Here is a 54,511-nt window from a genome sequence, read left to right on the forward strand (position 1 = left end):
CGAGTTCCGTTCGCTGCTGCGGTCCGGGGTCGGCCTCACCGCGGCCGTGGCGATGGCGTCGTACGTGACGAAGACCGAGATCGCGCGCGGCTTCGTCGTACTGGCGATTCCGGTGATGTGCGCGTCCGCGCTGTTCCTGCGCTATGCGCTGCGCAAGGACCTGCACCGGCACCGGGTCCGAGGCCGTTGTATGCATCGGGTTCTGGTGGTCGGGCACAGTGGCCCGGCCGCAACCTTGTGTGAGCACCTCGAGAGCCGCCCGACGGACGGTTTCCGGGTCGTGGCGACCTGCCGGCCGCGCGACGAGAAGGACGCCGAAGGGCCGTTGCAGGCTGACGAACTGGATGAGGCGGACATCGTGGCCGCCGCCGACCGGCATGCGGTCGACGTCGTTGCCATCTCCACCGACCCTGAGCTGGTCGGGCACTCGCTGCGCCGGTTGTCCTGGGCGCTGGAGCAGCGCGGCATCGAGCTCATCGTCTCGCCCGGCATCATCGAGGTGGCCGGGCCGCGGATCTCGGTCCGCCCGGTCGCGGGTCTGTCACTGCTGCATCTGGAGCGGCCGTCGGTCAGCGGCGGACCGCACCTGATCAAGGCCGTCTTCGACCGCGTCGTCGCGCTCGGCATGATCGTCCTGCTGGCGCCGCTGCTGATCGGCCTGGCCATTGCCGTGCGGCTGTCCAGCCCGGGGCCGGTGCTGTTCCGGCAGCAGCGCGTCGGGCGGGCCGGTGCCGAGTTCACGATGCTCAAGTTCCGCAGCATGTACTCGGACGCGGAGCAGCGGCTCGGCGACCTCTACGCGCTGAGCGACGGCAACGGCGTGATCTTCAAGATGCGCGACGATCCCCGGATGACCCCGCTGGGCCGCTGGATCCGGCGCTTCTCGCTCGACGAGCTGCCGCAGCTGTTCAACGTCGTCCGCGGTGACATGTCGATGGTCGGCCCGCGCCCGCCGCTGTCGGAGGAGGTCGCGCTGTACGCCGCCGACGACTCCCGCCGGATGCTGGTCAAGCCCGGCATCACCGGCCTGTGGCAGGTCAGCGGCCGCAGCGACCTGTCCTGGGACGAGTCGGTCCGGCTGGACCTGCGCTACGTCGACAACTGGTCGATGACCCTTGATCTGCTGGTTCTCTGGAAGACCGTGCGTGCGGTGATCTACGGCGCGGGAGCGTACTGATGGACCTTAACGCGACCGTTTATGTGGCAGGGCACCGTGGCCTTGTCGGCTCCGCCATCTGGCGGCGGCTGGAGGCGGCCGGGTTCACCCGGCTGATCGGTGCGACTTCATCCGAACTGGACCTGCGGGATCGCGCTGCGACGTTCGCTTTCTTTGCCGAGCACAAGCCTGACGTGGTGATCGATGCGGCGGCTCGGGTGGGCGGGATTCTGGCGAATCGGGATCACCCGACGGAGTTCCTGAGTGACAACTTGCGGATCCAGGTCAATCTGATGGACGCGGCTCTCGAGGTGCGGACGCCGCGGTTGCTGTTTTTGGGGTCGTCGTGCATTTACCCGAAGTACGCCGAGCAGCCGATTCGTGAGTCGAGTCTGCTGACTGGTGTGTTGGAGCCGACCAATGATGCGTATGCGATCGCGAAGATCGCGGGGATTATGCAGGTGCAGGCGGTTCGGCGGCAGTACGGGTTGCGGTGGATCTCGGCGATGCCGACGAATCTGTACGGGCCGAACGACAACTTCGATCTGACGTCGTCGCATGTGTTGCCGGCGTTGATCCGCCGGTTCCACGACGCGAAGGTCGCGGGTGCGTCGGAGGTGGTGTTGTGGGGGACGGGGACTCCGCGCCGGGAGTTCTTGCACGTGGACGATCTGGCGGATGCGTGTCTGCATCTGCTGGAGCATTACGACGAGCCGGAGCCGATCAATGTCGGTGTCGGCGACGATGTCACGATCCAGGAGCTGGCCGCTCTGGTTGCCCGGGTTGTCGGGTATGAAGGGGCCATCAGCAACGACTTGTCCAAGCCGGACGGGACGCCGCGCAAGCTGCTCGATGTGAGCCGGTTGCGGGCGTCGGGGTGGAAGCCGACCATCGACCTCTCTGACGGAGTGGCCGCCACCTACGCCTGGTACTTGGAGCACGCTGCGTGACACAAACACCGAAGAAAGCCTTCATCACCGGGATCACCGGGCAGGACGGGTCGTATCTGGCGGAGTTGTTGCTGGCCAAGGGCTATGAGGTGCATGGTCTGATCCGGCGGGCGTCGACGTTCAACACCAAGCGGATCGACCACCTGTATGAGGATCCGCACCAGAGTGATCAGCGGTTGTTCCTGCATTACGGGGATCTGACCGACGGGTCGCGGCTGGTGACGTTGCTGGCCTCGATCCGGCCGGTCGAGGTGTATCACCTGGCGGCGCAGTCGCATGTGCGGGTGTCGTTCGACGAGCCCGAATACACCGGTGACACGACCGGGATGGGCACGACGCGGCTGCTCGAGGCGATCCGGATGATCGGGCTGGATTGCCGGTTCTATCAGGCGTCGTCGTCGGAGATGTTCGGTGCGACGCCACCGCCGCAGAACGAGTCGACCCCGTTCTACCCGCGCTCGCCGTACGGGGCGGCGAAGCTTTACGGGTACTGGATGACGCGGAACTACCGCGAGGCCTACGAGATGTTCGCGGTGAACGGGATTCTGTTCAATCACGAGTCGCCGCGGCGTGGTGAGACGTTCGTGACGCGCAAGATCACCCGGGCGGTGGCCGCGATCAAGCTCGGCAAACAGGACCGGCTGTATCTGGGCAACCTGTCGGCCTGCCGGGACTGGGGCTATGCCCCGGAGTACGTCGAGGGCATGTGGCGGATGCTGCAGGCCGACACTCCCGACGACTACGTGATCGCGACCGGTACGTCGTACTCGGTGCGAGACTTCGTGTCCTTGGCCTTCGACCATGTCGGGCTGGACTGGGAAGACTACGTCGACCACGACTCCCGCTACGAACGCCCGACCGAGGTCGACTCCCTCATCGGGGACGCGTCCAAGGCCAACACCGAACTGGGCTGGAAGGCCCAGACACATGTACCCGAGATGGTTCGCATCATGGTCGACGCGGATCTGGCCATGCTGACTCCGGAGGACGACCGATGACCGACTTGGAAGCCCCTGCGACCGCAGCGGATCGAGTCGACGTACTCGGCATCCACATCAGCGTGACGAATCTCGACGACACCGTTGCGACGTTCGAGCGCTGGATCGACAACGGCGAACGGCAGTTGGTCTGCGTCACCGACATGAACGCGCTGCTGCACGCGCGGGCGGATGACCGGCTGACGGCGGTCTACAACACGGCCGGGCTCGTCGTACCGGATGGCATGCCGTTGGTCTGGGCCGGCAAGAAGGCCGGCTTCGAGCAGATGGATCGAGTGGCCGGGCCGGACCTGCTGGAGCGGGTGATGGCCGAGGCTGCGGATCGTGGCTGGACGCAGTACTTCTACGGCGGTGCCGAGGATGTTGCCGACGAGCTGCGGATGACGTTCCAGGAACGGCACCCGGCGCTCAAGGTGATGGGGGTCGAGTGCCCGCCGTACCGGGCGCTGACCGAGGCGGAGGACGCCGAGACGATGGACCGGATGAACTCGGCGCGGCCGGACATCATCTGGGTCGGACTCGGTGCTCCGAAGCAGGAGCGCTGGATGGCCGAGCACCGTGAGCAGCTGAACGCGGCGATCCTCGTCGGCGTCGGGGCTGCCTTCGACTTCCACACCGGTCGGTTGGACCGTGCACCGCTGTGGATGCAGCGTGCTGGGCTGGAGTGGAGCTATCGGTTGTACAAGGAGCCGCGGCGGCTCTGGAAGCGCTATCTGATTGGCATCCCGCGTTTCGTGTTCGGCATCCTGCGCCGCCCGCCTCGCGCTGTCTAGAGTGCGGTAGGTGAGGATCCGGCGGCCGAAGCTCAGCCGACTGGCCGGACCGGCCGGTCGTGCCGGTTGGGGGTTGGCCGATCAGGCGCTGTCCAGCCTGAGCAATCTGGCGGTCGGTCTGGTCGTCGCACGCTCGAGCTCGGTCGCCGACTTCGGTGTGTATGCACTGGCGTTCGGTGGCTACACGATCGCGCTCAACGTCTCCCGAGCGGTCGCCACCGAGCCCCTGTCGGTCCGCCACTCCGGTGACCGCACTCCGGCGTGGGAACGCGCGGTGCGAGCCAGTACGGCGACCGCGGTGCTGGTCGGGTTCCTCGGCCTCGTGGTCGCGCTGGCGATCGCGCTGTTCCCGGGCGTGCCGTCCAGGGGTGTTCTGATCGCCTTCGCGGTCACGATGCCCGGCCTGTTGCTGCAGGATGCCTGGCGCTGGGCGTTCTTCGTGATCGGGGAGGGGCAGAAGGCCTTCCTGAACGACCTGATCTGGCTGGTCGCCATGCTCGCGATCTTCGGCGGGCTGTACCTGACCGGCACCGCCTCCGCGTTCTCGCTCACCTTGGCCTGGGGGCTCGGCGCGGTGATCGCCGCGGTGGCCGGCCGTTTCCAGGCCGGCTTCGCCCCGCGCCGGCAGCTGATCCGGGAATGGGTACACCAGAACTGGGACCTGACCCCGAAGTACGTCGGTGAGCTGCTCGCCGTCTCCGGCACGATCCAGGTCTACATGCTCGGGATCACCGCGGCGGCCGGACTGGTCGCGACCGCGGGAATCCGGGGCGCCCAGGTTCTGCTCGGGCCGGTGAACGTGCTCAACCAGGGCATCCGGATGATCTCGGTCCCCGAAGCGACCCGAGCGCTGGCGCACTCCTACCGCCGGCTGTGGCTGGTGGGTCTGGCCATCTCACTCGGTGTGGGAGCCGGCGCCTTCGGGTGGGGCGCGGTCTTCCTGCTGCTGCCACCGGCCGTCGGCCGGGAGCTGCTCGGTCCCGGGGTCTGGGCGCAGGCCCACGTCGTACTGGTCCCGGTCATCCTGCTCCAGGCGCTCGGTGCCTCGAACGCGGGTGCCTTCGCCATTTTGCGAGCCTTGGCGGCCGCCTCGCGTGGTCTGGGCGTCCGGCTGGTCTCGTCGGTCGTCCTGATTGTCTGCGGCGTCGGGGGCGCCTACCTGGGCGGTCCCGAGGGCGCCGCCTGGGGGTTGGCTGGCGCATCCTTCTGCACCTTGCTGCTCTGGTGGTCCCAGGCCCGCAGAGCGATCACCGCCCATCGCCGGGCAGCAGGTCAGCGACCGCATCCGGCGTGATGGCCTTGCCGCGGATCTGCGCGGCCAGGGTGATCGTGATCGACGCGGCGGTCTTCCAGAGCCGCGACTCCGGCTGGTGGTGGCCGATCAGCAACGCGGCCAGGAACGCCGTACCGGCGAGGACCGTTCCGACCAGCTGGAGGGCTCGGCGCGAGCTGCGTGTCATACCAACAGCATCGCCGGACGACGGCCCGCGGAACATCCGCCGTCGGACTCAACTTCGCCGACGAAAGTAGTCCCACGGTATGACACACGACCGAGCCCCCGGTCAGGTCGACCGGGGGCTCGGAGGTGCCGTGCCTACTACTTGACCGTGATGGTGGCGTAGCCGCCGCGAACGGTGTTGTGCCCGTCGTAGACCTCGATGCGGTACATCTGCGAACCGACCGGTGCGGCCGGGTCGGTCAGCGTGACGGTCGGCCGGCTCCAGAAGGTCGAGTTGGCGGTCGTGGTGGCCACGACCGTGTTCGTCGATCCCCGCAGCAGCCGGTAGGTGAGCGTGACGTCGTCGTTGTCGAGTGACGTCTGCACGGTCGCCTTGACCTGCTTGGTCACCGCGTTGGACAGCGTCGGCAGCGCCGGGCCGAGCGGTACGGCGCCGTTCCCGAGGCCGGTGAACCGGGTCAGACCCTGCTGGCCGGCACCGTTCACCGTGGTGAAGTCGCCACCCACCCACAGGTCGCTGCCACCGGTGGTCGAGACGAGCGGGCCCACCTGCGTCGGTGCGGCGGCGTTGGTGTTCGGGAACCAGGACCCGATCTTGCCGTCGGCCGGGTTCTGCAGCAGCAGGTAGTGGTTGCCGTAGCCCTCCGGGAAGGACGGACCGGCCGTGGCGGCGCCACAGTCGTGGGCGTGCGACCCCTTGAACAGCCAGCCCTGCACCATCGTGATCGCCTCGGTGGCACCCAGGCAGGTGTTCCGCCAGACCAAGTTGCCGGTGGCAACGTTGGCGGCCCAGGTGCCGTCGAAGCAGCCGCCGCCGTCACCGGCATTGGCGAAGTACACGGTGGTGCCGACCGTCTCGATGTCCTTGACCCGGCTCTTGCAGGTCGAGGTCGGGGCCGGTACGGCGGAGGCCGCGGAGAACGGCAGGATCGCGCCGGTCGAGTTGTTCACACTGGCCACTGCCCACCGGCTGGTGGTGCCGACCTTCGTGAACGTTCCGCCCAGGTAGACCTTGGAGTTGTCGTCGGCCGCGTCGATCGCGTACACGTCGGAGTCCAGGTTCGGATTCCACGGCTGCAGCGTGCCGTCGACCGTGCTGATCGCTGCCGCGCGGTTGCGGGCGACGCCGTTCACCAGCCCGAACGAACCACCGAGGTACAGGCTGTTGCCGCCGATGGCGAGCGCCTTCACCCGGTAGGACACGCTGGGCTTGATGTTCGCGATCAGGGCGCCGGTGGTGCTGTCGAAGGCGGCCAGCCGGTTCCGGGTGACACCGTCGACCTTGGTGAAGTCACCGCCGACGTAGATCTTGGTGCCGTCGGCCGAGGCGACGATCGACCAGACGATGCCGTTCAGGACGTGGTTGAAGGTGGTGTCGAGCGCGCCGGTGGTCGCGTTGAACGCGGCCAGGTAGGTCCGGCTGGTCTGGCTGGCACCTGGAGCGGCGCCGGGCGGACGGACGTTCAGGAAGCGGCCACCGACGAACGCCTTGTTCTTGGCGACGGCCAGTCCGAGCACACTCGCGTCGGTCTGCCAGGCCGTGGCCGGCAGCGCGGTGAGCGGACCGGCGGTGGTGACGGCGGTTTGGGCGGGCTGCAGGGCGACCAGGAGCCCGGCGACGCCGAGCCCGGCCGCGCTGAGCGCAGCGATAAGTTTCCTCACTTTTATGAACCCCCCTTGGGTTCACTGTAAGTCGGGCCGCCCCGTGCGGCCTATGGGTAGATCGGGCAGAAGAAAGAGAGCGGGGACCGGCGGGCGGCCGGTGGGCGAAGACGAAGGGTCCGCCCGGTTGGGCAGACCCTTAGTTCTAGTGCACCTTCACGGATGCTGTCGAGCTTTTGACGGTGTTCCTGTCGTCGGTGACTTCAATTCGATATCCGACGGTCTGGCCGGACTTCACGCCCGTGTCGGTGACCGTGTAGGACTTCCGTGAATCCCAGTAGTACGAGTTGTACTTGTAGGAGCCGATCCGGGTGTTCCCGCGGAAGACGTTGTACGTCAGCGTGATGTTGTCGAGGTCGTAGACATCGGTGAACTTGATCGTGACCTTGGCCGTGCCGGCCGTCAGAGCGGGCGCCTTCGGTACGGCGGGGAACGCGCCGCCCGGTGCGCTGCTGAACCGGGTGAGCCCCTGCTGGGGTTTGCCGGCGACGTGCAGGAAGTCGCCACCGGCCCACAGGCCGGTGCTGTCGCCGGCGAAGGCCAGCGGACCGACCTTCGTGGTGCTGTTCTGGTCGGCGTCGGTGTTCGGGAACCAGGGGCCGATCTTGCCGTTGGCAACGCTCTGGGTGAGCAGGAAGTGCGTGCCGGTCCCGTCGCCGAACGAGCCGTCCTGGCTGCAGTCGTGGGCGTGCGAGCCCTTGTAGAGCCAGCCGTCGATGACCTTCAGCGCCTCGTTGGCGCCCAGGCACTTGCTCTGCCAGACCAGCTTGCCGGAGGTCGAGTCGGCGGCGATGATCCCGTCGTAGCAGCCCTGCCCGTCACCGCCGTTGCCGACGAAGACCCGGTTGGCGGAAGTGGTGATCACCTTGACCCGGGTGGTGCAGTCCCAGTCCGGCTTCGGGATCAGCGCCGCGGCCGGCATCGAGAGGGCGGCACCAGTGGTGCTGTTCACCATGGCGAGCGAGTAGTGGTCGCGGCTGTTGATCGTCTCGAACGGGCCGCCGACGAACACCCGGGTGCCGTCCGCGGAAGTGGCGACGGCGTACACGTCGTCGTCAGCGTTCGGGTTCCACTTGAGCAGGGCGCCCGTGCTGAGCGTGACCGCACCCAGCCGGTTGCGGACCGTGGTGCCGATCTTGGTGAACGCACCGCCCAGGAAGACACTGTTGCCGTAGATGGCCAGTGCCTTGACCCGGGCCGAGACCACCGGGGCCCAGGAGGCAGCCAGTTGGCCGGTGGCCACGCTGAACTTGGCGATCTTGCTGCGCTTGACGCCGTTCACGGTGGTGAAGTCACCGCCGAGCACCACCCACTTGCCGTCCGGGCTGGTGGCGATGCTGTAGACAGCGCCGTTCAGCTTCGGGGCGAAGGTGGTCGGGGCGCCGGTGGTTTTGTTGAACGCGGCAACGTACGTGCGCACGGACTCCCGCACGCCTTTGGCCGCGCCCGGCGGACGGATCCTGGTGAAGAGGCCACCGGCGTAGACGGTGTTGCCGGCGATCGCCAGCGCGTTCACGCTGCTGTTCGTCTGCCAGGCCGTCTGGCGCACGGCCGAGACCGCGGAGCCGAAGCCCTTCGAAGCGGCCTGAACAGGAGGGCCGGAGGGAATCAGCGCCGCGGCGACGACCGCCGCGGCGGTGACGACGGCCAGAACTAGCTTCTTCATCAAGTTCCTTTGACTGGGCGGGGAGGATCAGTCATAGCGCATGATGACTTTGAGCGACAACTCCCCGACAGAATGCTCACCGTGCACTGTAGTGGCTCTGCACCTGTGAAGCCGTCAGGGCATACGGGTAAACCGCCGCCTCGTCGATCGCCAGTCCGGTCTGGGTGGCGCCGCCTCCGGTCCAGGCGCTGGTGTTGTCGTACCCGATCCGCCACCAGCCGTAGTACAGGGACGCCGTACCGGTGCTGGTGCTGCCGGACAGGACTCCGTCGACGTACAGCTTGAGCAGGCCGTTGTCGAAGGTGCCCACCACGTGGTGCCACTGGTTGTCGTTCTTGCCCGACGGGCTGGTCACGGTTCGCTGGGCACCGTCGTTGACGCCGAACAGGATCGCTCCGGTCGACCGCATGTAGAGCATCCGGTCGCCGCCGCCGGTGCTGTTGCCGGTCTTGGAGTTGCCGAAGCCGAGGATGCGGCCGCCTCGCGTCGAGCTCTGCTTGACCCAGGCCTCGACCGTGAACTGCTGCGGCATGCTGTACGCCTTCTCGCCGACCATCCGGCCGCTGCTCGAGCTGGTTGTCGCCGCGGTGTTCCCGGCGATCGCACCGCTCGCGCCGAGCGTCATGCCGGTGAAGGTGCCGTTGTTGCTCTGGCCGGACGCGTCGACCGAGGTCGTCGTACCGGAGGGCTCACCGAGTCGCCAGTACGCCTGCGGGCCGTCGGAGCTGACGATCTGGTCGTACGCCGTGGACTTCGCCGCGGCCACTGTGACCGGATCGGAGTAGTTGCCGCGCAGCGTCGTACTGCCGTCGGTGACCTCGACGCGGTAGTTCGTCGACTCGCCGGGTGTCACGTCGGTGTCGGTGTAGTGCAGCCACGGCCGGTCCCAGGGCGTCGACTTGGCTGTCCAGGTCGCGATGGTCGTGTTGCTGAAGCCCTTCAGCAGCCGATAGGTCAGCGTGCTGTCGTCGTTGTCGACCACGGTCGGGAAGTGGATCTGCACGGTGCCCGGCTCGACGCTGTACGGCGTCAGTTTCGCCGGCTTGGCGGGTGCCGCACCGGGGCTCGCGTTGGTGAAGCGGGTCAGGCCCTGCTGGGCAACGCCGTTCGTGATGGTGAAGTCGCCACCGGCCCACAGGTCGCTGCCGCCGGACGCGAAGGCCAGCGGGCCGACCTCGGTCGGCGGGCCGGCGTTGGTGTTCGGGAACCACGGGCCGAGCGATCCGTCACTGAGCTTCTCGCTCAGCAGGAAGCGGTAACCGAAGCCCTGCGGGAAGCCGCCGGCGCCCTGGTTCGCGCAGTCGTGGGCGTGCGAGCCCTTGTAGAGCCAGCCGTTGACGACCTTGACCGCCTCGGTCGCGCCGAGACACTGGTTCTTCCACTTCAGCGCGTTGGTGGCGATGTCGACGGCCCAGGTGCCGTCGAAGCAGCCGCCGCCGTCACCGCCGTTCCCGAAGTAGACGGTGTCGCCGCTGGCGTCGATCGTCTTGACGCGGGTCGTGCAGGAGCCGTTCGGCGGCGGTACGGCGGATGCTCCGGGGAACGGCAGGACGGCACCGGTCACCGGGTCGAGGCTGGCCGCGGTGTTCTGGCTGGTGCCGTTGACCTGACTGAACTGGCCTCCGGCGTACACCTTCGAACCGTCGTCGGAGGCGTCGACGGCGTACACGTCGCCGTTGACGTTCGGCGCGAACGGCAGCAGTGCGCCGGTGTCGGCGGTCACCGCGGCGAGGCGCGGCCGGTCCTGGCCGTTCACCAGGCCGAACGAGCCGCCGAAGTACACGGTGTTCCCGGAGACGGCGATCGTCTTGACCCGGTAGGAGACGCTCGGCTTCCAGCTCGCGACCAGGGTGCCGGTCGCGGTGTCGAAGGCGGCGATCCGGTTCCGGGTGACGCCGTCGACCGTCGTGAAGTCACCGCCGACGAAGATCCGCGAGCCGTCGGCGGACGCGGCGACGGCGTACACCTGATCGTTGAGGACCGGCGCGAACGAGCCGGCCAGCTCACCGGTGCTCTGGTCGAAGGCGGCCAGGTAGGCCTGGGCGACCTCGCTGGTCCCGGCGGCGGCTCCCGGCGGGCGGACACTGGTGAACCGGCCTCCGGCATACGCCTTGCCGCCCGCGACGGCCAGGCCCTGCACGCTGCCGTTGGTCTGCCAGACCGGGCTGTCGGTGGCCGCGAGCGATGCCTCGACGCTCTGCGCGCTCGGTGCGAAAATCAGTGATCCGGCGACCAGAGCGGCGGCGGTCGCGGACGTGACGAACCATCTCTTCATGCTGCGATGTCCCCCCTAGGACATTGACGGTCTTCCACTCGCCCCCGAAGACCTTGGGAAGAGAGTAGGGCACACTGCGAGACCGACTCGCCACGCCCTGCCGTCGTGGCTATCCTGAGGCGCTGGTCGACGGAATGAGGTTGGGATGGAACCGGGCACTGTGGTCTGGCGGGAAACCGCTCAGTCACTGCTACGGCAGAAGTGGCTGATTCTGGCCTGTGTCGTGCTGGGTCTGGTCGGCGCGTCGGTCTTCGCGCTGTCCCAGACCCCGCGCTGGACGGCGTCCAGCCAGCTCGTCATCGGTCCGGCGGTGCCACCCGCCCTGGTCGGCAAGCTGCCCAGCAGTACCGACAAGACCGGCCCACTGGGGATGGACCTGCCCGCCGAGACGCAGGCGCGCGTGATGGCCAGTCCGCGGCTCCTGCGCGGGGTCGCGCAGTCGCTCGGGATGTCGACCACCGACGAGACCATCCAGGCGCTCGCCTCGGTGACCCGGGTGAAGGCGGTCACCGACAACGCGTACCTGGTGACGACCGACGGCCCGACCGCGTCCCAGGCTGTGCAGCGGGCGAACGCGATCGCGACCATCTACCTGAAGCAGCGCAACGACGCGGCCAAGATCCTGCTGACCACGCTGGCCAGTCAGGCGCAGGACCGGGCGAAGACCGCGACCACGCAGTCCAAGTCCCTGGTCAGCCAGATCGACGAAGCGGTCGCGCGTGGCGATAGCCAGACCGCGAGCCAGTTGCGCGACCAGCGGGTCGGGCTGGCCACGGAGGCCCGGCAGGCCGCCGACGACGCCTCCGCGATGCGCAAGGCACTGACCGGTGTCGGCGCCGGGAGCGAGCTGGTCACCCCGGCCACGACCGACACTGCGTCCTCGTCGCCGATGGTGGCGCGGGACATCCTGGTCGGCGGCATCCTCGGGCTGGTGCTCGGGCTGGGTCTGGCGCTGCTGCGGACCCACCTGACGCCGTACATCCTGACTCGTGACCAGGCGGCACGGGCGTCGAGCTCGCCGGTGATCGCGGCCTCCGAGGGGAATCGGCGGCGGATCTGGCACCGGTCGGCGCCGGAGCTCCCGCAGTACGAGATCACTGCGCTGGGCGCGGAGGCGAGCGGTGCGCTGGCCCGCCGCGAGCTGAACCCACGGGCCTTCGCCAGCGGCGGACCCGGGGCCCTGCTGGTCGTCTCCGCCTCGCCGAGCCCGAACGCGGCCGGTATCGCCCTGGCCATGGCCGAGGCGAACGCCCGCGACGGCCGCGAGACCCTGCTCGTGCTGGCCGACGTCGAAGGGACGCCGGTCCTGCCGCATGTGACCGGGCACGAGGGCCTGACCGACCTGGTCCTGGAGCCGGCCGCCACCCGAGCGGTCCGGGCCCGCAAGCTCTTCCGGCCCGGTCCGGTCTCCGACCTCTACGTGCTGCCGCCGGGAATGAACCACGAGGAGACCGCGTCGGCCGTCGGGCCGTCCCTGGTCCCCGGTATCGTCGCCGACCTTCCGCCGGGCTACTCGGTCGTCATCCACGGCCCGGCCGCAGTCGGCAGGCACGGCATCTCGCCGTTGGCGGCCGCGGTGGACGCGTCCGTCCTCGTCGTCCAGGTCGGGCACGACAAGGAGATGGACGTCGCCCGGCTCACGGGCGCTCTGCACTACGCCGGCGCTCCGGTCCTCGGCGTCGTCCTGATCGGTGCCTCCGATCACGACGAGACGCTCGGCATCCCGCTCAACTACTCGCCTGCGGAGTCTGCAACCCCGCACGTGCGCTGACCTTGGCCAGACAACCAGCGGCGGAGCTGTTCCGGTCCGGCGCGGAGTACCGGATCGGACGGGGCTGGGGGCCACGCCGGGACCGGCTGGCCCAGGCGGTCCCGGGCACGGTTGAGACGCCGTCGGAGAAGCCGGCCTGGTTCTGGCTGATGCTGTGGTGCCTGTTCGTGCTCGGCGTTCAGCCGTGGTCGTCCCGGGTCGCCGCACCGCAGGGCACGACCGGTTCCACCAACAGCGTGATGAAGGGCCTGCTGCTCGGCGCGCTCTTCCTCATCGCGATGGCCGCGACAAAGCCCGGCTTCCGGACCCGGGTCAACCCGACCGGAAGCCTGTACGTCGGCTATGTGCTGTTCGCGACCGCGACGGCGTTCCTGCTGGCCGAGCCGATGGGACCGCTCACCCGGCTGGCCCGCTTCCTGATCGGCCTGGTGCTGGTCTTCCTGCTCTGGCGCCCGCTCGTGCAGGTGCCGGAGCGCCTGATCCGCGCGCACCTGTGGGCCCATATCCTGCTCGCGATCACGGTGGTCGCCAGCCTCGCGTACGCGCCCGGCCTGGCCTGGCGCCCGCTCAGTTCGCTCGGGACCGGCTCCCGGCTGCAGGGCGTCATCATCCCGATGCTGCCGCCCCGCGTCGGCGAGGTCGGCGCGATCCTGCTCGGCCTGGCCCTGATCGGCTACCTGTGCCGCAAGCTGTCCTTGCTGTCCGCGGCGACCCTGATCGGCCTGGGCGGGATCCTGGTCGCGGCCAGCCGGACGCGCACCTCGGCCGCGGCCGTCGCCTTCGGGTTGGTGCTGGCCTTGCTGCTCACCCGGAAGAGCTGGTTCGGCCGGCTGGCGACCCTCGGCGTACCGGCGTTGTTAGGACTTGCCTTCCTGACCATCGGCTCGCTGCACACTTGGCTCCTGCGTGGCCAGGGGACGCGGCAGATCAGTTCGCTCAGCGGCCGCACCACCAGCTGGCAGGCGGTCCTCGACGAGAAGGTCTCGATCCAGACTGCGCTCATCGGCCATGGGCTCGGCAACAAGCGGATCCTGCTCCGCCGCGGCGAGGGCGACATCGACGTGATGGCGATCGACAACAGCTGGCTCGGCCTGTACTGGGAGACCGGCCTGGTCGCCGTCGTCATCGTCGCCCTGGCTCTGCTGCTGGCCTGGATCTCCGTGTTGCGGGCCCCGACGCCGTACGTGCGTGCCTGTGGTGCTCTGCTCCTCGGCTACGTCACCGCCGCCTCGCTGAACGAGAGCGGCCTGTCCGACCTCTCCTCGATGACCGTCCACCTGCTGGTGGCGGCCGCTATCTGTGACGCCGACCGGATCCGGCGGCGAAGACTCAGTGTGGCTTAGCTGCTGACCGAGTCCTGGTCGAAGCCCGCTTCCTGCCACTGCGGCCAGGTGAGCGACTTCCCGCGATACCCGAAGCGGGTGCTGCTGGGCAGCTGGTAGCTGTTGCGGCGGAACGTGACCGCGCCCGACTGGGTGGGGGAGCCCTTGTTCTCGACCACGCCGGTGCTGGCCTCCGGGCCGCCGAGCACGATCAGGTTCCCTTCGACGACCACATCGCTGAGCACGTAGCGGCCGCGTGGTCCGTCGCCGCGGGTCCGGGACTGGATCGAGATGCCGTTGCGGTTGTCCTTGACCAGGTTGCCGCGGACCTGAACGCCGGCCGACGTGTTCACGTTGATCCCGCCGCCGTCCCAGAGGCTGCCGCCGGAGCCGCGGCCGCTGCCGAAGCCGTTGCCTTCGACAACGTTCTGGTCGATCACGCCGTTGTAGCTGATCTCGTAGCGGATCCCGTCGGCGGCGTTCCGGGTGATCCGGTTCGCGCTGATCCGCCGGTCGTACTCGGCGATGTCGCTCCAGATCCCGACGCCCCGGTTGGCGACCACGTCGTTGCCGGAGATCTCGCCGGACGAGCGCGTCGACTTGATCCCGCCGGACTCCCAGTCGGCGATCCAGAAGCCGTCGGTGTTGTTGCGGGTGACCAGGTTCGCGGTGATCCGGACGCCGGCCGACTTGTACTGGCCGAGGCCGAGCTGCCCGTTGTCGGCGATCGTGTTCCGGCCGACCTGGGCGCCGTCGGCCTCGACCAGCATCACCCCGACCGCGTGGTTCCAGCGCACCTCGTTGCCGGTCACGCGCCAGCCGGGACCGGCCTCCAGCGCACCGCTTTGCGCGCGGGACGCGAAGTGCTCGATCGTCAGCCCGGTCACGGTGACCCGCTCCGCGCCGCGAGCGAACGCCGTCGTCGTCCGCGACAACTCGGCGGCGCGGCCGGCCGGATCAGTGCCGACGTACACGGCGTTGGTGGTGTAGTCGGCGAAGAACGTTCGCGGCTCGAGCTCCGCCAGGCTCATCACCCGGGTCAGATGCTCACCGCCGACGAACAGCTGCTCGCCGAGCTGGCACGGGTTCGCGCGGTTGTCCTCGCACTGACCCTTGAGCGGGTACGCCGCCGGCAGCACCCCGCGCACCACCCAGCTCGAGCCCTCGCGGGCCCATCCGGTCAACGGCACGGACCCGGTCAGCACCGCGCCGGGACCACCGCCGAACGTGTCGCCGTCGCGTGGCTTGATCGGTCGGCTGACCCGGTGCACCCCGGGCGCGAAGCAGTACGTCGTACCGGCCGGGCTGCTGTCGATGACGCGCTGCGGATCCGCGCCGACCGCGATCGCGGTCCCGCGACACGGAGCCGCCGTACCGGGGCCGGTCGGGCCGAGGACCGCTGCCGCTGCGGCCGGCGGTCCGGTCGGCACCGTCACGGTCGGGTCAGCCGGTTTCGGTCCGGCGTCGCCACCATCGGTGCAGCCGGCCAGCAGCAGCCCGACCACGACCGCCGTACCGATCCCAATCCCGCGCCTCATCCATGTCCCTTCCAGGCCCCCGCCGTACAAGATCTGGTGGAGACTACCGCTAGCCCAGGTAGGTGACTCGCGTGAGGGTCTAGCTCAAGTAGGTGTCCCGGGCGAGGTTGTAGGCAAGGTCCTGCGCGACCTGGAAGGCATCCTCCTCGTCGAGGCGGTGCTGCGTGACCAGGTCGGCCAGGTAGCCGGCGTCGATTCGGCGGGCGAGGTCGTGCCGAGCCGGGATCGACAGGTATGCACGGGTGTCGTCGACGAAGCCGGAGGTGTTGTAGAAGCCCGCCGTCTCGGTCACCAGTTCACGGAACCGCCGCATCCCACCGGGGCTGTCGAGGAACCACCACGGCGCCCCGAGCCGCACCGCCGGGTACACGCCGGCCAGCGGCGCGAGCTCTCGCGAGTACGTCGTCTCGTCGACGGTGAAGAGCACGATCCGGAAGCCCTCCGCATGCCCGAACCGCTCGAGCAGCGGTCGCAACGACCGGGTGAACTCGGTCGTCACGGGGATGTCGTGCCCCTGGTCCGGCCCGTACGTCGCATGGATTGCCGGATCGTGGTCCCGCAACACCCCTGGGTGCAGCTGCATGACCAGTCCGTCCTCGGCCGACATCACTGCCGACTGGAACAGCATGTGTCCGGCGAACGCGGCCGCATCCTCTGCCGACGCCTGGCCCTTCAACGCATCGGAGTAGATCCGCCCCGCTTCGGCGTCGGACAGTGGCGTTGTGGATGCGCTGAAGTGCCCGTGGTCGGTCGCCCGCGCCCCGGCTTGCACGAACACCTGCCGCCGCTTCCGGATCGCCTCGAGATAACCGCCGTACGTCGAGGTGTCGACCTCGGCGAGCTGTCCGAGCTGCTCGATCAAGGAGCTCCAGCCGGGGCGATCGACGTGCACAACGGCGTCGGGACGGAAGGTCGGGATCACTCGGCCTGGAAGCTCAGCGTGGACCTGTGCGTGCAGAGCCAGGTCGTCGGTCGCGGCATCGGTGGTCGAGAGCAGCTCGATGTTGAACCGGTCGAGCAGCGCTCGCGGCCGGAAGGCGGGTTCGGCGATCCGCGCGGAGATCTGGTCGTACAGCTCGTCAGCGGTCTCGAGCGACGGGTGCGCGGTCAGGCCGAGCACCTCGGCGAACTCGTGCTCCAGCCAGTACCGGCTCGGGGTCCCACGGAAGAGATGCCAGTGCGCGCAGAACTCGCGCCAGACCTCTCGCGGATCGGCCGTCCGGTCGCCGTTGCGGCGCGCGAGGCCGAGCCGGTCGGGGGAGACGCCCTGCGAGACGAGCATCCGAGTGACGTAGTGGTCCGGGATCACCAGCAGCTCGGCCGGGTTGCCGAACGGTGCGTCGGCCGCGAACAACCCGATGTCGACGTGCCCGTGCAGACAGAGCAGTGGCAGGTCCTGCGTCGACGCGTGGATCCGCCGCGCGAGATCGCGTGCCTCTCCGGCCGGCAGGGCGCGATCGGGATGGGGCTGCAGGGCCTTGGGCACGAGGACCTCCGGGAATGATCGACTGCGGCGGACACTGAAAAGGATTGCAGTCGTTTCGTTGTTAGGCAAATAAGCCATGATGGGGACTCATTTGACACTCTTCTGAAACAAGTTGCAGACTGATTCGCAGCCAGACCGGAGGAGGTGCCGATGCCCGCGACGATCCGTGACGTGGCCCGGCTTGCCGGCGTCTCGCCGTCCACCGTGTCCCGCGCGCTCTCGATGCCGGAGATGGTGAACGAGGTGACCCGCGCCCGGGTGGCCACTGCCGTCGACCAGCTCCGCTACCAGCCGAACCGGGCGGCCCGCGGCCTGATCACCGGCCGCACCGGGAACGTCGGTCTCGTCGTCCCCGATCTCGCCAACCCCTTCTTCGCCAGTGTCGTCAAGGGAGTCCAGGCCCGCGCCCGTCGGGATGACGTCGCGGTCTTCGTAGCCGACACAGATGAGGAGCCCGCCGTCGAGGCCGGGCTGTTCCGGGCCCTGTCCAAGCAGGTCGACGGGCTGATCCTGTGCTCGCCCCGTTCGGGCCCCGACGACCTCAGCGCGATCGCCGCGGACACGAACGTCGTACTGATCAACCGGCGGGTGCGAGGCATCGCCGGTATCACCTTCGACGACGAAGACGCGATGCGTCAGGCGATGGCACACCTGGCCGCGCTCGGGCACCGCCGGATCGCGTGGGTCGGTGGTCCGGAGGCGTCCTGGTCGAACCAGCATCGCGAACTCGGTTTGCGGACCGCAGCCGAAGCCCGCGGGGTCGAGCTGATCGCGGTGGGAAACTTCGCGCCCACCTACGAGGGTGGCGTCGCGGCTGCGGATCAAGTGGTCGCGACCGCTGCGACCGCAGTGGTGACCTACAACGATCTGATCGCGATCGGGCTGCTGGCCCGGCTGCACGCGCGCGGCATCTCGGTGCCGGACGACCTCAGCGTGCTCGGCGTCGACGACATCGAGATGTCCCGGATGGCGATCCCGGCGCTCAGCACGATCCGCCTGCCGAAACAGCGCGCCGGCCAGATCGCCGTCGAGGTCCTGCTCGGGCTGATCAGCATGCCCGTATCAGTGCCACCGATCCTTCGCCAGAACGCACTGACCGGTGAGCTGATCGTCCGCAACTCGACCGGCCCCGCACCGTCCGCCCAAGGTTGAAAGAGGTCGTCCCCGTGAACAGGTTGAGCCTTGCCCACCTGCCCGTTGCGCCAGCCGTCGATCCGCAGTCGCTGTCGGTCGGTGTCGTGCACCTCGGCCTCGGTGCCTTCCACCGCGCGCATCAGGCCGTGATCACCGAACGCGCCGCCGCGCTGACCGGCGACACCCGCTGGGGCATCAGCGGCGTCAGCCAGCGCTCTGCCACTGTCCGCGAGCAACTGCAACCACAGGACGGCCTGTACGCCGTTCTCGAGCGTGGCAACGGGGATCCGACCGTTCAGGTGATCGGGAGCATCCGCGAGGTGCTCACCGCCCCGGAGGACCCGGAGGCAGTCGTCGCGCGGATCGCCGACCCGGCGGTGTCGGTCGTGACGTTGACGGTGACCGAGAAGGGCTACCGCGCCAAGAACGGTGCGCTCGATCTCGACGACCCGGAGATCCAGGCCGACCTCACCGGTCGGCCGCCGCGGACCGTCGTCGGTCAGTTGGCCGCCGCACTGGCTCGCCGCGAGTCGCCGCTCACGATCGTGTCCTGCGACAACCTGGTTGCCAATGGCCCGTTCCTGCGTCGGCTCGTCGCGGAGTACTTCGACGCGCTCGGCAAAGTGCCTGACGTGTTCGAGGCGTCCCGATTCCCGGCCAGCATGGTGGATCGCATCGTCCCCGCGACCACCGACGCCGATCGAGACGAGGCTGCCCGGCTCCTCGGCGTACGGGACGAGGCGGTTGTCGTCGCGGAGCCGTTCCTGCAATGGGTGATCGAGGACGACTTCGCCGGAGAGCGTCCCGCCTGGGAGCAGGGCGGGGCTGTGCTCACGACAGACGTGGCGCCTTGGGAGCAAGCAAAGCTCCGCATCCTGAACGCCACCCACTCGATGCTCGCGTACCTGGGAGCGTTATGTGGCTACGAGACGATCGCCGAGGCGGTACACGACGAGGAGCTGGCGCGGTTGGCCCACGCGCTGATCACCGACGACGTCATCCCGACCCTGACGCCTCCGGACGGTCTCGACCTGGCGTCGTACGGGGACACAGTGCTCGAGCGTTTCGCCAACCCAGCCCTGAAGCACCGCACGGCTCAGGTCGCGATGGACGGCTCAGTGAAACTCCCAGTCCGTCTCCTCGGCACAGTCGAAGACCGCCTAGCCGCCGGTGCCGAGCCCACAACCCTGGCCCTCGCCGTCGCCGCCTGGATGGTCTACGTCGACACCGCCCCCACCCTCGACGATCCCCAAGCCCCCCTCCTCACCGCAGCCTTGGACGGCGCCAAAACCCCAACCGCCATCGTCGACAGCCTGCTCGCCCTCAGCTCCGTCTTCCCCCCAACCCTCCAGAACTCAACCCCCTTCCGCGACCTGCTGATCCACCACGTAACCGCCCTTAGGTAGGTCCACCTAGCCCTCCGCTGGCCGCCCCGCCCTCCACCAATCACCCCATCCTCAGCTGGCCGCCCAGCTCCCCACACCGCTGACCCGTGTCATCCATCCGGCCCGGTTAACGTCCGAAGGACCCGCGGGGGTGGTCGGCGTGTTCTCGGACGCTAAGGGCGCTGACCGCGATCGGGACCGGTTTGCGGCGTACTGCTGCCGCGGGGTGGCTGCCGCGCTATGGCTCCCCAAACCGGTTTGGGGAGAGTTTGCCCGGCCCGCAAATGAGATCCGGGGAGGATTCACCCCCCGAATCGGTCCAATATCCTCCCCAAACCGGCTGGACGCCGACCCGGTTCCTCCCCGAACCGGTCTGGGGAGGAACCGCCCGCTACACGGCAACAGGCACTCCGTGTCAGAAGCACTCCGCTGATCCTCCCGGCCGTGCAGCACCCCGGACCGTTCCCGCCAACGTCCGAAGAACCGGAGGGCGGGTCTCCGATCGTTCGGACGTTAGGGCAGGGCTGCCGTTAACGTCCGAAGCGGCGGAGGGGGTGTGTGCGGTTGTTCGGACGTTAGGCGCCGCGGTGGTGGGGTGACGCCGCGCTGTGACTAGCCGGCCTTGCGGGAGGGGGAGGGGAGGCGGTTTTGGGTGAAGGTGCTGGTGGTGTCTTGGCCGATTTGCTGCCATTGGCGTGCTGTGTACCAGCGGCCGGTTTGCTGGAAGCGGGTGGAGGTGAGGCTGTCCAGGCGGTAGCTGTTCTTGTTGAGGGTGACCTCGCCGGTGGGGATGACGGCGCCGGAGTTCTGCACCATGCCGGTGGCGGTGGTGCCGCCGCGCATGGTGATCCGGTTGCCGGTGACGGTGATGTCGCGCAGCACGTTCACGCCCCAGGGGCCGGAACCGCGGGTGCGGGACTGGATGGCGATGCCGTTGACGTTGTTCTCCACGATGTTGTCGCGGATGTCGACCTTCGACGACGTGTTCACGTTGATGCCGCCGCCGTCCCACAGCGATCGGCCGGAGCCGCGGCCGGTGCCGTAGCCGTTGCCGGTGATGAGGTTCTCCTCGATCACACCGTTACGGCCGATCTCGAAGCGGATCCCGTCGGCCGCGTTGTCCACGATCGTGTTGTCGCTGAACGTGCGGCCGTCGTCGTAGGCGTCGCTCCACAGGCCGACACCGCGGTTCGCCTTGATCAGGTTGCCGCTGACGATGCCGCCGTTCGACCAGGTGGTCTTGATCCCGCCCGCCTCCCAGTCGGCGATCCAGAAACCGTCGGTGTTGTTCGCCTGGACGGAGTTGCCGGTGATCGTTCCGTTGACGGTGCTGTACTGGCCGACGCCGAGTTGGCCGTTGTCGTGAATGCTGTTCTCGTCCAGGGTGGCGCCGTCCGCGTTCACCAGCATGACGCCGACCGCGTGGTTCCAGCGGACCTCGTTGTCCGACGCGCGCCACTTCGGCCCGAGCACCAGTGCGCCGCCTTGTGGTGCGGTGGCGAAGTGCTCGATGGTCAGGTCCCGCACCGTCACGCCGACCGCACTCGAACCGATCGCGGTCGCGGTCTTCGACATCTCGACCGCGTGCTTGCGGGGATCGTCGCCGAGGTAGACGGCGTTCGCGGCGTAGTCGCCGAAGAAGGTGCCGGGGGCAACTTTGTCGCGACTGGCGACGCGGGTCAGGTGCTTGCCGTCCAGGAACACCTGCTCACGAAGGAAGCAGATGTTCGCCACGTTGTCCTCACACTGCCCGGTCTGCGCGTACGCCGCCGGCAGCACACCCGTGGTCACCCAGTCGCCGTTGTTCGCTGTCCATCGGGTGAGGGGGACAGAGCCGGTCAGTACGGCGCCGGGCTCACCGGTCAGCACCTGGTTGGTCTTGGGCTGGATGGTCTCGCCGATCCGGTGCACACCTTTGGCGAAGCAGAAGGTGGTCCCCGCCGGAGCCGCGGCGACGACCGCCGCCGCGTTCTGCTCCGGCGCGATCCGCGTGCCGGAACAGGCGGGCTCGGCCGGCGGAGTCGTCGGGTCCGGATCAGCCGGGGGAGTGGTCGGCGCCGGAGTGGTGGGCCCGGCGGTCGGCGTACTGGTGGGGTCGTCGGCCGGTCCGACGGTCAGCAAACCGTCACCAGGCTGAAGATCTCCCGGCTCCTCGCCGGCCTGGAATTCGCGTGCACCCTGGTCGGGCTCGAGCTCCTGGTCGGACGGGAGGCCGGTCGGCTGGTCGTCCGGTGCGAGAGTCTGCGACCCGTCGGCGGGCTGAGCCTCGCCGTTGACCTGGTCACCCTGCGATCCCACGCCGGGGTGGGCGCTGAGGAGTTCCGCGGACGGGCGGGAGTTCTGCGGGTTGTCACCGGCGGCAGCGACGTCGGGAAGGCGGATGCCGACGGTGCTGTCCGGGGCGGGACCGGGGGCGCCCAGGGCCTGACTGGCCAGGGCGGTGGTGGCGACGATGCCGGTGGCAACGACTGCGAGAACTGCGAGCGGTGGTTTCACTGAGGAGCCTCCGGGGGGCAACGTAGTTCCTCGGCGCACCCCCCAAGGCGCGACTTCAAGTCAGCAGCGTACTACGTCGGGTAGCCATTGCAACCCTCATTCCGTTGCCAAATGCACCAAATGTGTTGACGTTGCATCAGGCATCGATCACACAGCGCGAATTCGATTGCGAACAGTAATTGCCAGGCTCAGTTGGCGAGGAAGGTGCTGACGGCATCGAGTCCGGCGTCCTGCCAGCCGTCGGCGGTCAGCTTGGTGCCGGCCTTGGCGAACCGCTTGGCTCCCAGCGCGTCCAGCACGTACCGGTTGCCCGAGAACACGACCTCGCCCGCCGGCACCGGTGACGCAGTGTTCTGCACGATCCCGGTCGCCTGGGTGCCGCCCGTCATCGTCACGGTGTTCCCGGTGATCGCGATGTCGCGCAGCACGTAAGCGCCCCACGGCCCCGTACCGCGGGTGCGCGACTGGACGGTGATCCCGTTGACGTTGCCGGACACGGAGTTGCCCCGGATCGTCACGCCGGTCGACGTGTTCACGTTGATCCCGCCGCCGTCCCACAGCGACGTACCGGAGCCGCGGCCGGTGCCGAAACCGTTGCCGGTAATCACGTTCTTCTCGATCACGCCGTTCCTGCTGATCTCGAACCGGATCCCGTCGGCCAGGTTCCCGGTGATCTTGTTGCCGCTGATCACCCGGCCGTCGTCGGCGACGTCGGCCCACATCCCGACGCCGCGGTTGGCCTTGATCACGTTGTTGCTGACCGTGCCGGACGACCGGGTCGACTTGATTCCGCCGGATTCCCAGTCGGCGACCCAGAAGCCGTCGGTGTTGTTCTCGCTGACCACATTGCGGGTGATCGTCGCGTCGGCCGAGCTGTACTGGCCGAGCCCGAGCTGGCCGTTGTGGTGGATCAGATTCTTCGCGACCTGAGTCTTGTCCGCCTTGACCAGCATCACGCCGACGGCGTGGTTCCAGCGCACGTCGTTCGCGGTGACCTTCCACCCTGGCCCGGAGACCAACGCACCGGCCTGCGGTGCCGAAGCGAAGTGCTCGATCGTCAACCCACGTACGACGACTCCGGTCGCGCCGGACTCGATCGCGGTAGCGGTCTTCGACATCTCGACCGAATGCCCGGTCGGGTTGCTCCCGACGTACAAGGCATCCCCGGCGTAGTCGGCGTAGAAGGTGCCCGGGGCAACCGAGGCCAGCTTCGACACCCGGGTCAGGTGCGCGCCGTCGACGAAGAGCTGCTCGCGCAGGTGGCAGATGTTCGCCACGTTGTCCTCGCACTGCCCGGTCTTCCCGTACGTCGACGGCAGCGCGCCACGCACGACCCAGCGGTCACCGTCTCGCGTCCACCCGGTCAGCGGTACGGATCCAGTCAGTACGGCGCGATCCGCGCTGGCGAGGACCTGTCCGGCCTTCGGGCGAATCGTCGTACCGATCCGGTGTACGCCGGCCGCGAAGCAGAACGTCGTACCGGCCGCGGCTGCACTGACGATGCCGGCCGCGTCGTCGCCCGGCTTGATCGAGACGCCGTGGCAGGGACCGGCGACTGCAGGACCTGCGTCGCCCTGGTCGATCACGGGCACCGTCGGGACTGCCACCGGCGGGGCGGGCGTCGAGGGCTTGGCCGAAGGCGTCGCGGGGGCTTTCTTGGTGGTGCGCGCGGAGGGGGTGGCCTTCGTCGAAGGGTGGCCGGCGCCGGGCTTGGTGGTGTGGTGCGTGGGCACCTTGCCGCGGGCCAGCGAGGGATCCGAATTGATGCGTGACTTCACGGCAGTTGTGGCGTTGTTCTCGTGTGCGATCACCGGGAGGGCGATCGTAACGACCGCGACGGCAGCAGCGATGAACGCTGCGAACCACGCCGTAGAGCGCTTACTGCTCAAGGAAACCCTCCGGGGATGCGGTTCGACACCGGCCTGGGACACCAGGCGTAGCCACCGCGAGACTTAAGGTAGTGCCATGCGGGTCGCCATGTTGCACAACCGTTACCGGAGTGGTCAACCCAGTGGCGAGAACACCGTTGTCGCACAAACGGTTGATTTGCTGGGTAGGTCAGGACATGAGGTCGACCTGTACGCCCGGAACAGCGACGATATCGCCGAGATGGGGCGAAAAGATCGCGCATTGTTACCGTTCCGCTCCGTATGGTCATTTTCGGCCGAACACGATTTAACGCAGCTATTGCAAGGAAACCGGCCCGATGTGGTGCACGTGCACAACACGTTCCCACTCTTCAGCCCCTCGGTCCTGCGCGCGGCGTACCGGCTGGACCTGCCAGTGGTGGCGACGCTGCACAACTTCCGGCTGATGTGCGCGAACGCCGTACTGCAGCGTGATGGCGGGCCGTGTGACTCCTGTGTCGGCAAGCTTCCGCTGGCCGGCGTGCGGCACGGCTGCTACCGCGAGTCGCGCGTGCAGACGTTGCCGCTGGCGACGAGCATCGGCCTGCACAACACCTTGCACACCTGGCAGCGCTACGTCACCACGCTGATCGCGCCGTCGGAGTTCGTGAAGGAGCGGTACGTCGCTCATGGCTTCGACGCGGACCGCATCACCGTGAAGCCTCACGCGGTCCCGCATGACGGCCAGATCCGGACTGGTCCAGGGGATGCGGTCGTGTTCCTCGGGCGACTGGTCGAGGACAAGGGGTTCGCGGATCTGTTGCGGGCCTGGGATTCCTCGCTCGGCCGGCTGATCGTGATCGGCGACGGACCACTGCGGACCGAGGCCGAGCAGCGGGCCCGGGAAGACCTGTCGATTCAGGTACTTGGGCAACAGTCGTGGGCGGCCTGTATGGAAGTTCTTCGCACCGCGCGCGCCGTCGTCGTACCGGCGCGTTCGTATGAGACCTTCGGACTCGTGGTGGTGGAGGCTTTCGCACACGGCGTTCCGGTGGTCGCGACCCGGCTCGGCGCGCTGGCGGAGCTGGTGGACGACGGGGAGACCGGTGCGCTGGCCGAACCCGGCGATCCCGAGGGCCTCCGGAAGGCGATCGGGCTGGTGACGGATCCGGCCACTTCGGTAGCCTTCGGCCAGCGAGCCCGACAGGTCTACCTCGACCGTTTCACCCCGGAGCGCGACCTCGCGGCCACGGAGAGGATCTACACGGATGCGATCGCCGAGCACGGCCGCACCCGGAGAGGACGCTGGGCACGTCGTGACGCAGGGGTATAGGGTCACCGCTGACGGTCAGGTTCCTCAACGGCCTGCCCGCGCAACAGAACGCTCCGTGGGGGAGCCGCAGGGGGAACACGTTTTGCCGCAGGATGGATTTCTCGCCGGGGTCTTCGACCTCTTTCATGTCGGGCACCTGGACGTGCTCGAGCGGGCCCGCACGGCCTGCGACCGGCTCGTGGTCGGCGTGCTGACCGACGAGTGGGCGATGGACGCCTGGGGCGCGCGGCCGTTCGTGCCGCTGGTCGAGCGGGTGCAGATCCTCGAGCACCTGCGCGCGGTCGACGAAGTGGTCGTCATCGACGACGTCGACGCCGAGGTGCTGACCGGCAGGCTCGTGTTCGCCGCCGACCTCGACGGCATCCTCGGTGCGGACGACCTGACCGACGTACCGGCTGGATTCCTTCAGGTCCTCCCCGATGCCCGCCTGTCGCGCAGCACGATTCTGCGCGCGGCGATCGACCAGCGGCAGTCCCGCAGCTCGGTGGCATGACCGCCGGCTCACTGGGCGAGGTCGTCGCCCGGCTCTCCCGGGCGCAGAAGCCGTCGGCCGGCACCCCGGCGTACTCACGGTTCGTGAACCGGCGGATCGGGCGGGTCTTCGCCGCGACCGCGTTCCTGGCCGGCCGGACCCCGAACCAGGTCAGCATCACCAGCGGCCTGTGCTCGCTGGCCGGGATCGCGCTGATCGCGACCGTGCGGCCGTCGTTCGGGCTGGCGCTCGCGGTGACCGCGCTGCTCGTTCTCGGGTACGGGCTCGACTCGGCCGACGGGCAGCTGGCGCGGCTGCGCGGTGGCGGTTCGCCGCTCGGCGAGTGGCTGGACCACATGATCGACTCGGTCAAGATCGTGCTGCTGCACAGCGCCGTACTGATCTCGTTCTTCCGCTTCGATGCCTTCAGCAACGAGTTGCTCCTGCTCGTCCCGCTCGCCTATGTGTGTCTGTCGTCGGTGCTGTTCTTCGGGCTGATCCTGATCGACCAGCTGCGGCACCGGCACGGCGATGTCCAGAAGCCCAACCAGCGCGGCGATTCGGTGCTGAAGTCGTTGCTGATCGCACCGACCGACTACGGCGTCCTGTGCCTGGTCTTCCTTGCCTTCGGCAACCCGTCGCTGTTCGTCGTCCTGTACGGCGCTCTGCTCGCGATCAACCTGTTGTTCCTGGGCGCGGCCGTCGTCAAGTGGTACCGAGAGATGGCCGCACTGCAGCCGGTGCGCGGCTGATGGGTGTCGTCGGCTACGCGCCGGGTGTCTACGACATGTTCCACATCGGGCACCTGAACATCCTGCGCCGGGCCCGCGAGCACTGCGACCACCTGATCGCCGGCGTCGTCGAGGACGACGTGGTGACCCGGATCAAGGGCCGGCCGCCGGTGGTTCCGCACGACGAGCGGATGGAGGTCGTCCGGGCCCTCGGTCTGGTCGACGAGGTGGTCAGCGACTGGTCCAGCGACAAGTTCGAGATGTGGAAACAGCTCCGGTACGACGTCCTCTTCAAGGGCGACGACTGGAAGGGGACGGAGAAGGGGACCCGGCTCGAGCGACTGCTCGGCGAGGTCGGGGCGCAGGTGCACTACTTCCCCTACACGGCCTCCACCTCGAGTACTGATCTGCGCCGCCTGCTGGAGGGATTGAACTGATGCCGAGCCGGCCCAAGGTCCTGATCAGCGCCTACGCCTGCCGGCCGCAGGGCGGGTCGGAGCCCGGCGCCGGCTGGGCCTGGAGCAAGGCCGCCGCCCGCGATCACGACGTCTGGCTGCTGACCCGCGGGAAGTTCGCGCACGAGATCGCCGAGGAGCTCGCGGCCCGGCCGGTCCCCGGACTGACCGTCGTACCGCTGGAGCTGCCGAAGTGGGTGCTGAAGCTGCGCCGGCGGCCCGCGGACGTGTACTGGTACTACCCGCTGTGGCAGCGGCTGGCCGCGCGGACCGCGCACCGGATGCACGCCGAACACTCCTTCGACGTCATCCACCACCTCACATTCGCCGTCGACTGGATGGCGGCCGGGGTGGTCCAGCCCTCGTCGGCCAAGGTGATCTGGGGACCGGTCGGCGGATCGACGACCGCTCCGCTGTCGATGGCGCACTGGCTCGGCCCGCGCGGCGTGGCCGGTGAGTTGGTCCGCCGCGCCTACACCGGCGTCCGCCGCCGCCTGACCGGTCGCAAGGCGGCCCGGACCGCCGACCTGATGGTTGCCCAGAACAACGATGTCGCCGAGGCCTTCCGCCCGTACGCGCACGAGATCGTCGTCCAGCCGAACGTCGCGATCCGCCGCTTCACCGCCTCCGGCCCGTACGAGCCGTTCGGGTCGCCCGGCACCAAGACGGCGCTGTTCGTCGGCCGGCTGATTCCGTGGAAGGGCGTCCTGCTCGCGATCAGCGCGCTGGCCCGCCCCGAAGCCGCCAACTGGGAGCTCCGCATCATCGGCGACGGCCCCGACTGGGAACGCGCTGAGCGGCTGGCGCTTCAACTGGGCGTCCGCAACCGGGTCGAGTTCACCGGCCAGCTGCCGCGCGAGGCGGTCCTGGCGGCGATGTTCCGCGCCGACGCCGTCCTGGCACCGGCGCTGCGCGAAGCCGCCGGCTGGGCCGTCACCGAAGCCCTGGCCTCCGGCTGCCCGGTCGTGTGCCTGGACCGCGGCGGCCCGTCCGTGATCGTCGGCCCCGGCGAGGGCGTCGCCGTACCGTGGAGCGGCGATGTCGTGGGCGAGCTCGCCAAGGCACTCGCCTCGCTCCAAGGCCGCATCACCCCGGTCGACCGTTGGGGTCCCGACCGGCTGCCGGACCTGCTGGCTGACTGGTACGCCGGAGCACACGTTCGGCGGTGATTGCCCGCGCCCCTGTTCTTCCTGCTTAAGTCTATCCGCGCGGGCTGATCCCCGGCTTGCGTTGTCCACAGGCGATGTTCGGCGGGTGCGGGTGCGGTGCGAGTGCGGTGCGAGCGCGGGTGCGGTGCGAGCGCGGGTGCGGTGCGAGTGGTCGGGGCGGACCTGCGCCACCGTCTAACCCGCTCCCGGGCCGTCCGCGCAGGGCGCGCTGAGCGTGAACCAGGCGAGCCGCGCAGAGTTAGACGGTGGTGGCGGTCCGCGACCTCGCTCACCCATCGGCACAAAGACGTCGTCCACGCGTAACCGGTGGTGTCCGGGAGGTGGGCAGTGACGTGGCACGTGCGGGTGGGGGGTGCGGACGTGGCACGATGATTGACGTGACGACGATCGCCGACGGGCCGAAGTCCCTGCCGCTGTTGTTCCTGGGTCAGAGCACCGATCCGCACTCCGAGCGAGGTGTCGAATGCCCCGGTGCGTTGCCGCCGGCATCCGATCCGGACCTGGTCGAGCGCGCGCTGAAGGCGAAGGCTGCACTGGGTGACCAGGTGTTCGTGCTGGGTCACCACTACCAGCGCGACGAGGTGATTCAGTTCGCGGACGTCACCGGTGACTCGTTCAAGCTCGCGCGGGATGCGGCGAACCGGCCGGACGCGCCGTACATCGTGTTCTGTGGTGTGCACTTCATGGCCGAGTCCGCGGACATCCTGACCAACGACAACCAGACGGTGATCCTGCCGGACCTGGCCGCCGGATGCTCGATGGCCGACATGGCCCGGATCCAGCAGGTCGAGGCGGCCTGGGACGCCCTCGCCGACGCCGGTGTGGCCGACGTGACCGTGCCGGTCACCTACATGAACTCCAGCGCCGACATCAAGGCATTCTGCGGCCGCAACGGTGGCGCGGTCTGTACGTCGAGCAACGCGGACGTGGCGCTCGACTGGGCCTTCGCCCAGGGTGAGAAGGTGCTGTTCCTGCCGGACCAGCACCTCGGGCGGAACACCGCCGTACTGAAGATGGGCATCTCGCTCGACGAGTGCGTCGTCTACGACCCGCACAAGCCGGGTGGTGGGCTGACCCGTGAGCAGCTGGCCGCGGCCAAGATGATCCTGTGGCGCGGGCACTGCTCGGTGCACGGCCGCTTCACGCCGGAGTCGGTCGACGACGTCCGCTCGCGGGTCCCCGGGGTCAACGTGATCGTGCACCCGGAGTGCCGGCACGAGGTCGTCACGAAGGCCGATCTGGTCGGGTCGACGGAGTACATCATCAACGTGCTGGACGAAGCCGAGCCCGGTACGTCGTGGGCCGTCGGGACCGAGCTCAACCTGGTGTCCCGGATGGCCAAGCAGCACACCGACAAGAACATCGTGTTCCTCGACAAGACGGTCTGCTACTGCGCCACGATGAACCGGATCGACCTCCCGCACTTCGTCTGGGCGCTGGAGAACCTGGTCGCCGGCCACGTGGTCAACCCGATCAAGGTCGACGCCGACACCGAGCGCTACGCCAAGATCGCCCTCGACCGCATGCTCGCCCTCCCGGGCAAGACCGCCCGCGACTAGAGCGCGTCCCGACACAGCCTGTCGGCGGCGCGCGTCGTCTCCGGCAGGCGGTAGCGGGGGCTCAGGTGCAGGGTGTGGTCGATCGCTGTCCGCAGGCTGACCCGGTGCCCAACTGACACGTAGAGCGGCTTCACACCGTCCTGTGTCCGTACGACGGCGCCCACCACCTCGTCGTCGAGTACGAGGTCAGCAGTCGAACCGCGCGGTGAGTCCGGTACGGCGTGCGTACCGACGAACGCCGTCTTGGCTACGCCGATGGACGGGATGCCCGTGAGCACGCCCAGATGCGAGGCGAGCCCGAACCGGCGCGGGTGAGCGACCCCCTGCCCGTCACACACCAGCAGGTCCGGTCTGACCGTCAACTGCTCGAGTGCATGCAGCAGCGCAGGTACCTCCCGGAACGCGAACAGCCCAGGCACATACGGGAAGCTCGTGACACCAGGCATCACAGCCCGGTCCGCCTCGGCCAGCGTGTCCCAGTCCAGTACGACGACCGCCGCGGCCAGCCGATCCCCGTCGTACTGGACGTCCAACCCAGCGGCGTACCGCGGACGCCCGCCATGGTCGGTGAGGTCGACCTGCCCACGAAGCTCCTCCTGTACGGCGATCGCCTCGGCGGCGGTGGTCGGCCAATTCACCGGGCCGACTCTAAATGCAGCGACCCCGGACACGTCAGCTGACGTTCTGCCCGAACCTCCGGGGTGGTCCGGGGAGCACGAAGGACTGCACGTGGTGCGCATCCGGTCTGCTCTTCGCCGGCCGCTGTGGCGTGGTGTGCGCCGGCGTCGGGAGTACCTGCAGTCGTTCGTGCTGGCCGCGGCGGGTTCACGTGTTGGGGGTGGGCAGCACGAAGGACTGCAGGTGGTGGGCTCTCGGCGCGCTCGGCGGCGGGTGGTGCAGCGCGGGATGTGTCGGGCGTGGGGACTACCTGCAGTCGTTCGTGCTGGCCGCGGCGGGTTCACGTGTTGGGGGGTGGCTGCACGAAGGACTGCAGGTGGTGCGCTCTCGGCGCGCTCGGCGGTTCTCCGTACGGCGTGCTGTCCGCCCCGGAGCGGAGTACCTGCAGTCGGGCGTGCTGGGTGGGTGAGGTCCTGCCATTTGGTGGGTGGACCCCAAAGCCGGTTAGTTAGTGGGTCAGGAATGGTGTCAACCGGCCTGCCGCCGAGCTGACGTCCGAAGGACCCGCAGGCCTGGTACGGCGTGTCTTCGGACGTAACCGGCGCCGGCTCCGGGGAGGACTCGGGTCGGCGTCCAGCCGGTGTGGGGAGGATATGGGACCGATTCGGGAGGCAAATCCTCCCCAGATCCCGTTCCAGGCCGGGCAAACCCTCCCCAAACCGGTTCGGGGAGCCACAGCGCGACAGCCACCAGCCAAAGCAGCACTCCGCACACCCAACCCAACCGCGCTCACCACACCCAACGTCCGAAGATCCGCAGACCACCCCCGCAGTTCTTTCGGACGTCAACGCGGGGCGGACTGCTTCACACCGCCGCCGACCCGCTAACTAGCCGGCCTTGGGGTGGACCCATCGGGTTGTGGGTGGACCCACTGCATGCGGTGGGGGAACCCGCAAGCTCGTGGGTGGACCCATCAAATGGGGGCGGGGCGCGGCGCGGCGGGGTGGGTGTCCGGGGGATGGGTGGTGGGGAGCGCTTTCCGGTGGGGGTGGGGGAGGATGTCGGCATGCGAGTGCTGATTGCGCCGGACAAGTTTGCTGGGACGTTGACTGCGGTGGAGGCGGCTGCGGCCATCGAGGAGGGGTGGCGGCGGCGGGATCCGGGGGCTGAGGTGCTGGTGGCGCCGATGGCCGATGGCGGCCCGGGGTTCATTGATGTGCTGTCCGCGGTGGTGGACGGGAAGCTGCTGGCAGTGACGGTGCGGGGGCCGCTGGGGGCGGAGACTCCGGCGGCTGTGCTGGTGGCGGGGGAGACGGCGTACATCGAGACCGCGCAGGCGTGTGGGCTGCACCTGGTGGAGCCGGGAGAGCGCCGGCCTGAGGACGGTACGACGTACGGGGTGGGGCAGCTCATCGCGGCGGCCGTGGATGCGGGGGCGAAGCGGGTCATTCTGGGGCTGGGCGGATCCGGCACGAACGACGCCGGCGCGGGACTGCTGGCTGCGCTGGGGGCGACGGCGGTCGATGGTGACCTGGCGGCTGGAGCTGCTGGGCTGGCCGAGCTGACGGCGGTGGACCTGGAGCCCGCGCTGAGTCGGATGGCCGGGATCGAGTTCGTGGCGGCCAGTGACGTGGAGAACCCGATGCTGGGGCTGCGCGGCGCGACGAACATTTTCGGCAGCCAGAAGGGCATTACCGACGACCGCAAGCCGGCGGTGGACGGGTACCTGACGAAGTTCGCGGAGCTGGCCGGGCGGAAGACCGCCGACCAGAAGGGCGCGGGCGCGGCGGGTGGGCTCGGATACGCGCTGTTGCTGCTCGGGGCCGAGCGGGTGTCCGGGATCGACCTGGTGGCGGAGCTGACCGGGCTGAAGGAGAAGGCCGCCCGGGTGGACCTGGTGATCAGCGGTGAGGGTGCGTTCGACTTCCAGTCCCGCGACGGCAAGGTGATCGCGGGCGTGGCCAAGGTCGCGAACGACGCGATGCGGCCGTGCGTCGTCCTGGCCGGCAAGGTGCAGATCGGAGCGCGGGAGATGCGCACGATGGGGGTCGAATCGGCGTACTCGCTGGTCGATGCTGTCGGCGAGGAGCAGGCGTTCGCGGATCCGCACGGATCGCTGGCAACAGTGGCCGAGCGAGTGGCCAAGACGTGGGCACGCTAAGCAAGATTCTTGATCCTCAAAAGAGTTGTGCGACCATGGGAATGTTCGCGGACCGGGTGAGGTTGACCGGTGTTGACAGGATTTTTGCGAGATGACTGGAGTCAGGAATGACTGAAGCGCAGACCGAGCAGACCGTCGCCAGTGGTGTGCTCCTCACCGACGGGGCCGCAGCCAAGGTGAAGGCGCTGCTCGACCAGGAAGGCCGCGACGACCTCGCGCTCCGGGTCGCCGTACAGCCGGGTGGCTGCTCCGGGCTCCGGTACCAGCTGTTCTTCGACGAGCGCAACCTCGACGGTGACGTGGTCGCCGACTTCGACGGTGTGAGCGTCGTCACGGACCGGATGAGCGCGCCGTACCTCAAGGGTGCGTCGATCGACTTCGTGGACACGATCGAGAAGCAGGGCTTCACGATCGACAACCCGAACGCGACCGGCTCCTGCGCGTGCGGCGACTCGTTCAACTGAGTCACCTGTGAAGTAGCTGTTCAAGCCCCCGTTCACCTCGGTGAACGGGGGCTTCGGCATGCCCGGCAAACACTGACACTGTGTGAAGCCAACACTGCCTGTTCGGCGAGATCTTCACCACCGAGGCCGGATCAAGTCGCTGGACCTCGTCGTACTGGAAGACGACAAGAAGTACTTCCCGGCGTACAACGTGGCGCCGGTGGTCAGCAAGAAGGTGCTGGACCAGTACCCGCGGCTGCCGAAGCTGTTCGAGCCGGTCTCGGACAAGCTGACCGACGACGTGCTGAGCGAGCTGAACGCCCAGGTCGACGTCGACGGACGCGAGCCCGCCGACGTCGCCATGGACTGGCTGGTGAAAGCAGGATTCATCAGCCGTGACTAGCGTTCTCCCGAGCGCGCTTGGGGAGCAGCCAGGTGACGGCCAGGCTGACGATGAACAGTCCGATCGCGACCAGCACGGTCGTCTTGGTGGCGCCGAGGAACGCGTGCCCGGGCAGTAGCTGGAAGAACACCGTGCCCAGGACGGCGACGCCGATCGCGCCGCCGTACTGCTGCATTGCGGTCAGTACGCCGGAGGCCGAGCCCGCGGCCTCGTCGTCGATCGAGGCCAGGATGATGTCGAACAGCGGCGCGAACACCATCCCGGAACCGATGCCGCAGGCAAGCATCGCGGGAACCAGGTTCCAGACCGTGGTGGCTTCGCCGTAGTGGTGCAGGGTCAGCCAGATGCCGCCCATCGCCAGGGTCATCACGGCGACGCCGAGCTGGAGCGCCGTACGACCGAGTTTCGGTGCGAGCAGGCCACCGGACAGCGGCGCACCGATCGCGATTCCGAGCGAGAACGGCACCATCGAGAGGCCGGCCTTGAGCGGGCTGTAGTGCAGTCCGAGCTGGGTGAACAGGTTGAGCACGAGCGTGAACCCGGACATCGCGAGGAAGAACGTGGTGATGACGGCGAGGCCCGCGACGTACCCGCGGTTCCGGAGCAGTGAGGGGTCGATGACCGGGTTGCCCGACCGGCGCTCCCGCCACAGGAAGAGCACGAAGACCGGGATCGACGCGATCATCATCGCGATCGACCAGGCCGGCCAGTCGAGTTCGCGGCCCTGGACCAGCGGGTAGATCAGCAGTCCGGAGGCGAGGCTGACCAGGAAGACGGCGGCCGCGTCGAGTCGCCGCGCACCGGCGGTCTTCAGTTCGGGCATGAACCGCAGCGCGCCGAAGACCGCGAGCAGACCGATCGGGACGTTGATGAAGAAGATCCATCGCCAACCCTGACCGAACCAGTCGGCGTTGATCAGGACGCCGGCGAGGATCGGGCCGGCGACCGCGGACAGGCCCATCACCGGGCCGAACAGCGAGAAGGCCTTGCCGATCTCGTGCGGCGGGAAGACGGACTTCAGGATCGCGAAGCCCTGCGGGATCATCACCGCGCCGAGCAGGCCCTGCGCGACCCGGCTGCCGATCAGCAGTTCGGGGGAGGTGGCCAGCCCGCAGAGAGCGGAGGCGAGGGTGAAGCCGGCGGCGCCGATCAGGAAGAGCCAGCGGCGGCCGACCAGGTCGCCGAGGCGGCCGAAGGTGATCAGGCCGATCGCGAAGGCGAGCGTGTAGCCGGCCAGCATCCACTGCATCGCGGACTCGGACCCGCCGAGCTCGGCGCGGATCGAGGGCGCGGCGATGTTGACGATGGTGGCGTCGACCAGATCCATGATCTCGGCGACGAGAACCGTCGCGAGGACGATCCAGCGCCACCGGTACGCCGTGGTGGTGGTCGCCCCGGGCTCCGGGGCGAGGGTTGAGGTGCTCATCGATGGCTCCAGGGTTCGGGCTCAAAGGTTCGAACGGTGTTCGTGTACGAACACTGTTCTACGTGCGAACGCCGTTCGTGTCAAGTACAGTGTTCGCATGAGCCAATCTCCGTGGCAGCCGATCAGTCCGCCCAAGCCTCCGCGTCCGGCCAAGGAGCCGCTGACCCGCGAGCGCATCGTGGACGCCGCGATGCGGCTGATCGTCGAGCACGGGTACGACGCGGTGTCGATGCGCAAGATCGCCCAGGAGCTCGGCACCGGACCGGCGTCGCTCTACGCGCACGTCGCGAACAAGGGTGAGCTGGATCAGCTGCTGGTCGACCGCGCGGCGGCCCAGATGAAGCTCGGCGATACCGCCGATCCGGACCGCTGGCAGGAGCAGGTGAAGGACTACATGCGCGAGATGCTGCGTGTGATGCGGGCGAACCCGGGCGTGGCCCGGGCGGCGATCGGGCAGGTCCCGCTCGGCGAGCAGGCGCTCCTCAGCACCGAGACGCTGCTCGCGATCCTCAAGGCGGGCAACCTGCCTGACCAGGCCGCGGGGTGGGCGGCCGACCTGATCCCGCTCTACGTCACCGCCGTGTCCTTCGAAGAGACCGTGCAGAACGCGGCCTCCTGGACGCCTGAGGACATCACCCACTTCGTCGGCGAGATGCGGGCCTACTTCGCGGGCCTCCCGGCCGACCGCTTCCCGGTCACCGTCGCCCTGGCCGCCGCCCTCACCTCGGGCGCCGGCGGCGACGAGCGGTTCGAGTTCGGCATCTCGGTGATTACCGCAGGTCTGGCTGCCCTGGCCGTCAAGGACTGAGCTCGACGCCGTCCGACTGGATCAACCGCGGCACCCGGGGCCGCCGTACCTCCTGGTCGTAGGCCGCGCGATGGGTGGCGACGATCGCACGGAGGTCGGCCGGCGAGCGGAGGTCGCGCAGGTCGAGGAAGAACACGTCGGTGGGGGAGTCGAGGCGGCCGGCGGCGACCAGTTCGGCGCCGACCTGGCGGAGCTCGCGGCGGGCCGCGGCGAGGGTGCGCACCAGCAGGTGCTTCGGCAGCTCGCGCAGGCCGGCGAGTTCGCGGGTACGGCGCAGGGCGAAGCGGACGATTCGCGCGCGCAACGGACTGACCCGCCGTACCAGCTCGGCGATCTTGGCCTCGGCCGCCGCCGTACCGGCCTTGTGCTGGAGCTCGGGTGCGAGCGCCGGATCGGACTGCCTGAGGTAGTTGGTCAGGACGCCGACGAGATGCGTCGGATCCTCCGACCAGCGCGGTAGGCCGAGGTCGATCTCGGCCACCGCGCGATGCCCGTGCTCGCCGAGGAAGTCCGAGAGTCCGTTCTGCGCGACCCGGGGGAGGGCGCCTGATCGGTAGCGCTCGGCAACGATCTCGGCCGGTTCCTCGAACGCTTCGACCGACGCTTCGTCGGCGCGGATCCGTTGCGCGAGGGACCACAGAGCGAGGTCCATCTCGGTGGTCACGTTGTGCGGGAGCCCGCGCAGAACGGTCTGCAGCTCACCTGGTTGGGCGGTCTTGCCGAGCACCTTCCGCGCGACGGCGAGCATCAGGAAACCGGCCGCAGGGGCGGGAAGCAGACGCGGCAGCAACGGGAGGGCTTTGGTGCGCAGCAGGTGTTCGACGAAATCCAGCCGGGCGGTCGCCGACCGCGATGCCGCTGCCAGCAACATGTCCAGTCGCCGGGAGGTCCGGCGTACCTGGAAATGCGCGATGGCCGGCGACACGATCGCGGCCAGCAGACGGATGGGCGCTCCGCTGCGGAGCAGGACGCGGGCGACCCGGCCGCCGACATCGCGACGCGACGAGGTCAGTACGGCGAAGTGTGGGTCCTCGGCGACCTGTCGCAGTACGACGGCCGACTGGGCGTCCATCACGTCGAACACCCGGGGCACGATCGCGCGCCCGGTGGTGCTGCGGATCGCCGGGGTGAGGTCGACGAAGGGTCGCTGCGCGGCCTCGGTGTACGCCGGTGGGCCGTCGTGCGGATCGTCCACCGGGCTCCCGAGCAGCTCGGCGGCCGACGTACCGAGCAGCCGGAACGCGGCCAGCCCCATCGGGGTGATCGGTTGCGTCAAGCCTTGAGTGCGGCTCAAGCAGAGATAGATCCGCGGACTCGACCCGTCCATCCGTTGCGGCGGAACCGGGTAGAGCGTGCCCGCGGCCTTGGCGTCGACCATCGGCTGAACCGGGAACCCCGCGCGAAGCAGGCTCCCGAGGTTGACGCCTTCCGGGCCGATCGCCCAGTCAGTCATCGGCGCCCCCTCCGAGCAGCCGGACCGCGGCCAGTGCATAAGCCCGGGCGGCGATCGCGAGCTCGGCGATCGGGACAGACTCGTCGGCGCGGTGTGCCTGGTGGGCGACCGATCCCGGACCGAGGACGACGACCGGGATGCCGAGGTCGCGATCGACGTACCCGCCGTCGCAGGCCGCGCCCCAACCACCCAGCGGAACGTCCGGACCGCCGGCTTCGCGCCGCGCGGCCTCGGTGATGCTGACCAGCTCCGCATCGGCGGGAGTCTCGAACGGCGGCATCTCCATCGGCATCTCGAGGTCGACCGTCAGGCCGCGCTTCTCGAGGTGCAGGGCGGCGACGCGGTCACGCAGGTTCTCGAGAACGGCAGCGGGGGACTCGCCAGGCAGCAGGCGGCGGTCGGCGACCACGACGCATTCGGCCGGCACGATCGAGCCACCCGTGCCGCCGTTGATCTGCCCGACACTCCACGTGGCCGGGCCGATCAGCGGGTGCGGGTTCGCGGCCAGTTCGGCGTGCAGACGCTCGATCTCGGTGATGATCGCTGTCGCGCCGTAGATCGCGTTGGCGCCGTCCTGCGCGTTGCCGGCATGGACAGCGCGCCCGTGCACCGCGACCCGCAGATAGGAGTCGCCGCGCGCCGCGATGATCGTCTGCAGATCAGTGGGCTCAGCGGTGATGCATCCCACATAGGAGCGGGGGCTCTCGTTCACGAAGGCGCGGATGCCCTTCCCGGTCTCCTCTTCGTCAACGACGGCCGCGAGCTCGACCGGCCCGCTCAGCTCGACGTCCCGCAACACAGCGAGCGCCGCCACCGCGGCAGCGAGCCCGCCCTTCATGTCGGAGGCGCCTCGTCCATAAAGCCGGCCGTCGCGGACCTCAGCGCCGTACGGGTCGGTTGTCCACCCCTCACCCACCGGTACGACGTCAGTGTGGCCGAGCAGAAGCAGTCCCGGCCCGGTGCCGTTGCCGACGGTCAGGCTGATGTTGTCCCGCCCCGGCTCGACCGTCGTGGTGGTCACGGTGAGACCGAGTTCGTGGCCGACCGCAGCGAGGACGGCGACGGTCGCGGCCTCCTCGCCGGGCGGGTTCTGGCCGGTCGCCCGGACCAACGCCGTACAGACCCTGAGCAGCAGGTCCTCGTCGATCCGGGCGAGCAGACGTTGTTCTTCGGCGGTCGTCATCCCGCCACACTATTTCAGCGCACGGGGGAGTAGTCGTCCCAGACGACGCTGTTCCCGGCGATGTAGGCGCGGAAGCTGAAGGTGGCAGCCGAGATCCACTTGTAGCCGGCCTTGCCGTTGGAACCGGCGGTCACCTTGGTGAGCTGCTTCCACGTGCTGGTGCCGGCCTGCTTGTACTGCAGGACGATCTGCTTGCCGCCCCACGGGACGAACTTGTTGATCGCCGGGCGGTAGTTGCCGGCCGCGGTGCTCAGCGTGTAGGTGCCGCGCGACTTGCTGACGGTCAGGTCGACGGCCGAGACGTACTTGTTCATCCGGTTGAACGTCGCCAGCTTCGCGACCGTGTTTCCGTCCTTGTCCTCGCCCGAGCCGTCGTCGGTGTCCCCGGTGAAGGTGACCACGCCGACCGGCGAGATCTCCGAGTACAGCGTGACCTCGGCGCCCGGGTTGCCGTTCGGGAACTCGATGTCGATGGAGACCGGGTCGCCCTTCTGCCGGCCGTGCCAGTCGGCCCGGTACAGCGTCGCCGGGCAGCCCTTGCCGTAGCCGATCGTGTAGTGGGTCTGACGGTTGTTCATGACGAGCCGCTCCGGCAGACCCGGGTAGCAGGTCGGCAACTCGGCGGCAGGCTGCTGAGCGACGGATGCAACGGGTGCGGCGGCCTGAGCCGGTACGGCGGCGGCCAGGCCGGTCGCGAGCAGGCCAGTTGCCGCGAGCAACGAAAGGGTCGAGCGCATGGGATCCCCTAGGGTGTGAAGACTTTGGCTGCCGGTAACGCTAAGCAGCCAAAGACATCCACGGCCCCGGATCGACCTGATCATGCATGTTCGGCCGGACCGCCCTGCCCGATCAGGTCAGCGCCCGTTCACTCCGAGACGATCGTGAACTCCGTCGGCGCGAACGATACGTTCAGCCGGCCTTGCACGGTCATCCGCCCATCGGCGATCCGGCACCGGAAGTCGGCGGCATGCGGCCCGGCGAGCCAGCGGATCGTCGCCACCAGCGAGTCGCCGTCGCCGAAGGCTGTGGTCACCACCCGGTGCTGCGTCCCGTCGACGTCGACGTCCGAGGCCAGCCCGGGCTGTTCGTTCCAGCCGCCCGGCGCGAAGACGTAGCCGTTGTCCTCGGCCTTGTCCTGCCCGAATTCGAAGAAGGTGAAGTAGGCGCTGCCGTCGGCATCCCAGCGCACGGCCTGGAGGAATCCTGGGTTCTCGCCGAAGGTGTACGTCTGCCCGTCACCGGCCTGCGGAGCGGGACCGGTCGGGGCTGGTAGCTCCAGCCGCTCGGGCCGCGCCACGACCGGGACCTCCTTGCCTTCGAGCGCCGGCAACAGGTGGTCCCAGAACACGACCTGCGCCGCCTGCATGTCGGCGGAAGCACTCGTCACGGCGAGGACAGCGTCGTACTCGGGGATGACGATGATGAACTGGCCGAAGGCGCCGTCGGCCCGATAGGTGTTGTGCCGGCCGCGCCAGAACTGGAAGCCGTAGCCCTGTTGCGCGTCCGGGTTGCCCTCATGGGCATTGGACACCTGCTTGGAGGTGGCAGCCTCGACCCACTCGGCCGGGACCAGTTGCTTGCCCTCCCAGACGCCGTGTTGCAGGAGCAGTTGGCCGAACTTCGCCATTGACTCGGTGCTGAGGCTCAACCCCCAGCCGCCGAACGTGATGCCCTCCTTCGAGGATCCCCACGTCGCCTCGGTGATCCCGAGCGGCTCGAACAGGCGGGACTGCAGATACTGCAACAGGGTCTCGCCGCTGACCTTCTGCAGGATCGCGGACAGCATGTACGTCGCGCCGCTGTTGTAGACGAACGGCGCACCGGGCTCGTGCTCGACGTCCAGGCTGAGGAACGCCTGCACCATCCGCTCACCGCGCTGCAGCTTCTGCACGGTGTCCTCGGCATGCCCGGTGCTCATCGTCAGCAGGTGCCGGATCGACATCGCGGCGAGGTTGTCGCTGATCGTCTCCGGCAGGTCCTCCGGCCCGAAGAACGACACCACCTTGTCGTCGATCGAGAACAGCCCGGCGTCGACGGCCAGCCCGATCGCGGTCGAGGTGAAACTCTTCGAGACCGAATACAGCAGGTGCCGGTCGGTCAGCCGGTACGGCGTCCACTCCGCCTCCAGCACGATCTGACCGTGCCGCACCAGCGTCACCGTATGAAACTCCTGATCGGACGCGTCCAATGCCGCGACGAACGCGTCGATCGCCGCGCCGGACAGTCCCTGGTCCTCAGCTGCACTCCGTGGAAGGCTCACCCCACGCACGCTATCTCCCCGGACGGACAAAATCAGGTGAGTTCTTTGCACGCGGCCGTGATCGTCAACCCGATCAAGCAGGCCGACGTCGAGCAGTTCCGTCGTACCGTCGGCGAGGCGTTGACCGCCCGTGGCGCCGGCGCGGTGTCGTGGTTCGAGACCACGGCCGACGACCCAGGGGTCGCGATGGCTCAGGAAGCGATCGCCGCGGCGGTCGACCTGGTCCTGGTGGCCGGTGGTGACGGAACGGTCCGGGTGGTCTGCTCGGAGTTGGCCGGCACCGGGATCGCGGTCGCGGTGCTGCCGGCCGGTACCGGCAACCTGCTGGCCCGCAACCTCGGCATCTCGCTGGTGATGGAGACCGCGCTCGACGAGGTCCTCGACGGAACCGAACGCGAGATCGACAGCGTGCGAATCTCCGGCGACGACCTGCCGGACGACCGGTTCGTGGTGATGGCCGGGCTCGGGCTCGACGCCGCGATCATCGACGACGCCCCGGACGACCTGAAGAAGCGGGTCGGCTGGGCGGCGTACGTGATCTCGACGATCAAGAACCTGAACCACCCGGCGTTCCGGCTCGAGCTGACCGTCGACGACCAGCCGCCGATCCGCCGCCGCGCCCGCACCGTGGTGATCGGCAACGTCGGCACCCTGCAGGCGAACATCCCGCTGCTGCCCGACGCGCACGCCGACGACGGCCTCATCGACGTCGTCATCCTGGCGCCGAAACGCGTTAGTCACTGGCCGCGGCTGGTCCTCAGCCTGGTCGTCAAACGCTGGCGGGAGCGCGACATCGAACGCTTCACCGGCAAGCGCATCCAGGTCCGCAGTGACCGGACCATTCGCCGTCAGCTGGACGGCGACATGATCGACCCCGGCCGCATCCTCACCGCCGAGGTGGACCCGTCGTCCCTCCTCGTCCGAGTCCCGAAGGGCTAACCATGCAGTCAGTTCTCGACGACCTGGTCGCCAAGGGCGTACACCGCGGCTACTGACGGAGGAGACCGGCCATGTGCTGGCCGGTCTCCTCGCCTGACTACTTCTGCACCAGTACGGCGACTGTGCGCGCCGGCACCTGGACCGTGCCGGACGAAGCGGTCCACGTGGTCTGCTTGACGACCGGATCGTTGCCGTTGGCCTGGACCGGGGAGAGCGTGAGCGTCTGACCGGCCAGTCCGGGCACTGTCTGCGTGACGGCCGAGCCCGTGGTGTTGAAGACGACCAGCACGCCCTTGAGCGCTGGGTCGACGTTCGGGCCGACGGTGTCGTCAATGCGCATCGTGACAACGCCGGGAGTCGAGCCGCTCAGCGGATAGCTGAGCTTGGCGTTGATGAGGTCCGCTGAACCGAGCCGGAACAGCGGTGTGGAGAAGCGGAGCTTGAGCAGGTCGGCAGCGGCCGCTGATGCGGTCTCTACGTCGGCCGCACTGGGCTTGAGCGCCGGATTGCCGAGCAGTGGCTTGATGTACGGCCACTTCGCTTCGTTGTCGGTCTTCGGCGGCAGACCGTGCCCGAAGCCGTTGTCGGCGCCGGTCCAGTCCAGCGTGTTGAACCAGTCGCCGGAGTCGTAGGAGTTCCGGTCCAGCGACTTGCTGCGCAGCATATCGGCACCTGCGTGCCAGAACGACGGCGTCTGTGCTAGTGCGGTCGTTGCCAGCGACAGGGTGTTCATCCGGATCCGGTCCGCCATCGGCATTGTCGTCGGCAGCTTGTACGTCAGCGTGTCCCAGAGCGTTTCGTTGTCGTGGGCATCGACGTACGTGACCACCTCGTCCGGCTGATCGGCGTACCCGGCGGGGGAGCCGTTGTAGTCCACCCCGTCACCGCGGACCGTCGTACCGGTCTCTGCGGAGCGGAAGCTGAACGACCGCAGGTTGCCGGCCAGTCCCAGCTGGACCAGATCGGTGTCGTGAGCGAGGCGTTCGGCCCGGTCCGCGGCTGAGCCGTTGATCGGGTCGCCGTTGGGGTCACTGGCCGCTCCGGAGCCGAAGCCCTGCACCCGCGGGTTGTCGTCGAACGGACCGCCGCCACGGACCGCGTCCCGGAGCCGGTCCGAGAAGGTACCGATCCCGGTTCCGCCGAGGTTGCCCTGGCGCGCCTGCACGAACAGGGCGTCGTTGGCGACCTCACCGAAGTTCCAGCCCTCGCCGTACAGGTAGATGCGCTTGCCGTCGACACCGTCCTTGGCCAGCGTCAGCTTGTCGAGTGCGGCCCGCACCTTCAGCAGGTTGGCCTTGGTGTGATGACCCATCAGGTCGTAGCGGAAGCCGTCGACGTGGTAGTTGCGGGCCCAGCTCACGGTGCCGTCCACCATGATCTTCTCGGCCATGGCGTGCTCGGTGGCGATGTTGCTGCAGCAGGTCGAGTTCTCCACGCCTCCGGTCGCGTTCAGCCGCTGGTAGTACCCAGGCACGATCTTGTCCAGCACCGACGTCGGTGCCTGTCCGGCCGCGGGCGTGTGGTTGAAGACCTGGTCCAGTACGACGCGCAGTCCGGACTTGTGCAGTCCGCCGACCATGGTGCGGAATTCGGCGACCCGCGCGAGACCGTCCTTCTGCGTCGCGTAGGAGCCCTCAGGCGCCAGCCAGTGGAAGGGGTCGTAGCCCCAGTTGAAACCGTCCTTCGCCGCCACTGCGCTCACACAGGCCTGCTGCTGCTCGGAGTCGGCCGGTAGCGCCTTCAGATCGCAGGCCGGCGTCTGCTGCCCGGTCTCCGGGATCGACGCGATGTCGAACGTCGGCAGCAGGTGCACCGTGTTCAGTCCGGCGTCCGCGAGCTGTTTGAGGTGCTTGGTGCCGTTCCCGTTGTCCGCGAAGGCCAGGTAGGTCCCGCGATGCGCAGCCGGCACTGTCGGGTCGCTGATGGAGAAGTCCCGGACATGCAGCTCATAGATGGTCGAGTCGACGGACTGCGCGAGCTTCGGCGCCGCTGTGCTCGACCACAGCGTCGGCTTCCCGGCCGGGTCGTTCAGGTCCACTGCGACCGAGTACGCCGAGTCAGTGGTCAGCGCGGTGGAGTAGGGATCGGTGACGACGTTCGTCTCCACCTTTCGGGTACTCGGCGCGTACACCGTCACCTCGTACCGGTACGACGCGTTCTTCCACGACCGTGGTCCACTGGCACTCCAGGAGCCGTCGTCGTTCAGGTGCATCGCGACAGTCTGGGAGCCGACCAGCAGACTGACTTTCTGAGCAGTAGGAGCCCACACCGTGAAGGTAGGCGAGCTCCCGCTCCACGTGACGCCGTACGAGCGTTTGGTGGCCGCACTGTAGACGTCGTCGAGCACACCAGGGATCTGTACGCCGGTCGCATCCAGCAGCCGACCTGTGTCGTCGTACTGAGCCAGTCCGAGTTGTCCGGTCAGAATCTTCCGGACGTCCGCATGGTCGAGCCGCAGCGTCGTGTACCCGGGCTTCACCTCACGCGAGTCGTAGCGCAGCCCCACCGACGTACCGCCGATGTCGTCCGCGTCGATCTTCAGCCCGCCGGTCGTCGACCAGTGCAGCCGCCAGCGGGACTGCTCCGGGTGTGCAACAGCCGGTACGGCGAGAGTGTCGCGCGACAGCCAGTAGGCCTTGGCCTGGTTGAGGTCCGGCTGTGCACCGGGCTTGGCGGTCGTCACTGTGAGAGTGTGGGTCGCGAGCACGTACGAGAACGTGGTGACCAGCCCGTCACCAGGCACGGTGATCGGAATGTTCTGAGCCGGGTAGCTCTCGTCCCACGACAGGTTGTGTGCAACCTTGGCCTCATAGCTGCCCGCTCCGATCTCACTCGTCGACCAGGTGTACGTGCCGTCACCGTCGGCGTCCGTCAGCCAGGGTCGCATGCAGGACGGGTCCCAGTCGGCCGGACAGCCCAGCTCGGACTGGAACGAGCCAGGCACCGTGATGATCGGTCCCTCCGCACTGGAGGTGACGAAGTGCCGTCCCTGCTCGTAGTAGAACGTCACCGGGCCGTCCGGAGCCGTGTAGGAGATGTTGCCGCCGTTCAGGTTGCCCCCGGCCCCGTAGTTCACGTCCCAGTTCTTGTTGAGCGCCGCCTTGTACGCGTGCTCGCCCGCCGGGATCGTGTAGGTGCCCTTCCACACCTTGTCCTTCGGGTCGAGTGTCAGCTGCGCCTGGTCGCAGTCCGGCGACCAGTCCGCCGCACAACCCATCTCGCTGTTGTGGTCGCCCGGCACACTCACGTTGGCCGGCTGTACGACCGGTCCGGTATCACCGCCGCCACCTGGCTTCGGTGCGTCGCCAACGACGCCGTACGAGCCGGAGACCGAGTAGTGCCCCGCCGAGTCCCGCAACACCGCGCGGTACTCGAGCAGCGTCCCCTTCGGCAGTCCGCTGACGTCCTGGAACACCCGGTACGGCGCGGCGTCGTCCGAGCCGAGTCGCTTCCAAGTCGTCGTACCGACTGGGCGATAGCCGAAGGTCACCGTGACCGGCGTGTTGGCCGGAACGGCCGCACTGATCTCAGCACGACCACCTACGACACCACCCGGCTCAGGCGCGCTCAAGTAGACCGCAGGTGCCTTGGAAGGCGCGGGCACCTTCTTCAAAGCTTGGTACACCGTCACCGACAGAGGCGGCTGGCTGAGCAGTACCCGACCTTCACGGTCGGTCTGGATCGGCCGCGAGCCGCCATAGACCGGCTTCAGCCACGTGTTCGACCCGTACGTCGGAATCGTCGCGGACTTGGCCGTGGTCGCATTGTTGGCAACCACCAGGTACTCCACGTTGTCCGCACCGATCCGGCTGAACGCGTAGAGCCCGCCGGTGTTCGACGAGTACCGATGCACCTGCCGTCCATCGGCCAGCGCGGGGTACCTGGAGCGCAATTGAGCCAGCGCCGCGATGTGCTTGTACATCGGCGAGCTGACGTCGTACCGGTCCTTGCTGCCGATCGTCGTCGTACCGGTGCCGTCGACGACCTCGTCATCGGCGTAGTCCGTCGTCTTGGTCGCGAACATGTCCTGCCGGGCGTCCTTGTCGCCACCCGGCCCGGTGAAGCCCTGCTCGTCGCCGTAGTACACCACCGGCTGTCCACGGGTCAGGTACATCAGTGAGTGCGCCAGCTTGTCGCGGGCGAGCAGCTCCGGCCCGTTGGCGCCGCCCTGCTTGAGGAACGTGCCCACGCGGCCCATGTCGTGGTTCCCGAGGAACGTGGGCAGCTGGTACGCGTTGGAGTCCGGATCGGTGTAGTAGTCGTCGTTCGCGTAGAGGTCGCGCAGCTTGGTCGCGGGATCGCCCTTGGCGAACGTCACCGCGTTCTGCTGGAACCCGAAGTCGAGCGTCGCCTGCAGGGCACCGGCGGTCGTGTAGGTCGACATGAACTTCGGATCCGCGTCGTACACCTCGCCGAACATGAAGAACTTCTTGGACCCGGCAGCCTTCGCCGCCGCCAGGATCGACGGGGAGAACTTCTGCCAGAACTCGAGGTTGACGTGCTTGACGGTGTCGATCCGGAAGCCGTCGATGCCGAGCTCGGCCCAGGTCTTGTAGACGTCGATCATCCCGTCCCGCACCCGCGGCTGCTCGGTGAACAGGTCGTCCAGACCGACGAAGTCGCCGTACTCGGCCGATTCGCCGGCGAAGGTCGAGTCACCGCGGTTGTGGTAGAGCGTGGGGTCGTTCAGCCAGGCCGGGACCTTCACGGTCTCGTCGGCCGGCGTCTTGAAGACCGGCACGTTCGGGAACGACGTGTTCCGGTCCAGCGGTGGGAACGTGTCCCCACCGGCGTAGGTCTTGTCGTCGAAGACGTTCCCGGCCGCGTCCTTGTACGGCGACGTGGACTTCGGGATGTAGCCGTACTGACCGGACTGGTAGGAGATCACGTCGGCGGTGTGGTTGGTGATGATGTCGAAGAAGACCTTCATGCCCTTGCGGTGCGCCTGGTCGATCAGCCGCTTCATGTCCGCGTTGGTGCCGAGGTGCGGATCGATCTGGGTGAAGTCGGTGATCCAGTAGCCGTGGTAGCCCGCGCTGACGTCAGCACCCGTGCCCTGCACCGGCCGGTTCTTGAACGACGGCGTGAGCCAGATGGACGTCGTACCGAGGTCCTTGATGTAGTCGAGCTTCTGGATGACCCCAGTGAGGTCACCACCGTGGTAGAAGCCCTTGTCGGTCGGGTCCAGCCCGGTCTGCAGCCGGTCACCGGTCAGACCGCCGGAGTCGTTGCTCTTGTCCCCGTTGGCGAACCGGTCCGCCATCAGGAAGTAGAACCGCTCCTTGGTGAGGTCCTGCCGCAGGCTGGGTGACGCCAGCGCCTTGTCAGCAGCCGTCACCTGCGCACCGGCCAGGTCCACCGGCTTCACCGACACCACATGTGTCTTGTCGTCGTAGCTGAACGACAGCTTGGCCGGTCCCTCGACCCGCAGCGGGATGTTGGCCCCGTTCAGCACCCCACCGGCGCCGTAGTTCTCGTCCCAGCCCCCGTTGACGGTCACCTTGTACTCGTACGAGCCAGCCGGCACGTCGAACACCTTCGTGTACGGCGCCGCCGCGCCGAGACTGCTCGCCGTACAGGCGGGGTCCCAGTCGCCTGGACAGCCCAGCTCACTCTGCAGTGAGCCGGCCAACGTGATCACCCGCTCGGCCGTCACCTGAGCCTGTGCGGGAGCCCCCAGCCCGAGCACCACCATCGCCGCCGCAGCGACCCCCGCAACCCAACGCCTGACACCACTCATCGCTGTCCCCTCCAGAGCCGGTCTGCCGGGGACGCTAGCCCGCGGTCCAGAGGTGGGGAAGGCTTCGAACGTCACAAAAGAACTGCGCGCGCCCAGTGGTCATTGCCGATTTGTCGAAGGGGCTGCCACTGCTCCGCCGAATCAGGCGATCAGAGACGGCAACGTGGTCTCGATCGGCGTGCGCAGGACGGTCGTCGCTTCTTCGTCGTACGGCGTCTCCTGCGCGTTCAGGATGATGAGCGGTTTGCCGGCCTTCAGGGCGATGTCGCAGAGACCTGCGGCCGGGTAGACCTGCAGTGAGGTGCCGATCGCGACAAACACGTCAGCTGCCTCAGTAGCAGCGACTGCTGCGTCGAGGACGGCCACATCGAGTGACTGGCCGAAGGAGACCGTGGCGGACTTCAGGATGCCGCCACACACCTCACACGCCGGGTCCTCATCACCAGCGTCCAGCCGGGGGAGTACGTCGGCCATCGGGATCCGCCGCTCGCACTGCAGGCAGTCGACGAACCAGACCGTGCCGTGCAACTCGTGAACGAGCTCTGGTGACGACCCGGCCTTCTGGTGCAGACCGTCGATGTTCTGCGTGACCAGACCGGTCAGCCGACCCTGGCGCTCCAGCTCGACCAGTGCGAGGTGGCCGGCGTTCGGCTCAGCCGTCCAGGCCGGTGCGGCCAGCCGGAACTTCCACGCCTCCACGCGCACAGCTCGGCTGGCGACGTACTCGTCGATGTCGAACATCGCCTGGGCAGCCGGGTTCTTCGTCCACAGCCCCTGCGGCCCGCGGAAGTCCGGGATGCCGGAGGCGGTCGAGATGCCGGCTCCGGTCAGTACGGCGATGCGGTCAGCGTCGATCACGCACCGGACTGTATCCAGTCCGTCGCCAGCACCGACATCATCACCTCGTCAACCCACTGGCCGTCCCACCGCAGCGCATCCCGGAACACGCCCTCGACGACGAACCCAGCCTTCTCGTACGCACGCTGCGCCCGCGGATTGAACGCGTACACCCCGAGGCTGATCCGATGCAGGCCGATCTCCTCGATGCCGTAGCCGACGATCAGCCGGGTCGCTTCCGTACCCAGCCCGCGGCCCTGACCGGCCGGCCCGATCAGGATCCGGAAGTTGCAGCACTGGTTGTCCGCGTCCCAGTCGTTGAGCACCGCCTCACCGACGACCTCTCCGGAGGCCTTGTCCACGATCGCGAGGTCCAACCGGTCAGTTTGGGCCTGACGGGTCCGGTACCACTGCCGGGCCTTCTCCTCGCCGATCTCCCCATGGCTCCCGGTCAGCCGGGTCACATCCGGATCGGCCATCGCGACGGCGAGTGCCGCGTAGTCGTCCTCGGTCACAGGTCGGAGTACGACGAGCTCACCGGTCAAGGTGGGCTTGTAGGAGAAGTCCGTCACCCGCCGGAGTGTGTCAGCTCACCCGCCGGACCACATACACATTTTCGGCCGCGGAAACGAGCTGCTGCGACCGCATCCGGCACCAGGCCGGGATGTCGGTCGCGGCGGCCGGATCGTCGGCCAGCACGGTGATGGTGTCGCCGACGGCGACAGTCGGTAACGCCTTGGCCAGCTTGATCACCGGGAGTGGGCAGAGCAGCCCACGGCAGTCCAGCTCGAGGTTCACATCCCCACCTCCGCCCGGATCCGCTGCACGATCCCCGGCAACACCCTGCAGAACCGGTCGATCTCGCCGTACGTCGTCGTCCGGGCCAGCGAGACCCGCACGTTGCCGTGCGTCAGCACACCCATTGCCGCCAGCACATGTGACGGTCGCAACGTACTCGACGTACAGGCGGAGCCGCTGGAGACAGAGAAGCCCTCAGCGTCCAGTGCGGTCACCAGAGCCTCACCGTCCACGTAGAGACACGAGAAGGTGAGGACGTGCGGCAGCCGGTCGTCCGGATCGCCCACCACCTCGACATCTGGTACGTCGGCCGCCACCCGCGCCCGGATCTCCGCGATCCACGCCCGGTGCTGCCCGTCGAGCTCACCAGCCTCAGCCAGCCGCGCCTGCAGTGCCGCCGCGGCCGCCAGCAGGTTGGGCACGTCAGGGAACCCGGGGGAGAGACCGTCCTCCCGCTCGTCCATCGGCCAGGCCGGAGCGATCCGAGTGCCCTTGCGAACCGCCAGGAGCCCCACACCGGCCGGCCCGCCCCACTTGTGAGCGCTTGCCGTGAGCACCGACCACCCACCCGGCACCACGTCGTGCCCCAGCGACGCCGCCGCATCCACGAACAGCGGCACGTCACCGCACGCCTCTGCAGCCGCCGCAACCGGCTGCCGAGTCCCCACCTCATGATTGGCCGACTGCAACACCGCCACCGCCACACCTGGCTGCCGCGCTGCCGCGGCGAACGCGTCCAGATCCACCCGCCCCAGCATGTCCACCCCGACCTCCACACCGGCATCACCAGCCGTGTGCAGTACGGCGCTGTGCTCCACCGCACTGTGGACCACGGCGGTCCCCACCCGTCGCCGAGCAGCCAGTACGGCGCTCAGTCCCGCGTGAATGGCCGCCGTACCGGAGGTGGTCAGGTAGAGCTCGTCCGGGCGCACTCCGACGCCTTGGGCAAGCACCGCCCGCGCGTTGTCCAGCAGCAGCCGGGCCGTCCTTCCCTCGTGATGCAGACGCACCGGATCGGCCCACCCGGAATCCACTGCCGAGAGCAACATTTCCCGCGCGGCCGGATGCAGAGGCTCCGCCGATGCGGCGTCGAGGTACGCACGCTCATTCATAGGGGAAACGCTAAGGGCTACCTGTGCGCAAACAGGCGAATGCTGTCCAGTAGTGTTTGGTCGTCAGTCTCACTTGGGAAGGGAAAGGCGCCCCGTGGGTTCGAACGGCACGTCCGGAGTGGAGGAGCGCATGGCAGACACTGCCCGCGCCACACGTCCGGCGAAACGACGGCTACTGGCCGCGGCCGCAACGGTGCTCGGCGCCGTTGCGCTGACCGGTTGCTCGTCGGAGACCACTGAGCAGTGGAAGCGACTCGGTCTTCCTGAGGGCGCGTCAGACCGGACCGAGGCTGTCCGCAGCCTCTGGATCGGTGCGTGGATCGCAGCGCTGATCGTCGGCGTCGCGGTGTGGGCCCTGATCCTGTACGTCGTGGTGCGGTACCGCAAACGCGGTGACGAGCCCGTCAAGCAGGTGCGCTACAACCTGCCGCTGGAGGTGCTCTACACGCTGGCGCCGTTCGCGATCATCGGCGTGCTCTTCTTCTACACCGTCGAGCACGGCAACCAGATCACGAAGATGTCGGCCACGCCGCAGCACACCGTGAACGTGGTCGGGCAGCAGTGGCAGTGGACCTTCAACTACAAGGACCAGGTCAACGGGCAGCAGGGCGTCTGGGAGACCGGAACGCTCGACAAGCCCGCGGAGCTGTGGCTGCCGGTGAACGAGTCGGTGCACTTCGACCTGACCTCGCCGGACGTCATCCACTCCTTCTGGGTACCGAGCTTCTACTTCAAGCTCGACGTGATCCCGGGCCGGACCAACCGGTTCGAGGTCACGCCGACCAAGACCGGGACGTTCGCCGGCAAGTGCGCGGAGCTCTGCGGGCTCTACCACAGCCGGATGATCTTCACCGTCAAGGTCGTCACCCGCGCGGAGTACGACCAGCACCTCAAGGAGCTGGCCGACCGCGGTCAGACCGGTGCCGCCGTCGGCGGCCAGGACGCCACCACGATCCCCGGTCACGGTGAGCAGGAGGGCGGGAAATGAGCGGCTACGCCGAGCGCAGTGGCGCTGTCGGGAGCACAGCGCTGCCGCGGCGACGCAGCAAGGGCCAGCTCGCGGTCAAGTGGCTGACCACGACCGATCACAAGCTGATCGGCCACATGTACCTGATCACGTCGTTCATCTTCTTCCTGATCGGCGGCGTGATGGCGCTGCTGATCCGGGCCGAGCTGGCCAAGCCAGGTCTGCAGATCGTGAACGAAGAGGTCTACAACCAGCTCTTCACGATGCACGGCACGATCATGCTGCTGCTCTTCGCGACGCCGCTGTTCGTCGGCTTCGCGAACGTGATCATGCCGGTCCAGATCGGCGCCCCCGACGTCGCGTTCCCGCGGCTCAACATGTTCAGCTACTGGCTGTTCCTGTTCGGCGGCACGATCACGATCAGCGGCTTCTTCACCCCGGGCGGCGCGGCCGACTTCGGCTGGTTCGCCTACGCCCCGCTGTCGAACGCGGTCCGTTCGCCGGGCGTCGGCGGTGACCTGTGGATCATGGGTCTGTACCTGGCCGGTCTGGGCACGATCCTCGGTGCCGTCAACTTCGTCACCACGATCATCACCATGCGCGCCCCCGGGATGACGATGTTCCGGATGCCGATGTTCACCTGGAACATCCTGGTGACCTCGATCCTGGTCCTGATCGCCTTCCCGATCCTGGCCGGCGCGCTGCTGATGCTGGAGGCGGACCGAAGTCTCGGCGCCCACGTCTTCGACGCCGCGAACGGTGGTCCACTGCTGTGGCAGCACCTGTTCTGGTTCTTCGGGCACCCCGAGGTCTACATCATCGCGCTGCCGTTCTTCGGCATCATCACCGAGATCCTCCCGGTCTTCAGCCGCAAGCCGCTGTTCGGCTACATCGGCCTGGTCTCCGCGACGCTCGGTATCGCCGTCCTGTCGGTGGCGGTCTGGGCGCACCACATGTTCGTCACCGGCGCGGTGAACCTGCCGTTCTTCTCCTTCATGACGTTCCTGATCGCGGTCCCGACCGGCGTGAAGTTCTTCAACTGGATCGGCACCATCTGGGGCGGGTCGGTCTCGTTCGAGACGCCGATGCTCTGGGCGGTCGGCTTCCTGACGACCTTCCTGTTCGGCGGCCTGACCGGCATCATCCTGGCCTCGCCGGCGCTGGACTACCAGCTGTCCGACTCGTACTTCGTGGTCGCGCACTTCCACTACGTGGTCTTCGGCACCGTGGTGTTCGCGATGTTCGCCGGGTTCTACTTCTGGTGGCCGAAGATGACCGGCCGGATGCTCGACGAGAAGCTCGGCAAGCTGCACTTCTGGCTGCTGTTCATCGGCTTCCACACGACGTTCCTGGTGCAGCACTGGCTGGGTGTCGAGGGCATGCCGCGGCGCTACGCGTCGTACGGGGCGAACGAGGGTTTCACCACGCTGAACGAGGTCTCCAGCGTCGGTGCCTTCATCCTCGGTCTGTCGATGCTGCCGTTCTTCTACAACGTCTACAAGTCCCGCAAGTCGCCGAAGGTCAACGTCGACGACCCGTGGGGCTGGGGCCGGTCGCTGGAGTGGGCGACCAGCTCGCCCCCGCCGCGGCACAACTTCGACAAGCTGCCGCGGATCCGGTCCGAGAGCCCGGCGTTCGACCTGCACCACCCCGAGCTGGCCCTGGCCGAGTACCCGGCCAACCGGGCCGGAGCGGACAACCTGCTGGACGCCGGTGAGGACGAGGGCCGGGTCGCGCTGCTCGAGGAGAACGCGGCGAAGAACGAGGGGAAGGACGAGGCGTGAAGGTCGAAGCCTGGGTCTTCGGGATCCTGAGCCTGTTCGTGCTGGTCGTCACGCCGATCTACTGGCTGATGTCGGGGGACCCGACCGGGACCACCGCACTTGTGATGACGTTCTTCCTGTCGCTGCTGATCGCGTTCTACCTGAGCATCACCGCCCGCCGGATGGACGCCCGTCCGGAGGACCGCAAGGACGCCGAGATCGTGGAAGGCGCCGGTGAGCTCGGCTTCTTCCCGCCGCACTCGTGGTGGCCGCTGTGGACCGCCGCGACGATGGCGATCGTGGCGCTCGGGATCGTCTTCGGCTGGTGGCTGTTCATCGCCGGCTGCGGGATCGGGATCGTCACCCTGTCGGGGTTCATCTTCGAGTACTACCGCGGTGACCACGCACACTGAGTGACCACCGGTCACTAGTTGAACGCGAAAACAAGCGTCGTCCGGTCCCAACCGGGCGGCGCTTTCGTGCGTCTGATGAACGACGGGTTACTCTGGGCGGCGGTCGATGGATACAGGGGAGAACTGGGGAATGGTGAGCAGGAAACACGGTCTGGCCGTGGTGGGTATCGCGGTGCTGCTGCTGGCCGGGACGGCGTGCAGCGACTCCGAGGCAGGCGGCAACCCCGCTCCTGGTGCCGCACAGAGCAGCAACACACCGGGTGGATCGACGTCCTCCGGTCCTTCGACGACACCGTCGGACAACCCGGCCGCGGCCACCATCGCGGTGGTTCCGGCCAAGGGCGCCAAGGCGGTCGCACCCGACAAGCCGGTGACCGTGACCACCTCGGTGGGCACGATCAAGTCGGTCACGCTCAAGGACGACGACGGTGACACCGTCGACGGCACCCTGAACGCCGACAAGACGGTGTGGACGGCCGGCCCGGGCGTCAAGCCCGGAGCGACGTACACGGTGAGCGGTACGGCCGAGGGTACCGACGGCGCCACCGTGCCGATCTCCTCGACGTTCAGCACGCTGAAGGCGTCCAAGAACCTGAAGGCCTCGGTCGTCCCGCTGAACGGTGAGACCGTCGGTGTCGCGCTCCCGATCCAGATCTACTGGAACAACCCGGTCACCGACCGTGCGGCGGTCGAGAAGCGGCTCAAGGTCACCACGTCGGTGCCGGTCGAAGGCACCTGGCACTGGCTGAACAGCAAGCAGGTCAACTACCGCCCGAAGGTCTACTGGCCGGCCGGTACCAAGGTGACGGTGAACATCGACACCGCCGGGGTCAACGCGGGCAACGGCACCTGGGGCTCGGCCAGCCGTGAGATCAAGTTCGCGATCGGCAAGTCGGTCGTCAGCAAGGTCGACGTCAAGAAGCACACGATGACCGTCACCATCAACGGCAAGCTCGCCCGCAGCATCCCGATCACCGCCGGCAAGGACGGGTTCACCACCCGCAGCGGGGTGAAGGTGATCATGGAGAAGTTCACCACCAAGCGGATGGACGCGGCGACGATCGGCCTCAAGCCGGGCGACCCGAACTACTACAACATCAGCGACGTGAAGTGGGCCCAGCGGGTGACGAGCTCCGGCGAGTTCGTCCACGGCGCCCCCTGGTCCAACGGCGCCCAGGGCAGCGCCAACGTCAGCCACGGCTGCGTCGGGATGAGCCTGGCCAACGCCCAGTGGTTCTACAACCAGACCCTGCGCGGCGACCCCATCGTCGTCACCGGAACCACCAAGTACATGACCGAGGGCAACGGCTGGGCCGACTGGAACTTCCCCTACGCCAAGTACAAGCAGGGCTCCGCTCTCTAAGGGCGCTCTAAAGGGCCATCAGACTCGCGTCCTGCCAGCCGCCGCCGGCGGAGTAGCGAGTCCGGGTCCACGGATTGCCGCTGGTGGGGGGGGGGGGGGGGGGGAAACAAAATGGCTCGTCAGAAAAGGGGTGAAAAGCGAAGCCCGAGAAGGGGATGCAAAGGGGATAGGTACGGCGCGAATAGAG

General features: G+C 68.2%; 43 protein-coding genes (1 of these 43 cut by a window edge). 24 read left to right on the forward strand and 19 right to left on the reverse strand.

Annotated elements, in window-relative coordinates; all coding sequences use genetic code 11:
- The 5 genes in view from ACFVWG_RS37450 to ACFVWG_RS37470 are tightly spaced (at most 10 nt apart) and all read left to right on the forward strand, a layout consistent with a single transcriptional unit that may run on beyond the window.
- Positions 1-1,177: the 3' portion of a sugar transferase gene (locus tag ACFVWG_RS37450; protein ID WP_391548245.1), read on the forward strand. Its footprint begins 314 nt before the window's first position; 1,177 of the gene's 1,491 nt are visible here — the last part of the coding sequence; its start codon lies beyond the left edge, outside the window; the stop codon is at positions 1,175-1,177.
- A complete protein-coding gene (locus ACFVWG_RS37455; RefSeq protein WP_391548246.1) occupies positions 1,177-2,106 on the forward strand; it encodes a GDP-L-fucose synthase family protein in 930 nt (309 codons plus the stop codon). Before ACFVWG_RS37450 ends, ACFVWG_RS37455 begins: the two co-directional genes overlap by 1 nt.
- On the forward strand, positions 2,103-3,104 hold the full coding sequence (gene gmd, locus ACFVWG_RS37460; protein WP_391548247.1) for a GDP-mannose 4,6-dehydratase: 1,002 nt from the start codon (positions 2,103-2,105) through the stop codon (positions 3,102-3,104). Before ACFVWG_RS37455 ends, gmd begins: the two co-directional genes overlap by 4 nt.
- Entirely contained in the window at positions 3,101-3,877 is a 777-nt protein-coding gene (locus ACFVWG_RS37465; protein WP_391548248.1) for a WecB/TagA/CpsF family glycosyltransferase, read from the forward strand. The genes gmd and ACFVWG_RS37465 overlap by 4 nt, the downstream gene beginning before the upstream one ends.
- Before the next feature lie 10 nt (positions 3,878-3,887).
- Positions 3,888-5,171: a hypothetical protein gene (locus tag ACFVWG_RS37470; protein ID WP_391548249.1), complete on the forward strand. Its 1,284-nt coding sequence runs from the start codon at positions 3,888-3,890 to the stop codon at positions 5,169-5,171.
- On the opposite strand, the gene ACFVWG_RS37475 is transcribed toward ACFVWG_RS37470, so the two are convergent.
- The 4 genes from ACFVWG_RS37475 to ACFVWG_RS37490 form a co-directional block, all read right to left on the reverse strand.
- Positions 5,125-5,337 (reverse strand): hypothetical protein, encoded by a 213-nt coding sequence (locus tag ACFVWG_RS37475; RefSeq protein ID WP_391548250.1) that lies wholly within the window; start codon positions 5,335-5,337, stop codon positions 5,125-5,127. The genes ACFVWG_RS37470 and ACFVWG_RS37475 overlap by 47 nt on opposite strands.
- 137 nt (positions 5,338-5,474) lie before the next feature.
- Positions 5,475-6,998 carry a fibronectin type III domain-containing protein gene (locus tag ACFVWG_RS37480; RefSeq protein ID WP_391548251.1) on the reverse strand — a complete coding sequence of 508 codons (1,524 nt, stop codon included), beginning with the start codon at positions 6,996-6,998 and terminating at the stop codon, positions 5,475-5,477.
- Between the two features lie 145 nt (positions 6,999-7,143).
- Positions 7,144-8,664, reverse strand: coding sequence for a fibronectin type III domain-containing protein (locus tag ACFVWG_RS37485; RefSeq protein ID WP_391548252.1), 1,521 nt, complete (start codon positions 8,662-8,664; stop codon positions 7,144-7,146).
- A gap of 76 nt (positions 8,665-8,740) precedes the next feature.
- Positions 8,741-10,939 (reverse strand): LamG-like jellyroll fold domain-containing protein, encoded by a 2,199-nt coding sequence (locus ACFVWG_RS37490; protein WP_391548253.1) that lies wholly within the window; start codon positions 10,937-10,939, stop codon positions 8,741-8,743.
- A gap of 145 nt (positions 10,940-11,084) precedes the next feature.
- On the opposite strand from ACFVWG_RS37490, the gene ACFVWG_RS37495 reads away from it, so the two are divergent.
- Both ACFVWG_RS37495 and ACFVWG_RS37500 read left to right on the forward strand, forming a co-directional pair.
- The gene (locus tag ACFVWG_RS37495) at positions 11,085-12,710 is read left to right on the forward strand and encodes a Wzz/FepE/Etk N-terminal domain-containing protein (RefSeq protein ID WP_391548254.1); all 1,626 of its coding nucleotides are present in this window, start codon (positions 11,085-11,087) and stop codon (positions 12,708-12,710) included.
- 2 nt (positions 12,711-12,712) lie between these two features.
- A complete protein-coding gene (locus tag ACFVWG_RS37500; RefSeq protein ID WP_391548255.1) occupies positions 12,713-14,053 on the forward strand; it encodes an O-antigen ligase family protein in 1,341 nt (446 codons plus the stop codon).
- Here ACFVWG_RS37500 and ACFVWG_RS37505 read toward each other — a convergent pair.
- The gene (locus ACFVWG_RS37505; RefSeq protein ID WP_391548256.1) at positions 14,050-15,570 is read right to left on the reverse strand and encodes a right-handed parallel beta-helix repeat-containing protein; all 1,521 of its coding nucleotides are present in this window, start codon (positions 15,568-15,570) and stop codon (positions 14,050-14,052) included. The genes ACFVWG_RS37500 and ACFVWG_RS37505 overlap by 4 nt on opposite strands.
- A gap of 79 nt (positions 15,571-15,649) precedes the next feature.
- The gene (gene uxaC, locus ACFVWG_RS37510) at positions 15,650-17,056 is read right to left on the reverse strand and encodes a glucuronate isomerase (protein ID WP_391548257.1); all 1,407 of its coding nucleotides are present in this window, start codon (positions 17,054-17,056) and stop codon (positions 15,650-15,652) included.
- A 150-nt stretch (positions 17,057-17,206) separates the two neighbouring features.
- Between uxaC and ACFVWG_RS37515 the strand changes: the two genes are divergently transcribed.
- Positions 17,207-18,208 carry a LacI family DNA-binding transcriptional regulator gene (locus ACFVWG_RS37515; RefSeq protein ID WP_391548258.1) on the forward strand — a complete coding sequence of 334 codons (1,002 nt, stop codon included), beginning with the start codon at positions 17,207-17,209 and terminating at the stop codon, positions 18,206-18,208.
- Between the two features lie 14 nt (positions 18,209-18,222).
- A complete protein-coding gene (locus ACFVWG_RS37520; protein ID WP_391548259.1) occupies positions 18,223-19,596 on the forward strand; it encodes a mannitol dehydrogenase family protein in 1,374 nt (457 codons plus the stop codon).
- A gap of 591 nt (positions 19,597-20,187) precedes the next feature.
- Here the strand turns inward: ACFVWG_RS37520 and ACFVWG_RS37525 are convergent.
- Both ACFVWG_RS37525 and ACFVWG_RS37530 read right to left on the reverse strand, forming a co-directional pair.
- Entirely contained in the window at positions 20,188-22,071 is a 1,884-nt protein-coding gene (locus tag ACFVWG_RS37525; protein ID WP_391548260.1) for a right-handed parallel beta-helix repeat-containing protein, read from the reverse strand.
- A 188-nt stretch (positions 22,072-22,259) separates the two neighbouring features.
- On the reverse strand, positions 22,260-23,960 hold the full coding sequence (locus tag ACFVWG_RS37530; RefSeq protein WP_391548261.1) for a right-handed parallel beta-helix repeat-containing protein: 1,701 nt from the start codon (positions 23,958-23,960) through the stop codon (positions 22,260-22,262).
- A gap of 88 nt (positions 23,961-24,048) precedes the next feature.
- Here ACFVWG_RS37530 and ACFVWG_RS37535 point away from each other — a divergent pair, with 88 nt between their 5' ends.
- The 6 genes from ACFVWG_RS37535 to nadA all read left to right on the forward strand — a co-directional run bounded on the left by ACFVWG_RS37535 (position 24,049) and on the right by nadA (position 29,637).
- The gene (locus ACFVWG_RS37535) at positions 24,049-25,251 is read left to right on the forward strand and encodes a glycosyltransferase family 4 protein (protein WP_391548308.1); all 1,203 of its coding nucleotides are present in this window, start codon (positions 24,049-24,051) and stop codon (positions 25,249-25,251) included.
- Between the two features lie 82 nt (positions 25,252-25,333).
- Positions 25,334-25,744: an adenylyltransferase/cytidyltransferase family protein gene (locus tag ACFVWG_RS37540; RefSeq protein ID WP_391548262.1), complete on the forward strand. Its 411-nt coding sequence runs from the start codon at positions 25,334-25,336 to the stop codon at positions 25,742-25,744.
- A complete protein-coding gene (locus ACFVWG_RS37545; RefSeq protein ID WP_391548263.1) occupies positions 25,741-26,475 on the forward strand; it encodes a CDP-alcohol phosphatidyltransferase family protein in 735 nt (244 codons plus the stop codon). Before ACFVWG_RS37540 ends, ACFVWG_RS37545 begins: the two co-directional genes overlap by 4 nt.
- Positions 26,475-26,891, forward strand: a complete 417-nt coding sequence (locus tag ACFVWG_RS37550) for an adenylyltransferase/cytidyltransferase family protein (RefSeq protein ID WP_391548264.1) — start codon at positions 26,475-26,477, stop codon at positions 26,889-26,891. Before ACFVWG_RS37545 ends, ACFVWG_RS37550 begins: the two co-directional genes overlap by 1 nt.
- Positions 26,891-28,078 carry a glycosyltransferase gene (locus tag ACFVWG_RS37555; protein ID WP_391548265.1) on the forward strand — a complete coding sequence of 396 codons (1,188 nt, stop codon included), beginning with the start codon at positions 26,891-26,893 and terminating at the stop codon, positions 28,076-28,078. The genes ACFVWG_RS37550 and ACFVWG_RS37555 overlap by 1 nt, the downstream gene beginning before the upstream one ends.
- 368 nt (positions 28,079-28,446) lie before the next feature.
- Positions 28,447-29,637, forward strand: a complete 1,191-nt coding sequence (gene nadA / locus ACFVWG_RS37560) for a quinolinate synthase NadA (RefSeq protein ID WP_391548266.1) — start codon at positions 28,447-28,449, stop codon at positions 29,635-29,637.
- On the opposite strand, the gene nfi is transcribed toward nadA, so the two are convergent.
- Positions 29,634-30,275 (reverse strand): deoxyribonuclease V, encoded by a 642-nt coding sequence (nfi, locus tag ACFVWG_RS37565; RefSeq protein ID WP_391548267.1) that lies wholly within the window; start codon positions 30,273-30,275, stop codon positions 29,634-29,636. The two genes, nadA and nfi, sit on opposite strands and share 4 nt — an antisense overlap.
- A gap of 1,046 nt (positions 30,276-31,321) precedes the next feature.
- Here nfi and ACFVWG_RS37570 point away from each other — a divergent pair.
- The 3 genes from ACFVWG_RS37570 to ACFVWG_RS37580 all read left to right on the forward strand — a co-directional run bounded on the left by ACFVWG_RS37570 (position 31,322) and on the right by ACFVWG_RS37580 (position 33,262).
- Positions 31,322-32,416 (forward strand): glycerate kinase, encoded by a 1,095-nt coding sequence (locus ACFVWG_RS37570; protein ID WP_391548268.1) that lies wholly within the window; start codon positions 31,322-31,324, stop codon positions 32,414-32,416.
- A gap of 107 nt (positions 32,417-32,523) precedes the next feature.
- Positions 32,524-32,880, forward strand: a complete 357-nt coding sequence (locus ACFVWG_RS37575) for an iron-sulfur cluster assembly accessory protein (RefSeq protein WP_132406182.1) — start codon at positions 32,524-32,526, stop codon at positions 32,878-32,880.
- An 82-nt stretch (positions 32,881-32,962) separates the two neighbouring features.
- Entirely contained in the window at positions 32,963-33,262 is a 300-nt protein-coding gene (locus ACFVWG_RS37580) for a glycine betaine ABC transporter substrate-binding protein (protein ID WP_391548269.1), read from the forward strand.
- Here the strand turns inward: ACFVWG_RS37580 and ACFVWG_RS37585 are convergent.
- Complete coding sequence (locus ACFVWG_RS37585; protein WP_391548270.1) at positions 33,249-34,688, reverse strand: MFS transporter; 1,440 nt, start codon at positions 34,686-34,688, stop codon at positions 33,249-33,251. The genes ACFVWG_RS37580 and ACFVWG_RS37585 overlap by 14 nt on opposite strands.
- A gap of 97 nt (positions 34,689-34,785) precedes the next feature.
- Between ACFVWG_RS37585 and ACFVWG_RS37590 the strand changes: the two genes are divergently transcribed.
- Complete coding sequence (locus ACFVWG_RS37590; RefSeq protein WP_391548271.1) at positions 34,786-35,496, forward strand: TetR/AcrR family transcriptional regulator; 711 nt, start codon at positions 34,786-34,788, stop codon at positions 35,494-35,496.
- Here the strand turns inward: ACFVWG_RS37590 and ACFVWG_RS37595 are convergent.
- The 4 genes from ACFVWG_RS37595 to ACFVWG_RS37610 all read right to left on the reverse strand — a co-directional run bounded on the left by ACFVWG_RS37595 (position 35,486) and on the right by ACFVWG_RS37610 (position 40,392).
- Positions 35,486-36,949 (reverse strand): hypothetical protein, encoded by a 1,464-nt coding sequence (locus ACFVWG_RS37595; RefSeq protein ID WP_391548272.1) that lies wholly within the window; start codon positions 36,947-36,949, stop codon positions 35,486-35,488. The genes ACFVWG_RS37590 and ACFVWG_RS37595 overlap by 11 nt on opposite strands.
- Positions 36,942-38,132: a M20 family metallopeptidase gene (locus ACFVWG_RS37600; protein WP_391548273.1), complete on the reverse strand. Its 1,191-nt coding sequence runs from the start codon at positions 38,130-38,132 to the stop codon at positions 36,942-36,944. Before ACFVWG_RS37600 ends, ACFVWG_RS37595 begins: the two co-directional genes overlap by 8 nt.
- 14 nt (positions 38,133-38,146) lie before the next feature.
- On the reverse strand, positions 38,147-38,869 hold the full coding sequence (locus ACFVWG_RS37605; protein WP_391548274.1) for a hypothetical protein: 723 nt from the start codon (positions 38,867-38,869) through the stop codon (positions 38,147-38,149).
- A 128-nt stretch (positions 38,870-38,997) separates the two neighbouring features.
- On the reverse strand, positions 38,998-40,392 hold the full coding sequence (locus ACFVWG_RS37610; RefSeq protein WP_391548275.1) for a serine hydrolase domain-containing protein: 1,395 nt from the start codon (positions 40,390-40,392) through the stop codon (positions 38,998-39,000).
- Positions 40,393-40,428: 36 nt separating this feature from the next.
- Between ACFVWG_RS37610 and ACFVWG_RS37615 the strand changes: the two genes are divergently transcribed.
- Complete coding sequence (locus ACFVWG_RS37615) at positions 40,429-41,331, forward strand: diacylglycerol/lipid kinase family protein (RefSeq protein ID WP_391548276.1); 903 nt, start codon at positions 40,429-40,431, stop codon at positions 41,329-41,331.
- Positions 41,332-41,428: 97 nt separating this feature from the next.
- Here the strand turns inward: ACFVWG_RS37615 and pulA are convergent, their stop codons facing one another.
- The 5 genes from pulA to ACFVWG_RS37640 form a co-directional block, all read right to left on the reverse strand.
- Positions 41,429-47,071: a pullulanase-type alpha-1,6-glucosidase gene (gene pulA, locus ACFVWG_RS37620; protein ID WP_391548277.1), complete on the reverse strand. Its 5,643-nt coding sequence runs from the start codon at positions 47,069-47,071 to the stop codon at positions 41,429-41,431.
- 141 nt (positions 47,072-47,212) lie between these two features.
- On the reverse strand, positions 47,213-47,929 hold the full coding sequence (locus tag ACFVWG_RS37625) for an NAD-dependent deacetylase (RefSeq protein ID WP_391548278.1): 717 nt from the start codon (positions 47,927-47,929) through the stop codon (positions 47,213-47,215).
- Positions 47,926-48,480 (reverse strand): GNAT family N-acetyltransferase, encoded by a 555-nt coding sequence (locus ACFVWG_RS37630; RefSeq protein WP_391548279.1) that lies wholly within the window; start codon positions 48,478-48,480, stop codon positions 47,926-47,928. The genes ACFVWG_RS37625 and ACFVWG_RS37630 overlap by 4 nt, the downstream gene beginning before the upstream one ends.
- Positions 48,481-48,493: 13 nt before the next feature.
- Positions 48,494-48,706 carry a sulfurtransferase TusA family protein gene (locus ACFVWG_RS37635; protein WP_391548280.1) on the reverse strand — a complete coding sequence of 71 codons (213 nt, stop codon included), beginning with the start codon at positions 48,704-48,706 and terminating at the stop codon, positions 48,494-48,496.
- A complete protein-coding gene (locus ACFVWG_RS37640) occupies positions 48,703-49,818 on the reverse strand; it encodes a cysteine desulfurase family protein (RefSeq protein ID WP_391548281.1) in 1,116 nt (371 codons plus the stop codon). The genes ACFVWG_RS37635 and ACFVWG_RS37640 overlap by 4 nt, the downstream gene beginning before the upstream one ends.
- Positions 49,819-49,912: 94 nt before the next feature.
- On the opposite strand from ACFVWG_RS37640, the gene coxB reads away from it, so the two are divergent.
- The 4 genes from coxB to ACFVWG_RS37660 all read left to right on the forward strand — a co-directional run bounded on the left by coxB (position 49,913) and on the right by ACFVWG_RS37660 (position 54,324).
- On the forward strand, positions 49,913-50,806 hold the full coding sequence (coxB, locus tag ACFVWG_RS37645) for a cytochrome c oxidase subunit II (protein ID WP_391548282.1): 894 nt from the start codon (positions 49,913-49,915) through the stop codon (positions 50,804-50,806).
- Positions 50,803-52,569 (forward strand): cytochrome c oxidase subunit I, encoded by a 1,767-nt coding sequence (gene ctaD, locus ACFVWG_RS37650; protein WP_391548283.1) that lies wholly within the window; start codon positions 50,803-50,805, stop codon positions 52,567-52,569. Before coxB ends, ctaD begins: the two co-directional genes overlap by 4 nt.
- Positions 52,566-52,961: a cytochrome c oxidase subunit 4 gene (locus ACFVWG_RS37655; protein WP_391548284.1), complete on the forward strand. Its 396-nt coding sequence runs from the start codon at positions 52,566-52,568 to the stop codon at positions 52,959-52,961. The genes ctaD and ACFVWG_RS37655 overlap by 4 nt, the downstream gene beginning before the upstream one ends.
- Before the next feature lie 130 nt (positions 52,962-53,091).
- The gene (locus ACFVWG_RS37660; RefSeq protein ID WP_391548309.1) at positions 53,092-54,324 is read left to right on the forward strand and encodes an Ig-like domain-containing protein; all 1,233 of its coding nucleotides are present in this window, start codon (positions 53,092-53,094) and stop codon (positions 54,322-54,324) included.
- Positions 54,325-54,511: the final 187 nt, after the last annotated feature.

The organism is Kribbella sp. NPDC058245, from assembly GCF_042882005.1.
Classification (GTDB): domain Bacteria; phylum Actinomycetota; class Actinomycetes; order Propionibacteriales; family Kribbellaceae; genus Kribbella.

Bases quoted from the DNA above. Each gene is read 5' to 3' on its own strand.
- ACFVWG_RS37455 (WP_391548246.1), top strand. From the start codon at position 1,177: ATGGACCTTAACGCGACCGTTTATGTGGCAGGGCACCGTGGCCTTGTC.
- ACFVWG_RS37660 (WP_391548309.1), top strand. From the start codon at position 53,092: ATGGTGAGCAGGAAACACGGTCTGGCCGTGGTGGGTATCGCGGTGCTG.
- ACFVWG_RS37505 (WP_391548256.1), bottom strand. From the start codon at position 15,570: ATGAGGCGCGGGATTGGGATCGGTACGGCGGTCGTGGTCGGGCTGCTG.
- ACFVWG_RS37555 (WP_391548265.1), top strand. From the start codon at position 26,891: ATGCCGAGCCGGCCCAAGGTCCTGATCAGCGCCTACGCCTGCCGGCCG.
- ctaD (WP_391548283.1), top strand. From the start codon at position 50,803: ATGAGCGGCTACGCCGAGCGCAGTGGCGCTGTCGGGAGCACAGCGCTG.
- nadA (WP_391548266.1), top strand. From the start codon at position 28,447: ATGATTGACGTGACGACGATCGCCGACGGGCCGAAGTCCCTGCCGCTG.
- ACFVWG_RS37550 (WP_391548264.1), top strand. From the start codon at position 26,475: ATGGGTGTCGTCGGCTACGCGCCGGGTGTCTACGACATGTTCCACATC.
- ACFVWG_RS37495 (WP_391548254.1), top strand. From the start codon at position 11,085: ATGGAACCGGGCACTGTGGTCTGGCGGGAAACCGCTCAGTCACTGCTA.
- ACFVWG_RS37585 (WP_391548270.1), bottom strand. From the start codon at position 34,688: ATGAGCACCTCAACCCTCGCCCCGGAGCCCGGGGCGACCACCACCACG.
- ACFVWG_RS37485 (WP_391548252.1), bottom strand. From the start codon at position 8,664: ATGAAGAAGCTAGTTCTGGCCGTCGTCACCGCCGCGGCGGTCGTCGCC.
- ACFVWG_RS37640 (WP_391548281.1), bottom strand. From the start codon at position 49,818: ATGAATGAGCGTGCGTACCTCGACGCCGCATCGGCGGAGCCTCTGCAT.
- ACFVWG_RS37475 (WP_391548250.1), bottom strand. From the start codon at position 5,337: ATGACACGCAGCTCGCGCCGAGCCCTCCAGCTGGTCGGAACGGTCCTC.
- ACFVWG_RS37570 (WP_391548268.1), top strand. From the start codon at position 31,322: ATGCGAGTGCTGATTGCGCCGGACAAGTTTGCTGGGACGTTGACTGCG.
- ACFVWG_RS37465 (WP_391548248.1), top strand. From the start codon at position 3,101: ATGACCGACTTGGAAGCCCCTGCGACCGCAGCGGATCGAGTCGACGTA.
- ACFVWG_RS37600 (WP_391548273.1), bottom strand. From the start codon at position 38,132: ATGACGACCGCCGAAGAACAACGTCTGCTCGCCCGGATCGACGAGGAC.
- ACFVWG_RS37545 (WP_391548263.1), top strand. From the start codon at position 25,741: ATGACCGCCGGCTCACTGGGCGAGGTCGTCGCCCGGCTCTCCCGGGCG.
- ACFVWG_RS37575 (WP_132406182.1), top strand. From the start codon at position 32,524: ATGACTGAAGCGCAGACCGAGCAGACCGTCGCCAGTGGTGTGCTCCTC.
- ACFVWG_RS37535 (WP_391548308.1), top strand. From the start codon at position 24,049: ATGTTGCACAACCGTTACCGGAGTGGTCAACCCAGTGGCGAGAACACC.
- ACFVWG_RS37590 (WP_391548271.1), top strand. From the start codon at position 34,786: ATGAGCCAATCTCCGTGGCAGCCGATCAGTCCGCCCAAGCCTCCGCGT.
- ACFVWG_RS37605 (WP_391548274.1), bottom strand. From the start codon at position 38,869: ATGCGCTCGACCCTTTCGTTGCTCGCGGCAACTGGCCTGCTCGCGACC.
- pulA (WP_391548277.1), bottom strand. From the start codon at position 47,071: ATGAGTGGTGTCAGGCGTTGGGTTGCGGGGGTCGCTGCGGCGGCGATG.
- ACFVWG_RS37490 (WP_391548253.1), bottom strand. From the start codon at position 10,939: ATGAAGAGATGGTTCGTCACGTCCGCGACCGCCGCCGCTCTGGTCGCC.
- ACFVWG_RS37595 (WP_391548272.1), bottom strand. From the start codon at position 36,949: ATGACTGACTGGGCGATCGGCCCGGAAGGCGTCAACCTCGGGAGCCTG.
- ACFVWG_RS37515 (WP_391548258.1), top strand. From the start codon at position 17,207: ATGCCCGCGACGATCCGTGACGTGGCCCGGCTTGCCGGCGTCTCGCCG.